Source organism: Parageobacillus sp. G301, from assembly GCF_030268025.1.
GTDB classification, from domain to species: Bacteria; Bacillota; Bacilli; order Bacillales; family Anoxybacillaceae; genus Parageobacillus_B; species Parageobacillus_B toebii.
This window is the reverse complement of the sequence record NZ_BSDB01000001.1, coordinates 1,209,202-1,265,427: the sequence shown is the minus strand read 5'-3', so window position 1 is coordinate 1,265,427 and position 56,226 is coordinate 1,209,202. Positions and strand designations below refer to the sequence as shown.

Annotated in this window: 64 protein-coding genes and 2 pseudogenes (2 of these 66 cut by a window edge); 51 read left to right on the top strand and 15 right to left on the bottom strand. The window is 40.6% G+C overall.

What is annotated here, in order from left to right:
- From rnjA to QSJ37_RS06400, 3 genes are all read right to left on the bottom strand, one after another.
- Positions 1 to 1,598, bottom strand: partial view of a ribonuclease J1 gene (rnjA, locus tag QSJ37_RS06410; RefSeq protein WP_285754391.1) — the 5' portion only. Its footprint begins 70 nt before the window's first position; only the first 1,598 of its 1,668 coding nucleotides appear in the window; its start codon is at positions 1,596 to 1,598; its stop codon lies off the left edge, out of view.
- A 2-nt stretch (positions 1,599 to 1,600) separates the two neighbouring features.
- On the bottom strand, positions 1,601 to 1,810 hold the full coding sequence (locus QSJ37_RS06405) for a DNA-dependent RNA polymerase subunit epsilon (protein WP_090950689.1): 210 nt from the start codon (positions 1,808 to 1,810) through the stop codon (positions 1,601 to 1,603).
- 161 nt (positions 1,811 to 1,971) lie between these two features.
- The gene (locus tag QSJ37_RS06400) at positions 1,972 to 2,109 is read right to left on the bottom strand and encodes a hypothetical protein (protein ID WP_167317822.1); all 138 of its coding nucleotides are present in this window, start codon (positions 2,107 to 2,109) and stop codon (positions 1,972 to 1,974) included.
- 192 nt (positions 2,110 to 2,301) lie between these two features.
- Here QSJ37_RS06400 and QSJ37_RS06395 point away from each other — a divergent pair, with 192 nt between their 5' ends.
- Positions 2,302 to 3,078 carry a Cof-type HAD-IIB family hydrolase gene (locus tag QSJ37_RS06395; RefSeq protein WP_285754390.1) on the top strand — a complete coding sequence of 259 codons (777 nt, stop codon included), beginning with the start codon at positions 2,302 to 2,304 and terminating at the stop codon, positions 3,076 to 3,078.
- Positions 3,079 to 3,117: 39 nt separating this feature from the next.
- On the opposite strand, the gene def is transcribed toward QSJ37_RS06395, so the two are convergent.
- Positions 3,118 to 3,672 carry a peptide deformylase gene (gene def / locus QSJ37_RS06390; protein WP_285754389.1) on the bottom strand — a complete coding sequence of 185 codons (555 nt, stop codon included), beginning with the start codon at positions 3,670 to 3,672 and terminating at the stop codon, positions 3,118 to 3,120.
- A 110-nt stretch (positions 3,673 to 3,782) separates the two neighbouring features.
- On the opposite strand from def, the gene QSJ37_RS06385 reads away from it, so the two are divergent.
- The 6 genes from QSJ37_RS06385 (at position 3,783) to QSJ37_RS06360 (ending at position 10,092) form a co-directional block, all read left to right on the top strand.
- Positions 3,783 to 4,418, top strand: a complete 636-nt coding sequence (locus tag QSJ37_RS06385) for a YkyA family protein (RefSeq protein WP_285754388.1) — start codon at positions 3,783 to 3,785, stop codon at positions 4,416 to 4,418.
- Positions 4,419 to 4,819: 401 nt separating this feature from the next.
- On the top strand, positions 4,820 to 5,935 hold the full coding sequence (pdhA, locus tag QSJ37_RS06380; RefSeq protein WP_285754387.1) for a pyruvate dehydrogenase (acetyl-transferring) E1 component subunit alpha: 1,116 nt from the start codon (positions 4,820 to 4,822) through the stop codon (positions 5,933 to 5,935).
- Positions 5,936 to 5,938: 3 nt separating this feature from the next.
- Entirely contained in the window at positions 5,939 to 6,916 is a 978-nt protein-coding gene (gene pdhB, locus QSJ37_RS06375; RefSeq protein ID WP_062678302.1) for a pyruvate dehydrogenase complex E1 component subunit beta, read from the top strand.
- An 81-nt stretch (positions 6,917 to 6,997) separates the two neighbouring features.
- Positions 6,998 to 8,311, top strand: a complete 1,314-nt coding sequence (locus tag QSJ37_RS06370) for a dihydrolipoamide acetyltransferase family protein (RefSeq protein ID WP_285754386.1) — start codon at positions 6,998 to 7,000, stop codon at positions 8,309 to 8,311.
- A 5-nt stretch (positions 8,312 to 8,316) separates the two neighbouring features.
- Positions 8,317 to 9,729, top strand: a complete 1,413-nt coding sequence (gene lpdA / locus QSJ37_RS06365) for a dihydrolipoyl dehydrogenase (RefSeq protein ID WP_285754385.1) — start codon at positions 8,317 to 8,319, stop codon at positions 9,727 to 9,729.
- Positions 9,730 to 9,849: 120 nt separating this feature from the next.
- The gene (locus QSJ37_RS06360) at positions 9,850 to 10,092 is read left to right on the top strand and encodes a hypothetical protein (protein ID WP_285754384.1); all 243 of its coding nucleotides are present in this window, start codon (positions 9,850 to 9,852) and stop codon (positions 10,090 to 10,092) included.
- A 144-nt stretch (positions 10,093 to 10,236) separates the two neighbouring features.
- Here the strand turns inward: QSJ37_RS06360 and QSJ37_RS06355 are convergent, their stop codons facing one another.
- Entirely contained in the window at positions 10,237 to 10,650 is a 414-nt protein-coding gene (locus tag QSJ37_RS06355) for a DUF1885 family protein (protein ID WP_285754383.1), read from the bottom strand.
- Positions 10,651 to 10,776: 126 nt separating this feature from the next.
- On the opposite strand from QSJ37_RS06355, the gene QSJ37_RS06350 reads away from it, so the two are divergent.
- Positions 10,777 to 11,079, top strand: coding sequence for a DUF3055 domain-containing protein (locus QSJ37_RS06350; RefSeq protein ID WP_015863301.1), 303 nt, complete (start codon positions 10,777 to 10,779; stop codon positions 11,077 to 11,079).
- 135 nt (positions 11,080 to 11,214) lie between these two features.
- Positions 11,215 to 11,340 (top strand): GapA-binding peptide SR1P, encoded by a 126-nt coding sequence (locus QSJ37_RS06345; protein ID WP_285754382.1) that lies wholly within the window; start codon positions 11,215 to 11,217, stop codon positions 11,338 to 11,340.
- 149 nt (positions 11,341 to 11,489) lie between these two features.
- On the opposite strand, the gene QSJ37_RS06340 is transcribed toward QSJ37_RS06345, so the two are convergent.
- On the bottom strand, positions 11,490 to 12,962 hold the full coding sequence (locus QSJ37_RS06340; protein WP_285754381.1) for an aminotransferase class I/II-fold pyridoxal phosphate-dependent enzyme: 1,473 nt from the start codon (positions 12,960 to 12,962) through the stop codon (positions 11,490 to 11,492).
- 189 nt (positions 12,963 to 13,151) lie between these two features.
- Here QSJ37_RS06340 and QSJ37_RS06335 point away from each other — a divergent pair, with 189 nt between their 5' ends.
- From QSJ37_RS06335 to QSJ37_RS06320, 4 genes are all read left to right on the top strand, one after another.
- Positions 13,152 to 14,111: an NAD(P)H-dependent flavin oxidoreductase gene (locus QSJ37_RS06335; RefSeq protein WP_285754380.1), complete on the top strand. Its 960-nt coding sequence runs from the start codon at positions 13,152 to 13,154 to the stop codon at positions 14,109 to 14,111.
- A gap of 17 nt (positions 14,112 to 14,128) precedes the next feature.
- Positions 14,129 to 14,401 carry a UPF0223 family protein gene (locus tag QSJ37_RS06330; RefSeq protein WP_285754379.1) on the top strand — a complete coding sequence of 91 codons (273 nt, stop codon included), beginning with the start codon at positions 14,129 to 14,131 and terminating at the stop codon, positions 14,399 to 14,401.
- Positions 14,402 to 14,538: 137 nt separating this feature from the next.
- Positions 14,539 to 14,727: a hypothetical protein gene (locus tag QSJ37_RS06325; RefSeq protein ID WP_062678296.1), complete on the top strand. Its 189-nt coding sequence runs from the start codon at positions 14,539 to 14,541 to the stop codon at positions 14,725 to 14,727.
- Positions 14,728 to 14,859: 132 nt separating this feature from the next.
- Positions 14,860 to 15,654, top strand: coding sequence for an inositol monophosphatase family protein (locus QSJ37_RS06320; RefSeq protein ID WP_285754378.1), 795 nt, complete (start codon positions 14,860 to 14,862; stop codon positions 15,652 to 15,654).
- A gap of 31 nt (positions 15,655 to 15,685) precedes the next feature.
- On the opposite strand, the gene QSJ37_RS06315 is transcribed toward QSJ37_RS06320, so the two are convergent.
- The gene (locus tag QSJ37_RS06315; protein WP_015863308.1) at positions 15,686 to 15,871 is read right to left on the bottom strand and encodes a DUF5325 family protein; all 186 of its coding nucleotides are present in this window, start codon (positions 15,869 to 15,871) and stop codon (positions 15,686 to 15,688) included.
- Positions 15,872 to 15,990: 119 nt separating this feature from the next.
- Between QSJ37_RS06315 and typA the strand changes: the two genes are divergently transcribed.
- The 3 genes from typA to QSJ37_RS06300 are packed head-to-tail and all read left to right on the top strand — an operon-like array spanning position 15,991 to position 18,458.
- Positions 15,991 to 17,832: a translational GTPase TypA gene (gene typA, locus QSJ37_RS06310; protein WP_285754377.1), complete on the top strand. Its 1,842-nt coding sequence runs from the start codon at positions 15,991 to 15,993 to the stop codon at positions 17,830 to 17,832.
- An 11-nt stretch (positions 17,833 to 17,843) separates the two neighbouring features.
- Entirely contained in the window at positions 17,844 to 18,161 is a 318-nt protein-coding gene (locus QSJ37_RS06305; RefSeq protein WP_285754774.1) for a YlaH-like family protein, read from the top strand.
- Between the two features lie 12 nt (positions 18,162 to 18,173).
- Positions 18,174 to 18,458 (top strand): hypothetical protein, encoded by a 285-nt coding sequence (locus QSJ37_RS06300; RefSeq protein ID WP_285754376.1) that lies wholly within the window; start codon positions 18,174 to 18,176, stop codon positions 18,456 to 18,458.
- Positions 18,459 to 18,510: 52 nt separating this feature from the next.
- Here QSJ37_RS06300 and QSJ37_RS06295 read toward each other — a convergent pair whose 3' ends face one another.
- Entirely contained in the window at positions 18,511 to 18,711 is a 201-nt protein-coding gene (locus tag QSJ37_RS06295; RefSeq protein WP_015863312.1) for a YlaI family protein, read from the bottom strand.
- Between the two features lie 115 nt (positions 18,712 to 18,826).
- Here QSJ37_RS06295 and QSJ37_RS06290 point away from each other — a divergent pair, with 115 nt between their 5' ends.
- A complete protein-coding gene (locus tag QSJ37_RS06290; RefSeq protein WP_015863313.1) occupies positions 18,827 to 19,282 on the top strand; it encodes a pyridoxamine 5'-phosphate oxidase family protein in 456 nt (151 codons plus the stop codon).
- Positions 19,283 to 19,323: 41 nt separating this feature from the next.
- Here QSJ37_RS06290 and QSJ37_RS06285 read toward each other — a convergent pair whose 3' ends face one another.
- Positions 19,324 to 19,923: a YhcN/YlaJ family sporulation lipoprotein gene (locus QSJ37_RS06285; protein WP_285754375.1), complete on the bottom strand. Its 600-nt coding sequence runs from the start codon at positions 19,921 to 19,923 to the stop codon at positions 19,324 to 19,326.
- A 140-nt stretch (positions 19,924 to 20,063) separates the two neighbouring features.
- On the opposite strand from QSJ37_RS06285, the gene QSJ37_RS06280 reads away from it, so the two are divergent.
- Positions 20,064 to 21,395 carry a PhoH family protein gene (locus QSJ37_RS06280; protein WP_285754374.1) on the top strand — a complete coding sequence of 444 codons (1,332 nt, stop codon included), beginning with the start codon at positions 20,064 to 20,066 and terminating at the stop codon, positions 21,393 to 21,395.
- Positions 21,396 to 21,435: 40 nt separating this feature from the next.
- On the opposite strand, the gene QSJ37_RS06275 is transcribed toward QSJ37_RS06280, so the two are convergent.
- Entirely contained in the window at positions 21,436 to 21,948 is a 513-nt protein-coding gene (locus tag QSJ37_RS06275) for a peptidyl-prolyl cis-trans isomerase (protein WP_285754373.1), read from the bottom strand.
- A 243-nt stretch (positions 21,949 to 22,191) separates the two neighbouring features.
- Between QSJ37_RS06275 and QSJ37_RS06270 the strand changes: the two genes are divergently transcribed.
- The 3 genes from QSJ37_RS06270 (at position 22,192) to pyc (ending at position 27,355) form a co-directional block, all read left to right on the top strand.
- Positions 22,192 to 22,485 carry an Fpa/YlaN family protein gene (locus tag QSJ37_RS06270; RefSeq protein WP_483313581.1) on the top strand — a complete coding sequence of 98 codons (294 nt, stop codon included), beginning with the start codon at positions 22,192 to 22,194 and terminating at the stop codon, positions 22,483 to 22,485.
- A 151-nt stretch (positions 22,486 to 22,636) separates the two neighbouring features.
- The gene (locus QSJ37_RS06265; RefSeq protein WP_285754772.1) at positions 22,637 to 23,848 is read left to right on the top strand and encodes an FtsW/RodA/SpoVE family cell cycle protein; all 1,212 of its coding nucleotides are present in this window, start codon (positions 22,637 to 22,639) and stop codon (positions 23,846 to 23,848) included.
- A gap of 63 nt (positions 23,849 to 23,911) precedes the next feature.
- Positions 23,912 to 27,355 (top strand): pyruvate carboxylase, encoded by a 3,444-nt coding sequence (gene pyc / locus QSJ37_RS06260; RefSeq protein WP_285754372.1) that lies wholly within the window; start codon positions 23,912 to 23,914, stop codon positions 27,353 to 27,355.
- 33 nt (positions 27,356 to 27,388) lie between these two features.
- On the opposite strand, the pseudogene QSJ37_RS06255 reads toward pyc, so the two are convergent.
- Positions 27,389 to 28,347: pseudogene (locus QSJ37_RS06255) on the bottom strand (COX15/CtaA family protein).
- Between the two features lie 463 nt (positions 28,348 to 28,810).
- Between QSJ37_RS06255 and cyoE the strand changes: the two are divergent.
- The 8 genes from cyoE (at position 28,811) to QSJ37_RS06215 (ending at position 35,758) form a co-directional block, all read left to right on the top strand.
- Positions 28,811 to 29,740 (top strand): heme o synthase, encoded by a 930-nt coding sequence (gene cyoE, locus QSJ37_RS06250; protein WP_285754371.1) that lies wholly within the window; start codon positions 28,811 to 28,813, stop codon positions 29,738 to 29,740.
- 90 nt (positions 29,741 to 29,830) lie between these two features.
- Positions 29,831 to 30,901, top strand: coding sequence for a cytochrome c oxidase subunit II (coxB, locus tag QSJ37_RS06245; RefSeq protein WP_285754370.1), 1,071 nt, complete (start codon positions 29,831 to 29,833; stop codon positions 30,899 to 30,901).
- Between the two features lie 36 nt (positions 30,902 to 30,937).
- Entirely contained in the window at positions 30,938 to 32,797 is a 1,860-nt protein-coding gene (ctaD, locus tag QSJ37_RS06240) for a cytochrome c oxidase subunit I (protein WP_285754369.1), read from the top strand.
- Entirely contained in the window at positions 32,797 to 33,417 is a 621-nt protein-coding gene (locus QSJ37_RS06235) for a cytochrome (ubi)quinol oxidase subunit III (RefSeq protein WP_285754368.1), read from the top strand. Before ctaD ends, QSJ37_RS06235 begins: the two co-directional genes overlap by 1 nt.
- Positions 33,418 to 33,421: 4 nt before the next feature.
- The gene (gene ctaF, locus QSJ37_RS06230; protein WP_285754367.1) at positions 33,422 to 33,754 is read left to right on the top strand and encodes a cytochrome c oxidase subunit IVB; all 333 of its coding nucleotides are present in this window, start codon (positions 33,422 to 33,424) and stop codon (positions 33,752 to 33,754) included.
- A gap of 163 nt (positions 33,755 to 33,917) precedes the next feature.
- Positions 33,918 to 34,820: a cytochrome c oxidase assembly factor CtaG gene (gene ctaG / locus QSJ37_RS06225; RefSeq protein ID WP_285754366.1), complete on the top strand. Its 903-nt coding sequence runs from the start codon at positions 33,918 to 33,920 to the stop codon at positions 34,818 to 34,820.
- Between the two features lie 60 nt (positions 34,821 to 34,880).
- Positions 34,881 to 35,348 (top strand): DUF420 domain-containing protein, encoded by a 468-nt coding sequence (locus QSJ37_RS06220; protein ID WP_285754365.1) that lies wholly within the window; start codon positions 34,881 to 34,883, stop codon positions 35,346 to 35,348.
- Positions 35,349 to 35,464: 116 nt separating this feature from the next.
- A complete protein-coding gene (locus tag QSJ37_RS06215) occupies positions 35,465 to 35,758 on the top strand; it encodes an Asp23/Gls24 family envelope stress response protein (protein ID WP_285754364.1) in 294 nt (97 codons plus the stop codon).
- Positions 35,759 to 35,806: 48 nt separating this feature from the next.
- Here QSJ37_RS06215 and QSJ37_RS06210 read toward each other — a convergent pair whose 3' ends face one another.
- The gene (locus QSJ37_RS06210) at positions 35,807 to 36,166 is read right to left on the bottom strand and encodes a YugN family protein (protein ID WP_285754363.1); all 360 of its coding nucleotides are present in this window, start codon (positions 36,164 to 36,166) and stop codon (positions 35,807 to 35,809) included.
- A 237-nt stretch (positions 36,167 to 36,403) separates the two neighbouring features.
- Here QSJ37_RS06210 and QSJ37_RS18045 point away from each other — a divergent pair.
- The 8 genes and pseudogenes from QSJ37_RS18045 to QSJ37_RS06170 all read left to right on the top strand — a co-directional run bounded on the left by QSJ37_RS18045 (position 36,404) and on the right by QSJ37_RS06170 (position 40,589).
- Positions 36,404 to 36,983, top strand: a pseudogene (locus QSJ37_RS18045) (CAP domain-containing protein).
- Positions 36,984 to 37,004: 21 nt separating this feature from the next.
- Positions 37,005 to 37,430 carry a CBS domain-containing protein gene (locus tag QSJ37_RS06200; protein ID WP_285754362.1) on the top strand — a complete coding sequence of 142 codons (426 nt, stop codon included), beginning with the start codon at positions 37,005 to 37,007 and terminating at the stop codon, positions 37,428 to 37,430.
- Positions 37,431 to 37,553: 123 nt separating this feature from the next.
- Positions 37,554 to 38,564, top strand: coding sequence for a CAP domain-containing protein (locus QSJ37_RS06195; protein WP_285754361.1), 1,011 nt, complete (start codon positions 37,554 to 37,556; stop codon positions 38,562 to 38,564).
- Positions 38,565 to 38,669: 105 nt separating this feature from the next.
- Positions 38,670 to 39,059 carry a YlbD family protein gene (locus QSJ37_RS06190; RefSeq protein ID WP_285754360.1) on the top strand — a complete coding sequence of 130 codons (390 nt, stop codon included), beginning with the start codon at positions 38,670 to 38,672 and terminating at the stop codon, positions 39,057 to 39,059.
- Between the two features lie 11 nt (positions 39,060 to 39,070).
- Positions 39,071 to 39,304 carry a YlbE-like family protein gene (locus tag QSJ37_RS06185; protein WP_285754359.1) on the top strand — a complete coding sequence of 78 codons (234 nt, stop codon included), beginning with the start codon at positions 39,071 to 39,073 and terminating at the stop codon, positions 39,302 to 39,304.
- A 40-nt stretch (positions 39,305 to 39,344) separates the two neighbouring features.
- Positions 39,345 to 39,737, top strand: coding sequence for a hypothetical protein (locus QSJ37_RS06180; RefSeq protein ID WP_285754358.1), 393 nt, complete (start codon positions 39,345 to 39,347; stop codon positions 39,735 to 39,737).
- 101 nt (positions 39,738 to 39,838) lie between these two features.
- Positions 39,839 to 40,285 carry a YlbF/YmcA family competence regulator gene (locus QSJ37_RS06175; RefSeq protein ID WP_285754357.1) on the top strand — a complete coding sequence of 149 codons (447 nt, stop codon included), beginning with the start codon at positions 39,839 to 39,841 and terminating at the stop codon, positions 40,283 to 40,285.
- A 22-nt stretch (positions 40,286 to 40,307) separates the two neighbouring features.
- The gene (locus QSJ37_RS06170) at positions 40,308 to 40,589 is read left to right on the top strand and encodes a YlbG family protein (RefSeq protein WP_062753515.1); all 282 of its coding nucleotides are present in this window, start codon (positions 40,308 to 40,310) and stop codon (positions 40,587 to 40,589) included.
- 51 nt (positions 40,590 to 40,640) lie between these two features.
- Here QSJ37_RS06170 and QSJ37_RS06165 read toward each other — a convergent pair whose 3' ends face one another.
- Positions 40,641 to 41,030: a DUF7147 family protein gene (locus tag QSJ37_RS06165; protein ID WP_015863335.1), complete on the bottom strand. Its 390-nt coding sequence runs from the start codon at positions 41,028 to 41,030 to the stop codon at positions 40,641 to 40,643.
- 376 nt (positions 41,031 to 41,406) lie between these two features.
- Between QSJ37_RS06165 and rsmD the strand changes: the two genes are divergently transcribed.
- Entirely contained in the window at positions 41,407 to 41,976 is a 570-nt protein-coding gene (rsmD, locus tag QSJ37_RS06160) for a 16S rRNA (guanine(966)-N(2))-methyltransferase RsmD (RefSeq protein WP_285754356.1), read from the top strand.
- Between the two features lie 3 nt (positions 41,977 to 41,979).
- The gene (gene coaD, locus QSJ37_RS06155) at positions 41,980 to 42,489 is read left to right on the top strand and encodes a pantetheine-phosphate adenylyltransferase (RefSeq protein ID WP_015863337.1); all 510 of its coding nucleotides are present in this window, start codon (positions 41,980 to 41,982) and stop codon (positions 42,487 to 42,489) included.
- A 44-nt stretch (positions 42,490 to 42,533) separates the two neighbouring features.
- Here the strand turns inward: coaD and ylbJ are convergent, their stop codons facing one another.
- The gene (ylbJ, locus tag QSJ37_RS06150) at positions 42,534 to 43,754 is read right to left on the bottom strand and encodes a sporulation integral membrane protein YlbJ (RefSeq protein WP_285754355.1); all 1,221 of its coding nucleotides are present in this window, start codon (positions 43,752 to 43,754) and stop codon (positions 42,534 to 42,536) included.
- Between the two features lie 151 nt (positions 43,755 to 43,905).
- Between ylbJ and QSJ37_RS06145 the strand changes: the two genes are divergently transcribed.
- Positions 43,906 to 44,691, top strand: a complete 786-nt coding sequence (locus QSJ37_RS06145; RefSeq protein ID WP_285754771.1) for a patatin-like phospholipase family protein — start codon at positions 43,906 to 43,908, stop codon at positions 44,689 to 44,691.
- Entirely contained in the window at positions 44,691 to 45,704 is a 1,014-nt protein-coding gene (locus tag QSJ37_RS06140) for a SepM family pheromone-processing serine protease (protein WP_285754354.1), read from the top strand. The genes QSJ37_RS06145 and QSJ37_RS06140 overlap by 1 nt, the downstream gene beginning before the upstream one ends.
- Positions 45,705 to 45,721: 17 nt before the next feature.
- Here the strand turns inward: QSJ37_RS06140 and QSJ37_RS06135 are convergent, their stop codons facing one another.
- On the bottom strand, positions 45,722 to 46,927 hold the full coding sequence (locus QSJ37_RS06135) for a nucleotidyltransferase (protein WP_285754353.1): 1,206 nt from the start codon (positions 46,925 to 46,927) through the stop codon (positions 45,722 to 45,724).
- A 144-nt stretch (positions 46,928 to 47,071) separates the two neighbouring features.
- On the opposite strand from QSJ37_RS06135, the gene QSJ37_RS06130 reads away from it, so the two are divergent.
- The 10 genes from QSJ37_RS06130 to QSJ37_RS06085 all read left to right on the top strand — a co-directional run.
- Entirely contained in the window at positions 47,072 to 47,617 is a 546-nt protein-coding gene (locus QSJ37_RS06130; RefSeq protein WP_285754352.1) for a YceD family protein, read from the top strand.
- A 63-nt stretch (positions 47,618 to 47,680) separates the two neighbouring features.
- The gene (gene rpmF, locus QSJ37_RS06125; protein ID WP_003251950.1) at positions 47,681 to 47,854 is read left to right on the top strand and encodes a 50S ribosomal protein L32; all 174 of its coding nucleotides are present in this window, start codon (positions 47,681 to 47,683) and stop codon (positions 47,852 to 47,854) included.
- A gap of 131 nt (positions 47,855 to 47,985) precedes the next feature.
- Complete coding sequence (locus QSJ37_RS06120) at positions 47,986 to 48,750, top strand: enoyl-CoA hydratase/isomerase family protein (protein ID WP_285754351.1); 765 nt, start codon at positions 47,986 to 47,988, stop codon at positions 48,748 to 48,750.
- A gap of 71 nt (positions 48,751 to 48,821) precedes the next feature.
- Positions 48,822 to 49,415, top strand: a complete 594-nt coding sequence (locus QSJ37_RS06115; RefSeq protein ID WP_285754350.1) for an RsfA family transcriptional regulator — start codon at positions 48,822 to 48,824, stop codon at positions 49,413 to 49,415.
- A gap of 97 nt (positions 49,416 to 49,512) precedes the next feature.
- Positions 49,513 to 50,412 (top strand): 2-dehydropantoate 2-reductase, encoded by a 900-nt coding sequence (locus QSJ37_RS06110; protein WP_285754770.1) that lies wholly within the window; start codon positions 49,513 to 49,515, stop codon positions 50,410 to 50,412.
- Positions 50,405 to 50,791 carry a DUF3397 domain-containing protein gene (locus QSJ37_RS06105; RefSeq protein ID WP_285754349.1) on the top strand — a complete coding sequence of 129 codons (387 nt, stop codon included), beginning with the start codon at positions 50,405 to 50,407 and terminating at the stop codon, positions 50,789 to 50,791. The genes QSJ37_RS06110 and QSJ37_RS06105 overlap by 8 nt, the downstream gene beginning before the upstream one ends.
- Before the next feature lie 104 nt (positions 50,792 to 50,895).
- Positions 50,896 to 52,524 carry a bacillithiol biosynthesis cysteine-adding enzyme BshC gene (bshC, locus tag QSJ37_RS06100; protein ID WP_285754348.1) on the top strand — a complete coding sequence of 543 codons (1,629 nt, stop codon included), beginning with the start codon at positions 50,896 to 50,898 and terminating at the stop codon, positions 52,522 to 52,524.
- 335 nt (positions 52,525 to 52,859) lie between these two features.
- Complete coding sequence (rsmH, locus tag QSJ37_RS06095) at positions 52,860 to 53,792, top strand: 16S rRNA (cytosine(1402)-N(4))-methyltransferase RsmH (protein ID WP_285754347.1); 933 nt, start codon at positions 52,860 to 52,862, stop codon at positions 53,790 to 53,792.
- A 45-nt stretch (positions 53,793 to 53,837) separates the two neighbouring features.
- Positions 53,838 to 54,191, top strand: coding sequence for a cell division protein FtsL (ftsL, locus tag QSJ37_RS06090; protein WP_285754346.1), 354 nt, complete (start codon positions 53,838 to 53,840; stop codon positions 54,189 to 54,191).
- Positions 54,192 to 54,197: 6 nt separating this feature from the next.
- Positions 54,198 to 56,226, top strand: the 5' portion of a protein-coding gene (locus QSJ37_RS06085) for a penicillin-binding protein (RefSeq protein ID WP_285754345.1). It continues 182 nt past the right edge of the window; 2,029 of the gene's 2,211 nt are visible here — the first part of the coding sequence; it begins with the start codon at positions 54,198 to 54,200; the stop codon falls past the right edge of the window.

The following is a 56,226-nucleotide window of genomic DNA, read 5'->3' as shown; positions in this document are numbered from 1 at the left end:
GTATCCGAAATTTCATTTTTAATTTCCGACCATTGATTGGTTTTGCGCTCGAGCACTTTTTCAAGGTGTTTCGTAATGAGCGCTTGTGCATCGTTGATTAAATCACTAGATTCACGCATGTAGACAAATCCACGCGAAATAATATCTGGACCAGCCGCGATTTTAAAATCTTTCATATTAATGCTTACAACAACGATGACAAGACCTTCTTCTGACAAAATGCGGCGGTCACGCAAGACGATGTTGCCGATGTCGCCGACGCCGCTGCCATCAATATAAACAGAACCGGACGGAATTTTGCCAACAATGCGAGCGTCCTTTTCACTTAGTCCAAGCACTTCACCATTATCCATGATAAAGCAATTTTCTTCTGGCACTCCACAATCGATCGCTAGCTTTGCATGCATTTTTTGCATGCGGTATTCTCCGTGAATCGGCATGAAATATTTCGGTTTCATCAAGCGAATCATTAATTTTTGTTCTTCTTGTCCGCCGTGTCCAGATGTGTGAATATCGTTTAGCGGACCATGAATGACTTCGGCGCCAGCGCGATAAAGCATATTAATCGTTCGATTTACACTTACCGTATTGCCCGGAATTGGGGAAGAAGAAAATACGACCGTATCACCAGGAATAATTTGAATTTGCCGATGGGTGCCATTGGCGATGCGCGATAATGCTGCCATTGGTTCGCCTTGGCTGCCGGTACATAAAATTGTCACGCGATTGGCAGGAAGGCGGTTAATTTCGTTTGCATCCACAAAAGTATCTTTAGGACATTTAATGTAGCCGAGCTCTTGTCCGATTTCAATCGCCGCCTCCATGCTTCTTCCGAATACAGCAATTTTTCGGTTGTTCATCACGGCTGCTTCCGTTACTTGCTGCAGCCGATGAATGTTGGAGGCAAATGTCGCAAAAATAATCCGTCCTTGCACTTTCCGGAAAATATCATGTATGCTTTCCCCAACGCGGCGTTCTGACATGGTGAAGTGTGGAATTTCACTATTCGTGCTGTCGGAAAGTAGACAAAGGACCCCTTTTTTGCCGATTTCCGCCATTTTGGTTAAGTTTGCAGGCTCACCGACCGGTGTAAAGTCGAACTTAAAGTCCCCTGTATGAACAATTTGCCCTACAGGTGTTTTGACAACAACTCCATAACTGTCAGGAATGCTGTGAGTTGTTCGGAAAAATGTCACCGCTGTTTTTTGAAAGCGAATGACATCGTCTTCGCGAATTTCAATAAGTTTTGCTTGTCGGAGAAGTCCATGCTCCTCAAGCTTGTTGCGGATTAACCCTAACGCTAATTTTCCGCCGTAGATTGGAATATTCACTTGCTTTAGCAAGTATGGAATTCCGCCAATATGATCCTCGTGCCCGTGAGTAATAAATAATCCTTTTACTTTCTCTGCGTTTTTTACTAAATACGTGTAATCGGGAATGACATAATCAATTCCGAGCAGCTCATCTTCAGGAAATTTAATTCCTGCATCGATAACAATAATTTCATCTTGAAATTGTACGCCGTATGTATTTTTCCCGATTTCACCTAATCCGCCGAGAGCAAATACGCCAACCTGATGATCACTTAAAAATTTCATACTCAAATCTCCAATACTTTAAAATCTGGATTTTTCTTTTCATATTCTAAATGAGCGCCCTCTAACGGCTGAATATACTCAATATTCATGGTGCGCCCTTGCAATTTTTGGCGTACTTCCCGTTCCGATTCTGCTTCAATATATAGCGTTTTTGTTTTTTCTCTCACAGGCACTTCATCAGGATTTTCTTGGTAAAACACTTTGAAAATCATTCTAAAACCTCTCCTTATGAACGATTATTTCTTTAACTTTTTTATTATATATAAAATAAGGGCAGTTTTCATGTTTTTTCATTTCATAACATAAAATACAGAAGGAAAAATATAGGGAAAAAAGCATTAACTTTTACCATTTTTGACGAATTTTGATCCTTTCATTCGCATGTTTTTAGAAAGAAGCCCTTCATGAAAGAAGGGCTCTTATCGTAAACGGTTAGGCGATCGATTTTTTTCGGAGCAAATCTTTCCATTGTTGAAGAAGCTTTCTTTTCAGCTTTTTCAACATTTTTCATCACTCCTTACTTCTTATTGTACTCATTTCTTGGTGAAAGTAAATGTTCTTCCTATATTATATTATATGTTAACAAAGGCTTGTTTTTCGTGGATAAAAGTGGAATGAAGCGGAGAAGCGATTGACATTTTCGGTTTTTTTCAGTACGGTAAGGATGAAAAAAAACGAGATTTTGCGTTAAGGGGAAGAGATTGTGAAAAAGAAAATAGTATTTTTTGATATTGATGGAACGCTGCTTGATGAACAAAAAAATCTTCCTGTTTCGACAGTAAGAGCGGTTCAAGAGTTGAAAAAAGCTGGTGTTTATGTAGCGATTGCCACGGGAAGAGCGCCATTTATGTTTGCCAATTTGCGAAAGCAGCTAGGAATTGATTCTTTTGTCAGTTTTAACGGCCAATACGTAGTATTTGAAGGGAATGTCATTTATAAACACCCACTTGATCGGCAAAAATTGCATGAGCTAAAGGAAGAAGCGCATAGAAATGGTCATCCGCTCGTTTTTATGAATGTGAATGAAATGAAAGCAAGCATGGAAGATCATCCATATATTCACGACAGTATGGGGAGCTTGAAATTTCCTCATCCTCCGTTTGATCCGCTTTATTACGAAAATGAGGACATTTATCAAGCGCTCTTATTTTGCAAAGCGGAAGAAGAACAAATGTATGTAAAAGCATATCCGGAATTTCATTTTGTTCGTTGGCATAATGTGTCAACTGATGTGCTGCCAGTAGGAGGTTCGAAAGCTGAAGGAATTCGGCGAATGATCGAGAAACTCGACATTGCGAAAGAAGATGTATACGCGTTTGGAGATGGGTTGAACGATATAGAAATGTTGAAGTTTGTTGGAACTGGTGTTGCGATGGGCAATGCGCACGAAGAAGCAAAAAAAGTGGCCGACTTCGTTACGAAATCGGTCGGAGAGGAAGGAATATTATACGGATTAAAGCAGCTTGAATTAATTAAATAAGGGGCATATCCCGGTGCGGGATATAGCCCTTCTTTTCATTTATCGTTCGATAGGGATCGCGTTGTCAGGTACCTTAAACGGATTTTTTGGATCAATATGATCATAAAACATGATGCCGTTTAAGTGGTCGATTTCGTGTTGAAATACAATGGCAGGCAACCCTTTTAACCGAAGTGTTACTTCTTTACCTTCAAGCGTTGTCCCTGTTACGGTAATGCGGGCATAGCGCGGCACATATCCTGGAACATCCCGATCGACAGATAAACATCCTTCTCCGCTTGTTAAATAACATTGCTGAACAGAATGGCTCACAATTTTTGGATTAAATAACGCATAGCTATATAAAGTACCTTTTTCATCCGTTACATGGACGGCAATCATTCGTTTTGATACATTAATTTGTGGAGCTGCCAGCCCAATTCCCGGGCGTAATCCATATTTTTCAGCAAGCTCAGGGTTTTGGCTCATTTTTACATAATCAAGAAGGCTTTGTAAAACTTGTTTGTCTTCTTCTGATGGAGGAAGAGAAACAGGTTCAGCCACTTTTCGTAGCGTTGGATGCCCTTCTTTAATAATATCTTTCATGGTAATCATCGTGTTTTCACTCCTCGCATGACATTGATGTCTAAAATTAAGTCTAACAAAAATTCATTTTGAACGTAAACAAAAATGAAAATGGACGTGCTCGAAAGGAAGGAGAAACGTTGTTCAAAGCAATAAAGCGGTGTATTTGGTTAATCGCGGTGTTATTTTTGGTTACTAGCTGCAATGAACTTGCCAACGAGGAAGTTTTATCGGCTTTTCAAAAGATAGGCAAGTATGAAAACAGTGTAGTCGAGCAACAAGAAAAACTGAGCGGATTAGAACAAAAACAAAACCAGTTGTATGATCGTATTATGTCGTATGGGATAAAGCGGTTTACAAAGGTGGTGCAATTATCGAAAGAATCATTGGAGCTAATAGAAGAACGGGACAAACATATTGAAAAAGAATATAAAGCGATCCAATCAGCAAAACAACAAATAGATACGATCAAGAAAAACATTGACCAACTTCGTGATGAAAATATAAGAAGACAAGTAAACCGTTTAGTAAACATTGCGGAGAAACGTTATGAAACATATGGCAATTTGTATCTTCATTATAAAGAATTGCTTTCATTGGAAAAAGAGCTTTATACTTTATTACAAAATAAATATGTGACACCGGAACAGTTACAACAACAAATTAATCGTATAAATGAACAATATAAAGAATTGGTTAGTATAAATGATCAGTTTAATAAATATACGGAAAAATATAATAAAGAAAAGAAGCGATTATATAACGTGTGGAAGTAAATGTTTGTTGCAATAGGAGGCTATATTTTCATAGCTTTTTTTATTTTATGAAAAAATATTAAACAGATATAATACAGATTGAACTGTTGTAATATAACAGGTTTTGTACAAATATTTGTTATACCAAAAATATCCATTTAATATTGAAAAAAATACCGATAAATCAAAGTGATTGACGTCTGAATGAAGAAGGTGTAAACTTAAACATGTAAATAAAATTGTACTAATAAAAATAATTAAATGATTAATACAGGTATTGTAACGCCGTTTTTTCCGTTTATGCCGTGGAACAAAGGTTACCGCTTTTTATTTATTTATGATTTTGGGTAAATTAATGCTGTATGGATCAATGTTATGAGTTAGCTTTATTTTTTAAATTATGAAAGGTAGAGGTGGATCAAATGGGTGCAAAAAAATCCCAATTTAAGTTTAATTTTAAGGAACAGCTTGAAAAAGTTGAGGAACAATTTCCGACATTTCAAATTTTAAATGAAGAAGGGGAAGTAGTAAACGAAGCGGCAATGCCGGACTTAAGCGATGATCAACTAAAAGAATTGATGCGCCGCATGGTATATACACGCGTTCTTGACCAACGTTCTATTTCATTAAACCGCCAAGGGCGTTTAGGCTTTTACGCACCAACGGCAGGGCAAGAAGCAAGCCAAATTGCGAGCCATTTTGCGTTAGAAAAAGAAGATTTCATTCTGCCTGGATACCGTGATGTTCCGCAACTTATTTGGCACGGACTTCCGCTTTATCAAGCGTTTTTATTCTCACGCGGACACTTCCACGGCAACCAAATTCCGGAAGGGGTAAACGTATTGCCGCCACAAATTATTATCGGTGCCCAATACATTCAAGCAGCAGGTGTTGCTTTAGGATTGAAAAAACGCGGCAAAAAGGCAGTAGCAATTACATACACAGGTGACGGCGGTACATCGCAAGGAGATTTCTACGAAGGAATCAACTTTGCTGGAGCATTTAAAGCACCGGCGATTTTCGTTGTCCAAAACAACCGCTTTGCTATTTCTACTCCTGTTGAAAAACAAACAGTAGCGAAAACACTTGCTCAAAAAGCGGTGGCGGCTGGAATTCCTGGCATTCAAGTTGACGGTATGGACCCATTAGCCGTATATGCAGCTGTACGTGCTGCCCGCGAGCGTGCGATTAACGGCGAAGGCCCAACGCTTATTGAAACTTTATGTTTCCGTTACGGTCCGCATACGATGTCAGGAGACGATCCTACTCGTTATCGTACGAAAGAATTGGAAAATGAATGGGAGAAAAAAGACCCGCTTGTTCGTTTCCGTAAGTTTTTAGAAAACAAAGGCTTATGGAGCGAAGAAGAAGAAAACAAAGTGATTGAACAAGCAAAAGAAGAAATTAAAGAGGCGATTAAAAAAGCGGACGAAACACCAAAACAAAAAGTAACCGATTTGATTAGCATCATGTATGAAGAGTTGCCATTTAACTTAAAAGAACAGTATGAAATTTACAAAGAGAAGGAGTCGAAGTAAGCCATGGCGCAAATGACAATGATTCAAGCAATCACGGATGCGTTGCGCATCGAATTAAAAAATGACCCAAATGTATTAATATTTGGGGAAGACGTTGGAGTAAACGGCGGCGTATTCCGGGCAACAGAAGGATTGCAAGCTGAGTTTGGGGAAGACCGCGTTTTCGATACACCTCTTGCCGAATCGGGAATTGGCGGTCTTGCCATCGGATTGGCGTTGCAAGGATTCCGTCCTGTTCCAGAAATTCAATTCTTTGGTTTTGTATATGAAGTAATGGATGCCATTTGCGGTCAAATGGCGCGTATCCGCTACCGCACTGGCGGTCGTTATAATGTCCCGATTACGATTCGCTCACCATTTGGCGGCGGCGTGCATACACCGGAATTGCACTCTGATAGCTTAGAAGGCTTAGTTGCGCAACAACCTGGGTTAAAAGTAGTCATTCCTTCTACTCCTTATGATGCGAAGGGATTGCTTATTTCTGCGATCCGTGACAACGATCCAGTTATTTTCTTAGAGCACTTGAAGCTGTATCGCTCGTTCCGCCAAGAAGTACCAGAAGGAGAATATACGATTCCGATTGGTAAAGCAGATATTAAACGCGAAGGAAAAGATATCACGATTATCGCTTATGGTGCAATGGTGCACGAATCGTTAAAAGCAGCTGCTGAATTAGAAAAAGAAGGCATCTCCGCAGAAGTGGTTGACTTGCGGACTGTTCAACCTTTAGATATTGAAACGATTATTGGTTCTGTAGAAAAAACAGGACGTGCGATCGTTGTGCAAGAAGCACAAAGACAAGCAGGAATTGCTGCAAACGTTGTAGCTGAAATTAATGAACGTGCGATTTTAAGCTTAGAAGCTCCTGTATTGCGCGTTGCTGCTCCGGATACGGTATATCCGTTCGCACAAGCGGAGTCAGTATGGTTGCCTAACTTCAAAGATGTCATTGAAACAGCGAAAAAAGTCATTAACTTCTAAACATTAGGTGAGAGGAAGGGGAAATTGCCTTCTTCCTCTTTCCCCATACTTTTTGAAAAGACAATAGGAGGTCGACAAACAGTGGCATTTGAATTCAAGTTGCCGGATATCGGTGAAGGTATTCATGAAGGGGAAATCGTCAAATGGTTTGTCAAACCTGGCGATGAAGTAAATGAAGATGATGTATTGTGTGAAGTGCAAAACGATAAAGCGGTTGTAGAAATCCCATCCCCTGTGAAAGGTAAAGTATTAGAAATTTTAGTAGAAGAAGGAACGGTTGCAACGGTTGGCCAAACGTTAATCACATTAGATGCGCCTGGATATGAGAATATGACGTTTAAAGGCCAAGAACAAGATGAGCCAAAACAGCAGGAAAAACCGCAAGAAGTGTCGAAAGAAGAAAAGAGCGAAGTAGCAGCTAAACAAGCAGAACCGGCTAAGCAGCAGGAAGCGGATCCAAACCGTCGCGTGATCGCAATGCCTTCCGTGCGCAAATATGCCCGTGAAAAAGGGGTCGACATCCGTCTTGTTCAAGGTACAGGAAAAAATGGCCGCGTTCTAAAGAGCGATATCGATGCGTTCCTTGCCGGTGGTACGGCAGTCGAACAAAAAGAAGAAGCACCTGCAGCGAAAGCAGAAGAAAAAGCAGCGGCAGCTACTGCGGCACAACAACCAGTTGTGCTTGAAGGAGAATTCCCGGAAACTCGCGAGAAAATGAGCGGTATCCGTCGCGCGATTGCCAAAGCGATGGTCAATTCGAAACATACAGCACCACACGTTACATTAATGGACGAAGTAGATGTGACAAAACTGGTAGCGCATCGCAAAAAGTTCAAAGAAATCGCAGCGGAAAAAGGAATCAAGCTTACATTCTTACCGTATGTTGTAAAAGCTTTAACATCGGCGTTGCGTGAGTTTCCAGTTTTAAATACCTCGATTGACGATGAAACAGAAGAAGTGATTCATAAACATTACTACAACATTGGTATTGCTGCCGATACAGACAGAGGATTGCTCGTTCCTGTTATTAAACATGCGGACCGCAAGCCGATCTTTGCCCTTGCCAAAGAGATTAATGAGCTTGCAGCAAAAGCACGTGAAGGAAAATTGGCTCCACATGAAATGAAAGGTGCTTCTTGCACGATTACGAATATCGGTTCTGCTGGCGGCCAATGGTTTACTCCGGTCATCAATCATCCGGAAGTAGCTATTCTTGGCATTGGACGCATTTCCGAAAAACCAATTGTCCGCGACGGTGAAATAGTTGTTGCTCCAGTATTAGCATTATCATTAAGCTTTGACCACCGCATGATTGACGGTGCAACAGCGCAAAAAGCATTAAATCACATTAAACGTCTATTAAATGACCCAGAATTATTATTAATGGAGGCGTGAAAACGATGGTAGTTGGCGATTTTGCAATTGAAACGGAAACGCTTGTCGTCGGAGCAGGTCCTGGTGGTTATGTAGCAGCTATTCGCGCTGCACAGTTAGGACAAAAAGTAACGATTGTTGAAAAAGGAAATCTTGGCGGAGTATGCTTAAATGTTGGATGTATTCCATCCAAAGCCCTCATCTCCGCAAGCCATCGCTATGTTGAAGCGAAACATTCAGAAGACATCGGAATTAAAGCAGAAAACGTAACCGTTGATTTTTCTAAAGTGCAGCAATGGAAAGCAAGCATCGTGAAAAAATTAACGAGCGGCGTGGAAGGATTGCTAAAAGGAAACAAAGTCGAAATCGTACGCGGAGAAGCGTATTTTGTTGATGCGAATACAGTGCGTGTTATCAATGGTGATAGCGCGCAAACATATACGTTTAAAAACGCGATTATTGCAACAGGCTCTCGTCCGATCGAACTTCCTGGCTTTAAATTTTCCGATCGCGTGCTTGATTCCACAGGTGCGCTTAATTTGCAGGAAATTCCAAAATCGCTTGTCGTTATTGGCGGAGGTTATATCGGAACAGAATTAGGAACAGCGTATGCTAACTTTGGAACAAAAGTAACCATCATTGAAGGAGCAGATGAAATTTTATCTGGTTTCGAAAAACAAATGACTGCAATTGTTAAACGCCGCTTAAAGAAAAAAGGTGTAGAAATCTTTACTAACGCTCTTGCTAAGGAAGTCGAAGAGCGCCAAGACGGTGTGACAGTAACCTTTGAAGTAAAAGGCGAAACGAAAACAATTGATGCAGACTATGTGCTTGTGACGGTAGGACGTCGTCCAAATACGGATGAGCTTGGCCTAGAACAAATCGGTATTAAATTGACAGACCGCGGCTTAATTGAAATTGACAAACAATGCCGGACAAGCGTTCCAAACATTTATGCCATCGGTGATATTGTCCAAGGTCCACCGCTTGCACATAAAGCATCGTATGAAGGAAAAATCGCCGCCGAAGCGATTGCCGGAAAACCGTCTGAAATTGATTATTTAGCCCTTCCGGCTGTGGTCTTCTCCGAACCTGAATGCGCATCTGTCGGTTATTTTGAACAACAAGCGAAAGATGAAGGCATTGAGGTAGTAACGGCGAAATTCCCATTTGCGGCAAACGGCCGAGCCCTTTCTTTAAATGATACAGATGGATTTATGAAGATTGTCGCTCGTAAAGAAGATGGCGTTGTGATCGGAGCACAAATCGTTGGTCCAAACGCTTCTGACATGATTGCAGAGCTAGGTCTTGCAATTGAAGCGGGAATGACTGCAGAAGATATTGCCTTGACGATTCACGCGCATCCAACATTAGGAGAAATCGCGATGGAAACAGCGGAAGCGGTTCTCGGCACTCCAATTCATATTATCAGTAAATAATGAACGACAAAAGGATATCCTAGCTAGGATATCCTTTTCTTTCTTCTTGTCCCATTTAGAAATAATATTTTTCCTTGTCTGTTCATATTGTTATGGTAAAGGAGAAGCGAGGGATGATCGATGAAAGAGTATGTAGCATTTTTACTGCAAATGATGATTTGGAGCAGCTTTTCGCTCATTGAATGGCTATCAGGGCGCGACCGTCCGTTTTTTAAAGGGATGATGCTTTGTGTGTTTTTATATATCGCGTTTTTATTGGCTCGAAAAATCGGTTTACGCACCAGAAAAGCATTGTGGACAACGACGTTGACAGCAGCAATGTATTTTACTTGTCAACATTTTGTGTGGGAGGCGCTTCAATAGGAGGAAATAAAAAAACGACAGCTGCGTACCAACGTTTTTTAAAACGTTAGCTGGGTGCCAACGTTTTAAAAAACGATAGCTTAGTGCCACCGCTTTTTAAAACGTTAGCTAGGTGCCAACGTTTTAAAAAACGATAGCTTAGTGCTACCGTTTGTAATAATACATAATTCTGCCGTTGAATAGGTGAAGTTCCCCTTCCAATTTTTTCGCTAGAAACTTACAAAATTCGTTTGCTTTCCCTTTATCTCCGTGTGTTGCCCCATTTGGCAATGTAATTTGAATAAATGACTCTTCAGTTTCACCATTATTTGATCCAACACCGACGATAATCGTCCGATAACGGTGCCCGTCACCTTTTAAATAAAACCACTTTCCTTTCCCTTCATCTGTTTCTATAAGCTGATAAGGAAATGCAGCTTGTTGATACGCCCATCCAAGCTGTTCACCTGTTTTTTTCATCATATCTTGATAATTTTGAAACAATTGTTTTACTTCTTCTAATGTGACCGCTTTCTGTTTGGATGCCGGAACAAGCTTTATGTATGCATGTGCTGCCAATGCCATCACCTCTATTGTTAACATCCCATTTTTTTCTATTGTATCATTTTTACGTAAGAGATGCTATTGATTTTAACATATTTTAGAATTATAATAATATTCAGTATATTTATAAGGGGGGATTTTATGAATTTATTTGAAAGGCTATATGATGAGTATGAGAAAGTAAAAGTTCGGTTTGTTGGATTTACGTCAAAGGATATTCGCTATGATTTTGGGATTGTGTATACGAATATGTTTTTTGGCAAACCTCTTGTTATTTGCATGCAAACAGGCCGCTCGACCCTCCTCGATCCAAAAGATGTAGAAAACCACGAGTATTTGCAAAAAATTTTCCGCATCGATACGAAAGAGCAAGCTGCTGATTTAGCAGAGTTCTTCTCAGTTGTCCTTCCATTCTCATCGGTTCATCCTGAATATGAGTATTAAAAAGCGAGTATGGTTACTCGCTTTTTTGATGAGTAAAAATTAAATGTGACATACAAATTAAGTGTTGACAGCGTAAATGTGATATATTATTATTGAATTAGCTAATAAATATATCATCACAAAGGAGTTTTGGGGATGGGCACAATTGTATGTCAAACATGTGGTGCGACGATTGCATATTTTGAAGATGAAAAAGTGACAACGCTTTACGGAAAATGCAGTGGATGCGATTGTGACGAGGCTGAAGAAGAGGGAGAATAAAGAAAAGGTCAAACGATGGGGGAAGGTTTGGACATAGCGCGCATGTGAAAGGGGCACATGCGCGCATTTATTTTTTTAATAACAAAAAAGCGTAAGCTAACTTGCTTACGCTTTTTTAACTTTCTCCCGCTCTTAAAGGTGGGAGAAGTTCAACGGATTGGCTTATGTTCTTTAATGACACGCAATGTTTGTAACGTATCGTCCTCTGGCCCTTGCACCGGCAGACCGACTTCTAAGTTCTTTTTGATATAGTTTAAATTTTCTTCGGTAATAATTTCTCCAGGAATAAAAATCGGAATTCCTGGCGGATAAACCATAATAAATTCAGCAATAATCCGTCCTGCTGATTCTTCAAATGGGACAATTTCCGTTTCCGCGTAGAATGCATCACGCGGAGTTAACGCAAGAGTAGGGATGTCTGGCAATAATACTTTTGGTTTTACTCCTTTCGCCGCCTGATGGCGAAATTGTTCAGATAAATGGCGAAGGGCATTAACAAGCGCGTTCGTTTCCCGCTCTGTGTCGCCAGGTGTAATAATGCATAAAATGTTGTATAAATCGGATAATTCTACTTCAATGTTGTACATTTCGCGCAGCCATTTCTCGACCTCATATCCCGTTAAGCCTAGTTCTTTGACAGAGATGGTAAGCTTGGTTGGATCGTAGTCATATGTTGCTTCCGTTCCTAGAATTTCTCTTCCGACACAATAAAGATAAGGGATTTCGTTTATTTGTTGCCGAGTCTTTTCGGCAAGCTGAATAGTTTTTTCAAAATGTTCCCGTCCTTGTGTAGCAAGCCATTTGCGTGCAACATCTAAAGAGGCTAACAACAAATAAGAAGTAGATGTTGTCGTTAGCATGCTTAAAATAGCTTGTACGTGTTTTGCGGATACGAGCCCTTCACGCACGTTTAAAATAGAGCTTTGCGTTAAAGAGCCACCTAGTTTATGGACGCTTGTTGCAGCCATATCCGCTCCGGCCTGCATAGCGGAAAGCGGAAGATCTTCATGAAAATGAATATGGACACCATGCGCCTCATCAACGAGAACAGGAACGTGGTAGGAATGAGCGATTTCAACAATTTTCTTCAAATCACCAGAGATACCAAAATATGTTGGATTAATAACGAGAACACCTTTTGCATCGGGATGTTGCTTAAGTGCTTTTTCTACTGATTCCGGTGTAATTCCGTGTGAAATCCCGAGTTCCTTATCAATTTCCGGATGAATGAAAATCGGTATTGCACCAGAAAAGACAATGGCAGACATGATCGATTTATGCACGTTACGCGGAACGATGATTTTGTCGCCAGGCCCAACTACCGACATCACCATTGCCATAATGGCACCGCTTGTTCCTTGGACAGAAAAAAATGTATAATCAGCCCCAAATGCCTCAGCGGCTAACTCTTGAGCGCGCTTGATAATGCCTTTTGGGTGGTGAAGATCATCGAGAGGACCGATATTAATCAAATCCATCGATAGCGCATTTTCTCCAATAAAATCACGAAACTCAGGGTCCATCCCTGCGCCTTTTTTATGGCCAGGAATATGAAATTGAATAGGGTTTTTCTTAATATGCTCTAATAGACCAGTGAACAATGGTGTTTCAAACTGTGACAATGTTTTTTCACACCTCTTTTTGCATAAAAATAAAACAAATGCATTATAGCATTTATTTTTTTATTTGCAAAGCATTATTTAATCATTAATGAATGTGAAATTTTTTACTACACATAAATTGAGAATAAAAAAGGAAAATAGGCATGTCAACAAGAAACATAGTATATTAGATTAAAAGGAGGGATAAAAATGATTTGGAAAACAAGAGTAACGGAATTGCTTGGAATTACATATCCGATTATTCAAGGAGGACTTGCTTATTTAGCTTACTCTGATTTAGCAGCCGCGGTTTCTAACGCCGGAGGCTTAGGACAAATTACGGCGATGTCGCTGGAAAGCCCGGAGCGATTGCGCGAGGAAATTCGCAAAGTAAAAGAAAAAACAGACCGTCCTTTCGGAGTGAACTTTGCGATTGGACAACATGGTCGCCCTTTTCAACATATGCTCGAAGCCGCATTGGAAGAAGGAGTGCCAGTCGTTTCCGTCACAGGTGGAAATCCGGCCCCGTTTTTTGAACAGCTAAAAGGAACAAACGTGAAAAAACTGGTGCTGGTTGCCGCTGTTCGCCAAGCCGTAAAAGCGGAGGAGCTTGGCGCGGACGCTGTCATGGTAGTGGGTCAAGAAGGCGGTGGTCATTTGGGAAAATACGATATAGGAACGTTTGTTCTTATTCCGAAAGTAGTGGAATCTGTTTCTATCCCTGTTATTGCTTCGGGAGGCATCGGGGACGGCCGAGGGTTGATGGCGGCATTAGCGCTTGGCGCAGAAGGAATTGAAATGGGAACGAGATTTATTGCTACAAAAGAGTGTGTTCATGCCCATCCGATCTATAAAGAGATGCTTGTTAACGGCTCTGAATATGATACCGTTGTGATTAAACGCAGTTTAGGAGCACCCGGTCGTGCCATTGCCAATGAATGGACGAAAAAAATTTTAGAAATAGAAGAACAAGGCGGGACATATGAACAACTAAAAGAATATATTAGTGGGGAAGCGAATCGCCGTTTTATTTATGAAGGAAAAATAAACGAAGGTTTTGCATGGGCTGGACAAGTGATGGGATTAATTAAAGATGTGCCAACAGTGGCAGAATTGTTTGAGCGAATGATTAACGAGGCGGAACAAATCCGGCGCAGATGGGCAAACTAATGCTGGAGGTGTCGGTGATGAATTATTCGTACCCGTTTTCTTACGACTGGTCGACGCAAGAAATTATTGATGTTATCAAATTTTTCGAAGCGATTGAAACTGTTTACGAAAAAGGAATGGAACGAGAAAAGCTTATGAACATTTATCGTCGCTTTAAAGAAATTGTTCCGAGTAAAAGTGAAGAAAAAAAACTATGTGATGAATTTGAACAAGCAGGCGGATATTCGTCCTATCGCGTCATGAAAAAAGCAAAAGAAGCACAAAACGGTGATTGGATTAAAATGGGATAACAAGTAGACGAATACACAAATTTGTTGCATACCCCCCTTTTCTAACATAATATATATAAAACAAAATAAGTATCAGAAAATTCAGGTATTTATATGACGGTTTTTCGGGGATTATATGGAAAGGGGTGCCCATGCTCATGAAAAGAACAATGAATTCTGTAAAGCGTGCGGACGGGGATAAGCGAATAGCGGTATTACGTCTTGAATTAGATTATGAATTAGCGACTCTTTATGAGGCGATGATGGAAAACGATGAAGAAAAGAAAAAAGAGTGTAAACGGAGATTAGAAAAGTTACGCCAAGAGTTAATGCGCCTTCAAGTATAACAGAACATTCAAGGCGAACCACACCAACGGTTCGTTTTTTTCTTGAGCGATATAGGCATCTCTTTTTCTTTACGGGGGATTCCGATGTATTATATGCTAATTACATACGCTGCAGAAATCAGGAGGATGAATATGCAGGAAAAATGGAAAGAAATAGATGAGTGTATCCGACAATGGATAAAGGAAGCGGGAACAAGAATTCTCGCTACATTTGAAAAAAAGTTGACGATCGAAACAAAATCACATCGAAATGATTTAGTGACGAATGTGGACCGCGAAATAGAGCAATTTTTTATTGAAAAAATAAGAAAAACGTTTCCCGGCCATCACGTGTTAGGCGAAGAGGGATTCGGTGATGAAATTGCAACGCTTCAAGGGATTGTTTGGATTATCGATCCGATTGATGGTACGATGAATTTTATTCATCAAAAACGAAACTTTGCCATTTCAATTGGAGTTTTTGAAAATGGGGTAGGAGTTCTCGGGTATGTATACGATGTTGTGCATGATGAACTATATGCGGCGAGAAAAGGAGAAGGAGCTTTTCTTAATGATCAACCGCTGGCGCGTTTAGAGCCGGTATCTGTTTCCGAAGCCATTATTTCCTTAAATGCAACGTGGATAACTGAAAATAAACGAATTGATCCAAATGTATTAGCTCCGCTTGTAAAAGATGCGAGGGGAACGCGTTCGTACGGATCGGCTGCGTTAGAAATGGCATACGTTGCAGCGGGGCGTTTAGATGCATATATTACGATGAGGTTGTCGCCGTGGGATTTTGCCGGCGGACTTGTGCTTGTTCAAGAAGTTGGTGGCATCGTGACAAATTTATACGGCGAGCCGCTTAATTTGCTTACAACAAACTCTGTATTTGTTTCAAAGCCAGGATTGCATGAAGAAATTTTACAAAAATATATACGTCGCTGAAAACGGGACAAATCATTCGGTTGTCCCGTTTTTAAAGCATTCCTTTTTCCCGCATTCGTTTTTTTCGGGCAAATCCGATGCCGATAATAATGAACAAAGCGATAATTGAAATAATAATACCAATCATACTTTGTTCCGCAATAAAAATGCCGATGGCCATGATTGCTATTACTGCAAATATAGCCAATAGAAACGATACAGGCTGAAATTGTTTCATCCCAATCCCCTCTTTCATATTGTTTATCGGTTTTTCTTTAGTCTACACGAAAACATACCGCTTTTCTATCCTCTTTATGATATAATAAACGAGCAATTTACGTATAGGAGTGACTAACATTGACAAGAAGAGAAGATCTTCGTAATATTGCCATTATTGCTCACGTTGATCATGGTAAAACAACGTTAGTCGATCAATTGCTGCGTCAATCGGGAACGTTTCGTGCCAATGAACATGTCGAGGAACGCGCATTAGATCGAAACGATTTAGAAAGAGAACGCGGGATTACCATTTTAGCCAAAAATACAGCGATTCGTTATAAAGGAATGCGCATTAATATTTTAGATACTCCAGGACATGCCGATTTCGGCGGGGAAGTAGAACGAATTATGCGGCTTGTGGATGGTGTTTTGCTTGTCGTTGACGCGTATGAGGGGTGTATGCCGCAAACGCGCTTTGTGCTGAAAAAGGCGCTCGAACAACAGCTTACTCCCATTGTCGTTATCAATAAAATTGACCGGGAGTTTGCGCGACCAGAGGAAGTGGTCGATGAAGTCATCGATTTATTTATCGAATTAGGCGCGTCGGAAGATCAGCTTGAGTTTCCGGTTGTATACACGTCAGCATTAAACGGTACGGCAAGTTTGGACCCTCACAAACAAGAAGCGGATATGACCGCATTGTTCGAAACGATTATTAAGCATATTCCTGCGCCGATTGATAATCGGGAAGAACCGTTGCAATTTCAAGTGGCGTTGCTTGATTACAATGAGTACGTTGGGCGCATCGGAATTGGCCGTATCTTTCGCGGCACGATGAAAGTCGGACAACAAGTAGCGCTGATGAAACTAGATGGTTCTGTCAAAACGTTTCGTGTAACAAAATTATTTGGGTTTATCGGCTTAAAGCGGATCGAAATCACGGAAGCAGAAGCAGGAGATATTGTTGCAGTGGCGGGAATGGAAGACATTAACGTCGGGGAAACGGTATGTCCATTGGATCATCAGGAAGCGTTGCCGCCGCTTCGCATTGATGAACCAACATTGAAAATGACGTTTTTAGTCAATAATAGCCCATTTGCCGGACGCGAAGGAAAATATGTGACGGCAAGAAAGTTGGAAGAACGCCTGCGCACTCAATTGGAGACGGACGTAAGCTTGCGGGTGGAAAACACTGATTCTCCTGATGCGTGGATTGTTTCTGGACGAGGAGAGCTTCATTTATCGATCTTAATCGAAAATTTGCGGCGGGAAGGTTATGAACTGCAAGTATCTAAGCCGGAAGTCATTATGAAAGAAATCGACGGAGTGCTTTGTGAGCCGGTCGAACGAGTAATCATTGATATTCCTGAAGAATATACCGGGGCAATCATGGAATCGATCGGTATGCGCAAAGGCGAGCTGATGGATATGGTCCATAACGAAAATGGACAAGTTCGTCTCATCTTTATGGTGCCTTCGCGCGGTTTAATCGGCTATCGAACAGAATTTATGTCATTGACACGCGGATACGGAATTTTAAACCATTCATTTGACCATTATGCGCCGGCACAAAGAGGACAGGTAGGCGGCCGCCGTCAAGGGGTGTTAATTTCCATGGAGACAGGAAAAGCGACGGCATATGGAATTATGCAAGTGGAAGACCGCGGTACCATTTTTGTGGAGCCTGGAACCGAAGTGTACGAAGGAATGATTGTTGGCGAGCATACGCGCGAAAACGATTTAGTCGTCAACATTTGTAAAGAAAAACATGTAACAAACATCCGTTCTTCGACAAAAGAGCAAACCGTTACGATGAAAAAGCCGCGTTTGATGACGCTGGAAGAAGCGTTGGAATACTTAAATGATGATGAGTATTGTGAAGTGACACCAAAGTCCATTCGCCTGCGCAAAAAAATATTGAACAAAAGCGAGCGAGAAAAAATGGAAAAGAAAAAGAAAGCCGCTAAGCAGGCGAAATAGGGGGGAAGATGGTGAACGTTATAGAGCGCCTTACCTTTTTTGCTTCGTTATATAAAGTGCATACAAATCCAGAACAAGGAATGTGGCTTCTTTATATTACCATATTCATTTTATCGCTTATTGTTTATCGCCTTGGTTTTGCGAAAAAACTGCCATTGTTGAAAAATGTCATTATTTATGTGCTGTTAGCATTAGGCTGTACGATTTTAACGTTTTTTGCGGTATTTTTACCTGTCGCAGAAGGGTTGGTCGTTGCGGCTCTTGTATTAGTGATTTATAAAATTCGTCTATATCAATCGAAAAAGCATGAGGTAAATGAACAAAAATAAGGCGGTGGAACCATGAAGTCGCTGCAAGATGCTCTTTATAATTGGTTAACTATTTATATCGTGGCCGAAGCGCGTCCAGATGATATAGCAGCGCAAGAAACCGCCGCCTTTTTTAGGAAAATATTAAAGCACGATTTTAACATAACAAAGGTGGAAGTAAAAAAAGAAGATATGTATATCGTCGCGTATGAGAGAGACGGAGAGCAAAAATCAGCTCGTTTTCCAATGGAATTGATTGAGGCGATGCTTAAGCAAATAGAAGAAGCGCCTGAAAAATATCGCAATTATCCTTCCTAAAAAACGCCGGGTGATTACCCCCGGCGTTTTTTATCGATTTACGCAAAGTTTTTTACCATTCATCGTTTGGCAGTTTCGAGCGATATATACGAAATTTTCCGGTTGCTAGGCGCGCCTTTGTTTTTTCGGCAATCCGATGATAACATTCCTCGCACATATATGTGTGAATAGGACGGTTGCGCAGCCGTTTTGCAAGCAATGATTCATCGTCGATCGTATCAATTCGGTCGCAAAGAACACATTTGACTCTCATTGTACACCTCGTCGCTTTATTCAATCTTTTTTTTATTATATCATGAATCTGAAAGGTTTTTTACTTTTCCGTTTTAATGTATGATAAACGGAGAATAGTCTTAGGAGGGATGATCATGCCAAATAAAGTTGAACCTGCATTAACGGAACCGTTATTTCAAGCGTTACAAAAAGAACGTTTTGTAACTATAGCGACTATCGACCATGAAACGGGAGGGCCAAATGTCAGCGCGATTTCATGGATTTACGCCCCTAACGAAGAGCATATTTATTTTGCTGTCGACAATCGTTCCCGTATTATCCAAAACATTCGTAATAATCCGTCTATTGTTGTGAATATTATCGCTAACGAATCAACCTACTCGATTAGCGGGAAAGCGCATATTAAAGCAGAGAAAATAGAGGGCGTTCCGCTTAAGCTGGCATTAGTGGATATTACTATTAGTGAAGTGCGTGATGTTATGTTTTACGGTTCCAAAATTGTAGAAGAACCAAAATATGAAAAGACGTACGATGCGCAAGCAGCAGCTAAACTGGACAATCAAGTAATGACCGCTCTTCGCAATGCATAAATAAGGAGCTTAGCTAATTGCGGCTAAGCTTCCTTGCTTACTTATTTATTTAAATATTCGTTGGACTGTTTTTCTTGACGGTTATTAAGCTGCTCTTCCTCTCGCTTATTTAATTGCGAATCATTTTGTTCGGTTGGTTCCGGTGGCGTTGTTTCAAACAAATCGCTCGGAACTTCCGGCATGACGCGTCCGACGATATCCGCGATTTCGTTCATAAATGCTTGAACAGGCCGCCCATTATCAACTTGATTGACAATATTTTTTAACCGAGTGTATAAATCGGGGTCGGCAATGATGATTGAATTTGCTCCATATGGATCTTTTTGCAACGTTTCTGCGACAGAATATTTAATTGTGCCGACACGTGAAGCGTCGATATTTGCATCAATATCAATACCAACGATCGCGTATTTTCCGACAACAAGAGCGGTAGCATCGTTTACGTTTGGAACGCGCTTAGCTAAATTCGCTAGACGATGGGCAATTTCTTGTCCGGATTTATTCGTTACTTTTTCATCGACCGTATTTCTTACACGGACAAGTGAGCGGTCCGCATCGCGCCCCTCTTCGTTATTTCCTATATTGCATCCACTTAATAAACCAATACATATCGCTATAAGCAAATATCGTCTCCAGTTCATTCCTTTTACACCTCTATCGTAATTTTTATTTTATTTTGCAATCATTCTTCTATCTTTATACATTTCCTCATATCTTATATAACAACGATCCCGTCCAAACATCATAAACCAAAAAAATGTAAAATAGGGGGCGTGGAATTTTGGGAGAAAAAATATATGTGTTAGATACGAATGTCCTATTACAAGATCCATATTCCATCTTCTCGTTTGAAGATAACGAAGTTGTCATTCCAGCGGTTGTGTTAGAAGAAGTCGATTCGAAAAAGCGATATATGGATGAAGTAGGGAGAAACGCGCGGCAAGTATCCAAGCTTATCGATCGTCTTCGTGAAAATGGAAAACTACATGAAAAAATCCCACTTGAAAACGGCGGAGTATTGCGCATCGAATTAAATCATCGTTCATTTCATCAGTTGCAAGAAATTTTCGTTGAAAAAACGAATGATAATCGCATTTTGGCAGTTGCCAAAAATTTATCGCTCGAAGAACAAGCAAAGGAAAACGGCCGTTCCGTTATTTTAGTAAGCAAGGATGCGCTTGTCCGTGTGAAGGCGGATGCAATTGGGCTGCAAGCAGAGGACTTTTTAAGCGACCGTGTCGTCGATATTGACCATATTTACACTGGTTTTCTCGAACTATACATAGGGACCGAGCATTTGCAGCGCTTTTATGAAAAGGGAGAACTCGTTTTAGCGGATATTGCCAATCATCCATTTTACCCAAATCAATTTATTATCATGAAAGATGCTTTTGGCGGCTCCGCTTCCGCACTCGGTATTGTCGACCATAGCGGCAAAAAAGTCCAAAAACTTTTGTTTCACCATGAACATATATGGGGAATTCGCCCGCGCAACGTACAACAGACGATGGCGTTTGAACTGCTTATGCGTGATGATATTCAGCTTGTGACATTGATTGGCAAAGCAGGAACAGGAAAAACACTTCTTGCTCTTGCCGCAGGACTAATGCAGACGGAAGATTTACGTACGTATAAAAAGCTGCTCGTTGCGAGGCCAATCGTTCCGATGGGGAAAGATATTGGTTTTTTGCCTGGGGAAAAAGAAGAAAAATTGCGTCCGTGGATGCAACCTATTTTTGATAATTTGGAGTATTTGTTTAATACAAAAAAAACGGGGGAGTTGGATGCGATTTTAGCAGGAATGAGCTCGATTGAAGTAGAAGCGCTCACATATATACGCGGACGCAGCCTGCCGGAGCAGTTTATCATCATTGATGAGGCGCAAAATTTAACGAAACATGAAGTAAAAACAATTTTAACGCGCGTTGGTGAGAAAAGCAAAATCATTTTAATGGGAGATCCGGAACAGATTGATCATCCATATTTAGACGAATATAATAATGGATTGACATATGTCGTTGAAAAATTTAAAGATCAAAAAATTGCCGGGCATGTCCGCCTTGTAAAAGGAGAGCGTTCCGCATTAGCGCAGCTTGCGGCTGATTTATTGTAAAAAAAAAAGCTGGATGCCCCATCAGTTGGGACATCCAGCGTTAGCGGACAATGAAGCGGCGTACATGAGTAATTGGAGTTTCGCGATTGGAACCGTCGCCAAAATAAAAGTGAACTGGACCATCTTCTCTTAATGGCTTTCCATCTTTGGAAAAGCCGAGAATCGCCTTATAAGCTTGTTCGAGCGGGACGGTTACTTCATTATGTTCAGTCACAATGGTCAGTTCCTTTGCATCCGGGAGCGGTTCAGCATTCCGCAAAAATGGAGCAAGCGGCATTGCAAATGTTCCTGTAATAATTTTTTCTTTCAAGTAGCGTTTTTCTGTTTTCAATGTTGGTGGAAAAACGGCGCCTTCTTGAATTTCCCGGTCCCAAAAAGCAGATAGTTTTTTGATTTCCTCTTCTTCTTCCTGTTGCTCGTTTTGAAGTTGTTCATGAGATGGTTTCAAAAAATATGCGTTCAAATCTATTTTGCGATCATCAAAAATCCATACCCCAGGGTCGAGTGTGATCGTAAATTTTACATTCCCTGTTATCAGAATAATATCGCTCATTTTCCATCCTCTCCTCTACATCAGCTGCTGTTTTTAGTATAATGGTTAATGGACAGTTTGTCATGCGTTAGATGTGTAGATGCGTCTTCTTTTTCCGGCAAAGTCTGGTGGCTGTTGCACAAGTCAATACAGTTTCATTTTTATATCAATTCGCTTGTTGTTATAAGCGCTGACAAGTGTTTCAACTTGCAAAATTGTGTATTTCACGTTAAGATTTAAAGAAGGATTAGGGAGAACGGAGGGATGGATGTGACCGACGATGCAATTAACTATCGCGAAAAAGCGTACGCGCTTCTTCAAGCAGACGCCGATAAAATTGTAAAACTCATTCAAGTACAAATGGATAACTTGACAATGCCGCAATGCCCACTCTATGAAGAAGTACTTGATACGCAAATGTTTGGTTTATCGCGGGAGATTGATTTTGCGGTTCGCCTCGGGCTTGTGGATGAGAAGGAAGGGAAGGGGCTGCTTGACCGGTTAGAGCGGGAACTTTCGGCACTTCATGAGGCTGTAACAAAAAAGCGCGTACGATAAAAATAAATGCTAACTCAAACGGTTGAAAGATGCAATCGTTTGAGTTTTTCTGTTTTTTAGAAGGAAAACAATGTTTGAATACGAATCATTTTAATATAATAACTATTCATCATGATTAAACATCTATACTAGCGAATAAGGAAGAGGAATGATGGATAAGGAATTAATCAAAAAGATTATGAAATGTTACGATTATCCGCTTATTATTGCAGTGGTTATGCTTTCGCTATTTGGATTGATTATGGTATATAGTTCAAGCATGATTTCCGCCGTTATCCGCTTTGAAGTGCCAAGCGACTATTTTTATCAGCGGCAAAAGTTATGGCTCATTGTATCGTTTATTTGTTTTTTCGTTACGCTTATTGTCCCGTATAAAGTATGGGCGAATGAAAAATTGGTAAAAGTGATCTTTTTTGGATCGCCGCTGATGCTAACAGCAGTTGCTTTTCTAGGTCATACCGCAAATAACGCAACAAGCTGGTTTCGAATCGGGGCGTTAAGCTTGCAACCGGCGGAGCTTGTGAAACTGGGATTAATTGTTTACTTGGCAGCGGTATTTGCGAACAAACAAAAAAGGTTGGCGGAGCCTGTTAAAAGTAATTTATTTCCAATTTACTATACGTTATTTATTTGTTTTTTAATCGCCATTCAGCCTGATTTTGGTACGGCGATGATTGTAATGGCGATCGCTGCTTGTTTAATTTTTTCGTCAGGATTGAGACTTCGCTTATTGTTTAAGCAGTTGTTATTTTTTATCCTTGTTATTGCATTGGCGTCTCCAATTATTTTTCCTCTTTTCGGTGATAAAATTTTTTCAGAAGAGCGAATGTCACGGATTTATAGTTTTTTAGATCCGTTTAAATATGCCAATGACGAAGGTTTTCAGCTTGTTAATTCCTATTTAGCAATTGGATTAGGAGGAATAAAAGGATTAGGGCTGGGAAAAAGCATTCAAAAATATGGCTATTTGCCTGAGTCGCACACCGATTTTATTATGTCCATTATTGCCGAAGAACTAGGGCTTTTTGGGGTAGCATTTACATTAGGCCTTTTAGCTTTTATTGTGTTAAGAGGGTTATGGATTGCGAGAAAATGCAATGACGCGTTTGGCAGCCTTCTTGCGATCGGAATTTCTGCCATGATTGGCATTCAAACGTTTATTAATGTTGGTGGTGTGACAGGAGTGATACCAATTACTGGAGTTCCATTGCCGCTTGTTAGTTATGGAGGTTCCTCGCTCATGCTATTTATGACCTCCCTTGGAGTGCTTGTCAATGTATCGATGTTTACGAAATACGAACAAAGTTATAAACGAAAGGGAAAAAACGTGAAAAAATTGCAAGAAAGAGGTCTGACTTTTTAGAAAAGATATTTACAAAAAGGGAAAACCATTATAGTTTTATTAGAAAGGAGGAGAGGATAGACTATGAAAACGCGTCGAATTAACAAAGTACTTGTCGCAAACCGTGGGGAAATCGCCATTCGTGTCTTCCGTGCCTGCACAGAGCTAGGCATTCGCACCGTTGCTATTTACTCGAAGGAAGACACTGGCTCTTATCATCGTTATAAAGCGGATGAAGCATATTTAGTCGGCGAAGGAAAAAAACCGATTGAAGCGTATTTAGATATCGAAGGGATTATTGAAATTGCCAAAGCTCACGATGTCGATGCGATTCATCCGGGATATGGTTTTCTTTCGGAGAATATTCAATTTGCCAAACGATGCAGAGAAGAAGGAATTATTTTTATCGGTCCGAATGAAGAGCATTTAGATATGTTTGGCGATAAAGTGAAAGCACGCCATCAAGCGGAATTAGCAGGAATTCCAGTCATTCCGGGAAGCGATGGCCCGGTGCATAGTTTAGAAGAAGTGGTGCGTTTTGCAGAAACATATGGTTACCCGATTATTATTAAAGCTGCCTTAGGAGGCGGCGGCCGCGGAATGCGCATCGTTCGCTCTAAATCGGAAGTGAAAGAAGCGTACGAACGAGCAAAATCGGAAGCGAAAGCCGCATTTGGCAGCGATGACGTGTATGTGGAAAAACTAATTGAAAGACCAAAACATATTGAAGTGCAAATTTTAGGCGATTATGAAGGGAATATTGTCCATCTTTATGAACGTGACTGCTCTGTACAGCGCCGTCATCAAAAAGTGGTGGAAGTGGCGCCGAGCGTCTCGCTATCGGATGAATTGCGGCAGAGAATATGTGAAGCTGCGGTCAAACTCATGAAAAATGTAGGGTATGTGAACGCGGGAACGGTAGAGTTTCTCGTGTCTGGCAACGATTTTTATTTCATTGAAGTCAATCCGCGCATTCAAGTGGAACATACGATTACGGAAATGATCACCGGAATCGATATTGTTCAATCGCAAATTTTGATCGCCGATGGCTATTCGCTTCATAGCAAAGAAGTCGGCATTCCGAAACAAGAAGATATTCGCATTAACGGTTATGCGATTCAATCTCGTGTAACAACGGAAGATCCGCTTAACAATTTCATGCCAGATACAGGAAAGATTATGGCATATCGTTCCGGCGGCGGGTTTGGCGTGCGCCTAGACGCAGGCAACGGATTCCAAGGAGCAGTCATCACTCCGTATTACGACTCATTGCTTGTGAAAGTGTCTACATGGGCGCTGACGTTTGAACAAGCCGCGAGGAAAATGTTGCGAAATTTGCGGGAGTTCCGAATCCGTGGAATCAAAACAAATATTCCATTTTTAGAAAATGTCGTGCAACATCCAAAGTTTTTATCAGGAGAATATGATACATCGTTTATTGATACGACGCCGGAACTGTTTGTGTTCCCGCGCCGAAAAGACCGCGGTACAAAAATGCTGACATATATTGGTACCGTTACGGTAAACGGTTTTCCGGGCATCGGCAAAAAGAAAAAACCAGTTTTTGATAAGCCGCGCATTCCGAAAACAAGCTATAAAGAGCCAATTCCAAGCGGGACGAAACAAATTCTCGATGAACAAGGTGCAGAAGGGCTTGTTAAATGGATTAAGGAACAAGATCGCGTATTATTGACGGATACGACATTCCGCGACGCACATCAATCGCTGCTTGCAACGCGTGTGCGCACGATCGATTTGGTCCGTATTGCTGAGCCAACGGCGCGCTTATTGCCAAACTTATTCTCGCTAGAGATGTGGGGAGGAGCGACGTTTGACGTTGCTTACCGCTTTTTAAAAGAAGATCCGTGGGACCGCTTGTTAAAATTGCGGGAACGAATTCCAAATATTTTGTTCCAAATGCTATTGCGTTCTGCGAATGCGGTTGGATATAAAAACTATCCAGACAATGTGATTCGTGAATTTGTTGAAAAGTCAGCGCAAGCGGGAATTGATGTGTTCCGCATTTTTGACAGCTTAAACTGGGTAAAAGGAATGACGGTGGCCATTGACGCCGTTCGGCAAACAGGCAAAATCGCTGAAGCGGCCGTTTGTTATACAGGAGATATTTTAGATCCGAGCCGTCCGAAGTATAATCTTGATTATTATAAAGCAATCGCCAAAGAATTGGAGCAAGCGGGAGCACATATTTTGGCAATTAAAGATATGGCTGGCTTATTAAAGCCAGAAGCCGCTTATGTGCTTATTTCTGCTTTGAAAGAGACCGTTGATATTCCTATCCATCTTCATACACACGATACGAGCGGAAATGGCATTTATATGTATGCGAAGGCGATTGAAGCTGGAGTAGATATCGTTGACGTTGCGGTTAGCTCCATGGCAGGCTTAACTTCGCAGCCGAGCGCCAATACACTTTATTACGCTTTAGAAGGAACAAAACGCGCGCCGGAGATGAATATACAAGGACTTGAACAGCTATCTCGTTATTGGGAAGATGTGCGCAAATTTTACCAAGAGTTTGAAAGCGGCATGAACGCTCCGCATACAGAAGTGTATATGCACGAAATGCCTGGCGGTCAATATAGCAACTTGCAGCAACAAGCAAAAGCAGTTGGACTTGGCGACCGTTGGGACGAAGTGAAGGAAATGTATCGCCGTGTGAACGATATGTTTGGGGATATTGTCAAAGTAACTCCATCCTCAAAAGTTGTCGGTGATATGGCACTTTATATGGTACAAAATAATTTAACCGAACAAGACGTTTTTGAACGCGGCGAAACACTTGATTTTCCGGATTCTGTAGTTGAGTTTTTCGAGGGATATTTAGGACAACCATACGGAGGATTTCCAAAAGAATTGCAGCGCATTATTTTAAAAGGGCGTGAACCGATTACGGTTCGGCCTGGGGAATTACTAGAGCCGGTAGATTTTGAAAAATTAAGAGAAGAGTTATATCATGCGCTTGACCGTGAAGTGACGGATTTTGATGTGCTTGCTTATGCCCTTTATCCGAAAGTATTTTTAGAATATGCGGAAACGGTCAAAAAATATGGCGATATTTCTGTTCTTGATACGCCGACATTTCTGTATGGAATGCGTCTAGGAGAGGAAATCGAAGTTGAAATTGAAAAAGGAAAAACGCTCATTGTCAAACTAGTTTCCATTGGACAGCCGCAGGCGGATGGCACACGCGTCGTTTATTTTGAGTTGAACGGGCAACCGCGCGAGGTCATTATCCGCGATGAAAGCATTAAATCGGCGGTCGTGGAACGGATCAAAGCGGATCGTACGAATCCTAACCATATCGCTGCTACGATGCCGGGAACGGTAGTGAAAGTGTTAGTGGAAAAAGGTGAAAAAGTGAATAAAGGCGATCATTTAATGATTACAGAAGCGATGAAGATGGAAACAACTGTACAAGCACCATTTGCTGGGATTATTAAAGACATTTATGTAAAAAATGGAGATGCCATTCAGGCAGGAGACTTACTAATTGAATTAACAAAATAAATAAAAAGCGCTTGGGTGATTCCAAGCGCTTTTTTATTTGAGCAACATAGATGGAACGGTGTTTGTGCTGCGGCTTACCTCTTGCGCTTTTTGTTTATTATATTTGCTTCGTACAGCAAGCATCACTAAATAGCTAAGAACGCCGAATAAACAAGAAATAAAGAAGGCATGTGCCAAAGCAATATACAAATCCAATTGTGTCAATACGATCAGTGTTCCTGTTATCATTTGTAATAACACGAGGACGAGGGAAATGATCCATCCCCAGTAAACGACACGTTGATGTTTATAATATTTCACCGCCTGGATCGTTGCGATAGAAATCCAAATGATAATGAGCGCTGCGGCAAGGCGATGTCCCATTTGAACCCATTCGTGAAGCTGCACAGGGATAATGCGTGTTTTTGAGCAAATCGGCCAACTCGGACATGCTAAACTTGCATCCATATGGCGTACTAATGCCCCAGTATAGACAACGACATAACAGTAGATGATGATGCCGTAAATGTGGAATTTCATTTTTCGATCAAGCACTAATGACTGGGCGTCGAATTTTTTATCCACCTCAAAAATGAGCAATGTTAATAAAAAACAGCAGCAAATGAAATAAGAGAAATACCAAAATGCAATGCAAGCACAAAATCAGATTGTCCCCAAACGACAGCGGCAGCACCGATTAACCCTTGTAAAACAAGAAACACAAATGAAACGATTGCTAAAAATTTTGTTTCGCGAATATGCCCTATAGCACGCCATGCCCAAACGGATAAAATCAGCACCATCATGCCAGCCAAACCGGATACGAGCCGATGGCTTAATTCAATAACGAGTTCAGGGGTAATTTGCGAAGGGATTAGCTGACCGTGGCAAAGCGGCCATGACCGTCCGCACCCCATGCCGGATTCGGTTTTTGTTACGAGCGCCCCGCCGATGAGGACAAATAGCATTGCCAACGTTGTGACCGATGCAAACCATTTTAAAGAACGTTGCAAAATCTTCACCTTCTTATATTGAGAAATCATTATTTTGTCAATAATTTAGTAAAGTATACATTTATCTTACAAAAAAGAAATTGTAAGAGCAATTTCGCCAATATCATTTTACATGATGCCGAAAGAAAAACAAACTGATATTTACATATTGAATAAGTTCATTATGTTTGCTAGAAATATAATAGGATAAGCAATAAAAGCGTTTTCTCTTGATGGAGAGAATAATACGTTTTTTGTAATTCGAAAATTTGACACAAATTATTCAAAAAAAGTTCACATTATGTCATAAAAATGTGATTTAATATAAAGAGAAAATAGGTTTTTTTGTTCTAATGGAAGAAATACTTTCCTGCAATGATGATTTGCTATGTGTTATGATATGATGGAGATGAAGAAAAATTTGTTATATGGCACCGTCTATTATGTAATAAAAAGTTGACGGTGCGATAGGAGGAACGGGTGTATGGCTAATTTAAAAGCAATACATGAACAAACTGCTCATTCGGGTGAAGGCTCGCGTGCAAATATAAGATCCATTTGGAAAGAGTTTTCGTCGGTCGTGAAAATCGGAATTGTTAATTCGAATCTAATTACGACATTCACTGGATTATGGTTAGCTCTCTATTTTATGGGAGAAGGTTTTTTGGAAAATCTTCATATTGTATTTTTTACGCTGTTTGGTTCCGCACTTGTTATAGCTGGTTCGTGTAGCATCAATAATTTCATTGACCGTGACATCGACCAGTTTATGGAACGAACAAAAACGCGGCCGACAGTAACAGGGACAATGGAAGCGAAGCGAGTATTGTGGCTCGGAATTATATTCATAATAGTAGGGACGCTCAGCTTGTTAATGACAACGGTCACTGCTGCTATTGTTGGGTTAATTGGCGCTATTACTTATATATTTTTATATACAATGTGGTCAAAGCGAAACTATACATTGAACACAGTTGTCGGAAGCATTTCTGGCGCTGTCCCGCCGGTTATTGGTTGGACTGCGGTAGATCCGGATTTCCATGTCGTTCCTCTTGTTTTATTTTTGATTATGTTTATATGGCAGCCACCGCACTTTTTGGCATTGGCGATGAAACGATGCGAAGAGTATCGGGCGGCAGGCATCCCAATGCTTCCAGTCGTCCATGGTTTTGCGATGACAAAGCGGCAAATCGTTGTATGGGTTGCGTGCTTATTGCCACTGCCATTTTATTTGTTCTCATTAGGCGTGCCGTTTTTAACTGTTGCTACGTTGTTAAACGTAGGATGGCTTGCATTGGGACTTTATGGGTTTAAAATGAAAGACGACTTAAAGTGGGCAAAGTGGATGTTTATTTATTCCCTTAACTATTTGACGATTTTATTTGTAGCAATGGTTATCGCTACCCTTTGGTAAATGAATTTCGTTTAAAATTCTTTCCATAAAGAGAAAGAATTCATATAAAATTTTTTATTTCATCAATAGAAAGAGGGGTTTGATTAGGCTATGAAGAAATGGCTACGTAACTGGCGCTTATTTTCTCTTTTTAGCGTGATGGCGCTTCTGTTAGCTGGCTGCGGCAAGCCGTTTTTATCGACGCTTCAGCCGGCGGGTGAAGCAGCAGACACACAATTTTCACTGATGCTGCTTAGCACAGCCATTATGGTACTCGTTATTGTTGTTGTAACGATTATCTTTGTATACGTTGTCATTCGTTTCCGGCAACGTAAGGGTGAGGAAAACAAAATTCCAAAACAAGTAGAAGGAAATCATAAACTTGAAGTTCTTTGGACTGTTATTCCGATTATTCTTTTGCTTATTTTGGCAGTTCCGACGGTTGCTGCGACTTTTAAACTCGCAGACGTCAAACCGATGAACAAAGAAAAGCGCGATAAAGATACTCTTGTTGTCAATGTTCGCGCAAACCTTTACTGGTGGGAGTTTGAATATCCTGATTATGGCGTAATTACAAGCCAAGATTTAGTAGTTCCAACCGACGAGCGGGTATATTTTAACTTAAAAGCATCCGACGTAAAGCACTCGTTCTGGGTTCCTGCAGTTGGCGGGAAAATGGATACAAATACAGAAAACAAAAACCAATTTTGGCTAGAATTTGATCAAAAGGCAGCAGAAAAAGCAGGCGGCATTTTCTACGGAAAATGTGCAGAGCTTTGCGGCCCTTCCCATGCATTGATGGACTTCAAAGTAAAAGCAGTTCCTAGAGAAGAATTTGATCAATGGATTGAAAAAATGAAAAACGCGAAAAAACCAGTTGTGACAGATCCGGTTGCTAAGCAGGGAGAAGAAATTTTCAATAAAAGCTGTATTGGCTGTCACGCGGTTACTCCAATTGACAAACGTCCAGAACAAGCGCGTACAGCGCCAAACTTGGCCAACTTCGGCGATCGCGAGCGCATTGCCGGTATTTTAGAACATAATGAAGAAAACCTAAAGAAATGGCTAAAAGATCCTGAAAGTGTGAAACCTGGAAATAAAATGACAGGAACATATGGTAAATTAACGGATGAACAAATTGATGCTTTAACGAAATATTTAATGAGCCTAAAGGTTGAATAACAAGCGGGATTTCTATAAAAAAGGAGGTTTAAATCCGTGAGTACAGCAGCTCGTAAAAAGAGCCTAATATGGGATTACCTTACAACCGTTGACCATAAAAAAATTGCCATCCTTTACTTAATTGCCGGCGGTATTTTCTTCATCATGGGTGGTATCGAGGCTCTAATTATTCGTATTCAGCTTGCGGTGCCTAACAACGATTTTGTTAGCGCGGGTCTTTATAATGAAATGATTACGATGCATGGTACGACAATGATTTTCTTGGCAGCAACACCGTTATTATTCGCGTTGATGAATGCGGTTGTTCCGATTCAGATCGGTGCGCGTGACGTTGCGTTTCCGTTCTTAAACGCGTTAGGTTTTTGGTTATTCTTTTTCGGGGGACTTTTCCTAAACTGTTCTTGGTTTTTAGGCGGAGCTCCTGATGCGGGTTGGACGTCTTACGCTTCGCTATCATTGGAATCACCAGGACACGGAATTGACTTTTACTTATTAGGTTTGCAGGTTTCCGGTTTCGGTACATTAATTAGCGGTATTAACTTCCTAGTAACAATCGTTAATATGCGTGCCCCGGGCATGACATACATGCGTATGCCAATGTTTACTTGGGCAACATTCGTTGCTTCTGCGTTAATCTTATTTGCGTTCCCGCCATTAACGATTGGCTTGCTTTTACTGATGTTGGACCGATTATTTGGCGGTAACTTCTTCGATCCGGCGTTAGGCGGCAACACGATTATTTATGAACACTTATTCTGGATTTTCGGTCACCCAGAAGTATATATCCTAGTATTGCCGGCATTCGGTATTTTCTCTGAAATTATCTCGACTTTCTCTAAAAAACGTTTATTCGGATACTCTTCCATGGTATTTGCGATTGTATTAATCGGCTTTTTAGGATTCATGGTGTGGGCGCACCACATGTTTACAACTGGTATGGGACCAGTTGCGAACGCGATTTTTGCGGTTGCAACAATGGCCATTGCTGTTCCGACAGGTATTAAAATCTTTAACTGGTTATTCACGATGTGGGGAGGAAACATCCGCTTTACAACACCAATGTTGTATGCTATTGGGTTTATTCCTTCCTTCGTTATCGGTGGAGTAACCGGGGTTATGAACGCAACAGCACCAGCTGACTATCAATATCATGACAGCTATTTCGTTGTTGCTCACTTCCACTATGTCATTGTTGGTGGGGTAGTACTAGCTTTATTAGGAGGTACACATTATTGGTGGCCAAAAATGTTTGGTCGAATGTTAAATGAAACGCTTGGCAAAATTACATTCTGGCTATTCTTTATCGGCTTCCATTTAACGTTCTTTATTCAGCACTTCCTTGGCTTGATGGGTATGCCTCGCCGCGTATTTACATTCTTGCCGGGTCAAGGTTGGGAGACTGGAAACTTCATTAGTACAGTTGGTGCATTCTTTATGGCTGCCGGTACGATTGTTCTTTTAATTAATATTGTCATTTCAACAGTTAAAGGCAAGAAAGCTGAAGCGGATGCTTGGGGAGTCGGACGTACGCTTGAATGGGCGGTTTCCTCGCCAGCACCTGAATACAACTTTGCGCAAACTCCGCTTGTTCGCGGGTTAGATGCTTACTGGCTAGAAAAAATGGAAGGTAACAAAGGCTTAACTCCGGCGGAACCGCTTGGAGACATCCATATGCCAAATCCTTCATTCTTGCCGTTTGTCATTTCACTTGGGCTGTTTATCGCTTCATTCGGTTTCTTGTATCATAACGATTACTCTTGGGGCTTACCGGTAGCAATTCTTGGATTAGTGATTACCTTTGGTTCTATGTTCTTACGTTCTATCATTGATGATCATGGTTTCCACATTCATAAAGACGAAATTATCGAAGCAGAGAAAAAGGGGGTTAAGGCATAATGCACGTGGAAGAAAAATTAACGGCGGAAACATTCCCCGCATCCCCTGAAAGAGCCACCATCGAAGGGAAAAATAAGTTTTTAGGATTTTGGTTTTTCCTAGGGGGAGAGACAGTTCTTTTCGCCTCCCTCTTTGCCACTTTCATAGCTCTTAGAGACAAAACAGCTGGGGGACCGACATCTGAGGAATTGTTTCAAATGCCGCTCGTGTTTGTCGCTACAATGCTCTTATTAACAAGTAGCTTAACGAGCGTTTACGCCATCTATCACATGAAAAACTTTGACTTTAAGAAAATGATGCTTTGGTTTGGCGTTACTGTATTGTTAGGCCTCGGCTTCTTAGGATTAGAAATTTTCGAGTTCTATGAGTATGTACATGAAGGTTTAAAATATTCAACAAGCGCCTTCTCATCTGCTTTTTATACGCTAGTCGGTCTGCACGGCAGCCACGTTGCATTCGGTTTATCGTGGATTTTAACGCTTATGATCCGCAACGCGAAGCGTGGTTTGAACCTTTACAACGCGCCAAAGTTTTATGTGGCAAGTCTTTACTGGCACTTTATTGACGTCGTATGGGTATTCATTTTTACCGTTGTATACCTAATGGGAATGGTGGGGTGAATATATGGTGAATCAAACAAATTCCGGAAACGAGCGCGTTGATTTAGCATATCGCCGCAAAAAAAATGCGGAGGAAATGAAACACCAAGTTATTTCCTTTGTATTAATGATTTTGCTAACATTAATCTCGTTTGCTGCGGTCGGTTATGATAAATTTTCACATTGGTTTTCAATTCCATTTATTCTTCTTCTTGCCGTAGTACAAGTAGCATTTCAATTGTATTATTTCATGCATATGAGCCATAAAGGACATGAAATGCCAGCAGTGTTCATGTATGGCGGTGTATTTGTAGCCTTCTTGACTATTTGGGCGTTTTCAGTTATTGTTTGGTGGTAATAAAAAAAGGAAATCAGCGAAAGCTGATTTCCTTTTTTTAAACTATTTTTGACTCAATTTCGCTGTTTTGCATGATGCAAATAGGTTAATTGATAGCGCTTAACAATAGACAAACAATATGAGTGTAGTATAATGGAAGGAGAAAGATTGAGGTGATATGAGAATGGCATCGTTAAGCATGTTTGGTTTTGTCGCGTTATGGAGTCCTTATTTCCTTGCGTTTCTGTTGTTGATCACGTGTCTTTATTTTATGATCGTTGGGCCGTGGAGAACACGTTTTACAAAGGAAGGACCGCCGACGCGCAAGCAGAAAGCATATTTTGTCGCGGGGATCGTGTTGCTTTACATTTGTCAAGGTTCACCTATTGATTTGCTTGGGCATTTGATATTTAGCGCTCATATGATACAAATGGCAATATTAAGTTTTATAGTTCCACAATTACTTATTTTAGGAATACCAAATTGGCTGTTTGAGCGATTTTTCCAAATTCGACCATTAAAGGCGACAGTAACGTTTTTGACAAAGCCGTTTGTTGCGATTGTTTTGTTTAATGGCTTGTTTTCTTTTTATCACGTTCCATTTATTTTTGACTTAGTGAAAAGTAATGTGTTTTATCATACGGCAATGACCACGATGATTTTTATCGCTGCATGGATGATGTGGTGGCCTCTTCTTAATAAAATGCCGGGCTGGCAGTCTCTTAGCGGTCTCAAGAAGATAGGCTACATTTTTGCAGACGGCGTTTTATTGACTCCGGCGTGCGCCTTAATTATTTTCGCGGGGAAGCCGCTATATGCGACTTATTACGATCCGCAAATGTGGATGAAGTCGCTTGCTCTTTGCGTTCCTTCTGGGACATTAGCTTCTCTTGATTTAACAGGACCAGAGATGTTCTTTTCCGTTCCGCTTCTTTACGATCAGCAGCTTGGCGGAGTGCTAATGAAAATCATTCAAGAAATTGTTTATGGTACAGTGCTCTTTTTCGTCTTTATGGAATGGTACCGAAAAGAACAAGAAAAGGAAAAGTTGGAAACCATTGCATCCCCACAACCTTCTGAGTCGTAATGTTTTATCGAAACGTTTTGACAATCAATACTCATGAATAAACATAGAAAGGAATTGGATATGGAGTATTCATTGCCAATTTTACCGACCATTAGTACGAGCTGCATAGTCATTAGCGCAGCGTTAGTGGCGTATGGATGGTATTTAATACGTAAGAGAAACATGGCCGCCCATAAAAAGACAATGTTAACGGCGGCGGTGTTCGCTTTATTGTTTTTTATTATTTATTTATCGCGAACGATTTTTATCGGGAACACGAGTTTTGGCGGACCTGACAGTGCGAAAGTGTATTATACGATCTTTCTTGTGTTTCACATTATTTTGGCTACGGTTGGAGCAATTTTTGGCATTGTCACGCTTTGGACTGGTTTAAAAGACCATCGCGCCCGTCATAAGCGGCTCGGACCGATTACAAGCGTTATTTGGTTTTTTACAGCTGCAACCGGTGTCATTGTATATTTGCTTCTCTACGTATTTTATAAAGGCGGGGAAACAACATCAATGATTAAAGCTATTTTAGGTTTTTAAAACCCGACACGAAATTTGTCGGGTTTTTTTCTTAATACAAAAGTGGATAAAACACGTATACATATAAAACACATTATTGTTCGTATGAAGCTAAAGAGCAAGGAGGGAGAGGGGGAATGAAAACGGTCACCCGATTCCGGAAGTTAAGTGCAACGCAAGCGACCCTATTGACTATTGTGATGATGTGTTTGAAAGACTTAAACGAAATTGTCATTGATGATTGCGAAGTACATGTGGCCATTGTGGAAGATTTCCGCTGTACAATTACAGCGTCGGTAGTAATAAAATGGGGAGTACCGATTATTTCATTATGTGAGCAATTGCAAAAACATATTACAGAGGAAATTGAGGCAATGACACCGTTTACTGTCGATAAGGTCCATGTTGTTGTAAAACATCTGGCTATGTAATGAAAAAACGCATGAGATTTCCCTCATGCGTTTTTTTCGCATTTCGAATTAGTCTTGAATTTTGTCAAGTTCTTCTTTTATTTGTGATAAAATGGTTTGGCATTGATTTACCAATGAAGGAGGGAAATGTTCATCATCGCCGTATTCTACGCCATGAGGATAATAATATTTTCCTAAAATTGGAGGAAGTAACTTAATGAGTGCATAGCGGGAATCAACGTCTCCCTCAATGGCGTATCCTTGAACACGAAGATAGTAAATATCCCCCTTTATTTGAAATTTCCGATCGTATGTAACACGTTCATAATCCCATTGAGAAGCTCTAATAAATTTAAATTTTTCCATTAGATCATCTAAACGGGAAAGCTCCGCTGTTTGGTTTTCGATACCAGTATTTTCAAATTTCATATCTATTCCTCCTATCGACAAAGCCTAGTATACGCAAAAGAAAAATGCTCCTTCATCTATAATAGTATGAAAGCGGATGACTTTCAATCAATTGTTCATCATTTTGCGATATTTTCAATTTATGATAAATTTTTGTCCTCCATTCATTATTTTTTTTTATTTTGGTGAAACTAAAAGTCGGAAGGAGGCAAAATATGATGAAAAAATAATGATGGCTTTATTGCTTAGCACTGCTATATGGGGAACCGGCATTCCAAGTATTTCCCATGGCAAGGAGCAACTACATATATCGTTCGGCCAGGGGATACGTTATGGAAAATTTCTGTTCGTTATCAAGTTGGATTATCCGAGATTATTGAAGAAAAACCATAATTTCCCACCACCATTTAATTTATCCAGGGCAAAAAGTATATGTTCCTATTTTAGATAGTGTAAAACCATTGAAAATGAAGTTGTGCCACTTACTAATGAACAAAGAGCAAAATATGGGCTGGCGCCGCTAAAAATGGATTGGCAGTTAGCTTGGGTGGCGCGTTATAAATCAGCTGATATGCGCGATAAAAACTATTTCCAACATAATTCGCCAACATACGTTTCTCCGTTTACAATGATGGGAAATTTTGAAATTCAATATCGTATAACGGGAGAAAATATTGCGGCAGGCCAGCGTACTCCGCAAGAAGTAGTAAATTCATGGATGAACAGCCCAGGACATCGCGCCAATATTTTAAATAGAAATTTTACTCATACTGGTGTTGGCTATGCAAGAGGCGGTTCATATGGCCATTATTGGACACAAATGTTTATTGGAAAATAGCTAAATAAGGAGAGAAAGATCATGCAAACAGTGCGTGATGTGATGACAACCAATATAGAATACTGCACACCTGTTGATAACATATATGAAGTAGCGGTAAAAATGCGTGATTTAAACGTTGGAGCGATTCCGGTCGTTGATCGCGGACGGTTGATCGGGATGATTACAGACCGTGATTTAGTCGTACGCGGAATTGCTGAAAAACACCCCGGCTCTACCCAAGTGACGGAAATAATGAGCGATCAATTAATTACAGTAACTCCTGATACTTCGGTGCAGGAGGCTGCAGAACAAATGGCAGAACATCAAATCCGCCGTCTTCCTGTGGTGGAAAACGGTCGGCTAGTAGGAATCGTTTCACTTGGCGATCTCGCGACAAACCGTTATTCCGATGAAAGTGCTGGCCGAGCGTTAACGGAAATCTCTGAACATCATTCTCTACATTGAATAAATGGCTGGTATACGAATTCCCCTGGAAAGCAGGGGAATTCTTTTTTTACGTTTTGTTGCTATAGAAAAACGGCTATAATGGCAATAGGATATCTTTTTTCGGAAAGCGAGAGTTGCCGTGTGAAATGGTTTTTTCTTCTGTTATTGCTAATCATTGGATTTTATTATTTTGCGCCAAGTACACCACCGCTTAGCCCGCCTCAAGAAACAGAGCCGAAAGACTATATGGTAAAAGAACCGAAAGTCGAAAGTGGCATGCTTTCTATGATTGGAAAAACAGAAAGAGATGTAAAAAAGAAATTCGGCTCACCGACGCGAATTGATGCTTCCGCTTATGACTATGAATGGTGGATTTATAATCGGAGCGCAAGCACATACTTTCAAATCGGGATGATGGATGGCCGTGTTGTTACGGCATTTGTATGCGGAGAAAATGTGAATGTAAAACCATTTTACATCGGTCAGCCCCTTCAAGAAATATTTAAGACAATGCCTGTTTTATCCAATGTTGAAATAAAATTGAGGGCAGGAATGTATCGTTTTGAGCTGTCAGAACAAGATTACTCCTCTCGACCGATTGTCAAAGTTGGCAACGTCTATGCGCAATTATATGTGGATCGTTTTACCGGAAAGATTTCGAGCATTCGGCTTATGACTGGGGAAGTATTCGTAAAAATGAGGCCATATGAGCTTGTTTACCGTGGCAGCTTACCTAATTCAGCCCCTTTATCTTCCAAACAGCAACGAGAAGTAGAAATAGCGAATGCAAAACAAATTTTTGATATTACAAACGTTATTCGCCAACGTTATCGTGTTAAGCCACTTCGTTGGCATGAGGAAGCAGCAAAAGTTGCCTATATGCATAGTAAAGATATGAAGGATCATCACTTTTTCTCTCATAAATCTCCAAAAAATGGTGATTTAAAAGATCGGCTATTGGCTGCAAATATTAAATTTCAAATGGCGGGAGAAAATATTGCCGCACATCATATGGATGGTATTGAGGCGGTGGAAGGATGGCTAAACAGCAAAAGCCATCGCGAAACATTATTAAGCGAACAATTTACCTACCTTGGTGTTGGTGTTTCTGGTGATTATTATACTCAAGATTTTTTAAGGTTGTGGAAATAAAATAGCGATTTTGTCGATGGAAAGAAAAAATGGGCGCACGTAAATCATATATAGGCAATAGTATATGGTAGATAGGCGTGAGTCGATGAGGGGAGTAGGTATTCAATGGAAAAGCATCTACATCCTTCGGTGGAGAAATTTAAACAGTTTGTGAAAAAGCATCCGAAAATAATTCAAGAAGTGCGCAATGGTCAAAAAACGTGGAAAGAGTTTTATGAAGATTGGTATTTATTTGGTGAGGATGATGAAATTTGGAAAGCCTATAAACAAAATCAAGAGCCAATAAAACGTAAGGAAAAAAGTAGTAATAGATGGATTGAAAAAATTGCAAATGTAATACAAAATATGGATGCTAATGAGGTACAAAAACATCTTGCGAGTGTTCAACAAGCGATTGACGCAATCCAAAACATTATTACTCAATTTCAAGGAAATGAAAAGCAGCATATGGGGATAACAAAAGATGAACATCCGTTTTCATTTCGTAAAGACTAGAGGGGGTGCCAATGAGAAAAGAGGTTATACAATATATTCGAACGAAAAAAATGCTGCAATCTTTTATTCGCAAAGAGCCGCGCTGGTATCGCCTTCTTTCCCGCTACCCACATAAGCTGCCATCATTTGAGCTTGAGGCGCTTCATTATTATGAGCAGACGATTCCACATAAGGTAGAGAAAATCGCTAATTCCTTGCAAATGGTTTCATTAATGCTTCATATGTTTCAAGCGATGAGTGATTAATTTTTGCAAAAAAGCAAAGACTACTTCCTAAAGGGGAGTGATGTCTTTGCAAAAGCAGCTCGTTATTTTGCTTTTATTTCTTTTCGTCGTTTTAGGAGCGTGCGGAAACGATAAACCGGCGCCAGAAACAAATATCTCAAATGTTGTGTTTGCTATGACTAATCAGGAGAATAAATCATTTCAAGTCAAGCATGTTGTGAAAGGGAAAGATGTATTGATTGAGTGTATTGTCGCTGATTTTCCGTTTCGAAAAGGAACGAATGGGGGACACATAAACGTATATGTAAACGGACAAAAAATAGATGAAGTATATACAGCGGCATTTATGTTGCGAGGATTACCGACCGGAAAACATGTGATACGTCTTGAACTTGTGCATAATGACGGGAAAATAACCGGGTTGTCACAAGAATTTACAGTAGCGATCTCTTAGAAAAAGGTCTGACGAGCAGGTCAGACTTTTTTTAATGCGCAACTTCATTACTTTCCTTTCTGATTCATCTCATGGTATCATTACATTGGAGGTGCCAAAACGTGATCATTGCAACTCTCGAGCGTCTCGAGATTTTAGATAAAGCAGAAGCATTAGCAAAAATGATTGTACAATCGGAATTGGCAGAAGAATACCGCCAATGTTTTCAACGACTGAAGCAAGATCGTGTTGCTCAAGATATTATCGCTCGTTTTACAAAGGCAAAAGAGCGCTATGAGGAAGTACAGCGCTTTGGAAAATATCATCCCGATTATCATGCCGTGATGAAAGAAGTGCGTGAAATAAAACGTGAACTTGATTTTCATGAGACGATTGCTGCGTTTAAAAAAGCGGAAAATGCCATGCAACAACTGTTAGACGAGATTAGCGTGTTAATTGGCAAAGCGGTATCAGATCAAATTAAAGTGCCGACAGGGAACCCGTATTTTTTGTCCATCAGCTGTTCGGGAGGATGCGGAGCAGGGGGAAGCTGCGGCTGCCGCACATAGTATATAAAAGGGGAATGGTGGTATGTTTCCAAAACGCCAAGGGATTATTGTCTGGTTGCATTCATTAAAGCATAGCAAACATCTGCGCAAATTTGGCAATATTCATTATGTTTCGAAACGGTTAAAATATGCGGTTTTATATTGTGATATGGAGCAAGTCGATGAAATGATGAAAAAGCTTGCTTCCTTGCCGTTTGTAAAGCGGGTCGAACCGTCTTATCGACCATTTTTAAAGCTAGAATTCGAATCAAAAGGGGAAAAAGAAAAAGACTCCTCTTATCCATTAGGATATTCGGCGGAGTAAAAAAAGGCTGATTTTCTTTGGAAAGTCAGCCGATTTTTATTTTTATCGCCATTATTGGAGCGGAGGGATAAAACGGTTCATACGCATAATGCCAATTAAGTGTTGATAGTATAAATCTAATTCAGCAAAAAATGTCGAAGGCTTCACTTCTAAATGAATAATCTCCATTCCTAGTTCTTTCGCTAGTTGGGCAAATAAATCGTATCGCTTATTTGGTTTCACACGCGGATTTGGAATTCCTTCCCGGCAAATATACAACGGTTGAAAATCCCCTGGATCTGTTGGATGCAAAACGACAACACACGATGTCACCGGACGGCCGTTTTTCACCGTATGAAAAGCAAAAAGTCCAGACAAACGATGCCGATTTGCTCTGGCAAGTTCAATTAGTTCGTATATATCTGAATAACCTTCCCCTAGCTCTATAAAACGCTGAATCATCTATATCCCCCTTACTATGTTTGTCCATACATAACTTTAATCATTGTTTAACAAAATTTCAAATGGAAAAATAAAAAAAACCCTGCAGCCTATGATCTGCAGGGGTCCTTTACGTTTACTTGCCCCTTGCGCATCGGAAGGAACAAGTAAACTAAAGGAAAAGAAAAGGGAGAGGAGAAACCGGAGGAAGAACTTATGGGGAAACGTAAGTCTTCTCCGTGGTTGGCAACAACATCCGCATGGATGTTGCCATTACTCATTATGGCCGGTTTGCTAATTTTATATACATGTTACTATGAAATTTTCAGCTGTTTTACTATAATAAAGTTTATGATACGATAATGTTGCAAAATTGTGTCAAAATGTGGTGAAAGCAATGAGGGTAATTTCAGGAAAATGTAAAGGCAGACGTCTGCAAGCGGTTCCAGGAATATCAACAAGACCGACGACAGATAAAGTGAAAGAAGCGATATTTAATATGATTGGCCCGTATTTTTCCGGCGGGATGGGTCTTGACTTGTTTAGCGGCAGCGGCGGTCTTGGAATTGAAGCATTAAGCCGCGGGCTTGACCGAGTCATTTTTGTAGACCATGACGCAAAAGCGGTGCAAACCGTCAAAAAAAATGTTGCAACGTGTCGACTGTTAGAACAGGCAGAAATATATCGGAATGATGCAGAAAGAGCGTTGAGGGCAATTATAAAACGCGGGCTTCGTTTTCATTTGATTTTTCTTGATCCTCCATATAAAGAGCAAAAATTGGAGTCAATCCTTTCGTTTATTGATGAACATGAGCTTCTTGAAAAAGATGGTGCTGTCGTTGCGGAACACTCTGCCGAAACACATCTTGCCGAACAAGTTGGTCGTCTTGTAAAGTGGAAACATGAAGTATATGGAATTACCGCGGTTTCAATCTACCGGTACATGGATGTGCAGAAAGGAGAATAGGACATGGCGAGCATTGCGGTTTGCCCAGGAAGCTTTGATCCGGTTACATATGGGCATTTAGATATTATTAGGCGAGGGGCAAAAGTGTTTGATCAAGTGTATGTAGCGGTACTTAATAATTCTTCAAAGAAGCCGTTATTTTCTGTTGAGGAGCGGATAGAACTGTTGCGGGAAGTGACGCGGCCGTTTCCAAATGTGATTGTTGAATCGTTTCACGGCCTGCTTGTCGATTATGCGCGCAGTAAAAATGCGAGTGCGATTTTGCGTGGTTTGCGGGCTGTGTCCGACTTTGAATATGAAATGCAAATCACGTCGATGAACCGTGTTCTTGATGAAAATATTGAGACGTTTTTTATGATGACAAATAGCCAATACGCTTTTTTAAGTTCCAGTATTGTCAAAGAGGTAGCAAAGTATAATGGCAATATTTCCGACTTAGTGCCACCTGTTGTAGAGGAAGCGCTGAGAAAAAAATTTGCTTCCCTTACTTCTAACGAACGTAATGAAAGCTGACTTAAAAGAAGCTTCTTTTAAGTCAGCCTAATTTTATTTTGTCTTTATTCTATGACCTTTTTTTGCCATTGAGCAGCAGTAAGCCATATATATAGACATAAAAAGACGATCGTAATGATTGGTCCGAATTGATGCAACAGCTCCCAATAATGGTTGATCCAGCTTGGTGAGCGTTCTATCAAAAATGTTGGAATAACGCGCATATTTCCATCGGCTGGGTGGACGTAGAGCGGTTTCCATAGTATATATGTAAAACATGCGGCAAAACATCCATGCATGATTCTGGCGATAAAAAATGGTTTAAAGCGGATGTTTGCTTCAGCGAGGATGCTTGCTACTTGTGCTTGCACGGAAAATCCGCCAAAAGCAAGAATAAAGCTTGTTGCAATGGCTTTTTCCAACAGTTCGGCCTTATCGGTTTGGCTAATCATCTGACTGCCGAGCGTAATTTCAAATAGACCGGAAATCATCGGAATACTTAGTTCTTTTGGAAGTTGAAATAAGTGAAGAATATACTGGAAAATAAAGGATATATATTCCGTAATATGCATCATGTAAAGCAGCTTATTAATGACGGAAAAGAGAATAATAAACCCACCGATCATCAACAATGTTTGTACAGAAGACCGAACGGCGTCTCCTAGCAATTTTCCAAGCGGCTGTTCGTTTTTTAGACGGGTTTCATGAAGCACTCGGAATGCGTAAGGAAAAGAAAACAAATGACTCGGTCGTTTTTGCTTTCCCTTTTCTTGTGATTTTCCATGAAATCGCATAATCATTCCTACACAAATGTTTCCTATATAGTGGGAAAGTGCTAAAATAATGCCAAGATTTGGATTGTGAAAAAATCCGACCGACACCGCGCCAAAAATAAACAATGGATTGGATGAATTAGTAAATGAGGCTAACCGTTCTGCTTCGATCGTAGAAATTTGCTTTTCTTGATAAAGCCGTGCAGTTAGTTTTGCTCCTGATGGATAGCCGGAAGCCATTCCCATCGCCCAAACGAAACCGCCAACGCCAGGAACTCTAAAAAGCGGCCGCATAAGCGGTTCTAACAAAACTCCAAGCAAATTAACGACACCGAAGCTAATCAATAATTCAGAAACGATAAAAAAAGGTAATAGTGATGGAAAAACGACTTCCCACCACATATTTAAACCGCGGATTGATGCTTCTAATGATTGCTGAGGATAGCAAATTAATGACAGCGCAAATAAAGTAACCGTTGAAGCGAGAAAGACGGTTTTTGCTTTTGGTTTCATATCTGTTCTGCCTCCTGGTAACGACACATCCTCTCTCCCCTTTTTAACGCCTTATTACGTGTACAACCTCATATAGTTTAATATACGAGTATAGGGGGGAGTTTTAGACCATAAGATGAAACCAGGCGGTCATGTAGAGAGGAGAGAAACGGTGTTCCCAAAAATTGGGTTAGCGCTAGGTTCTGGAGGAGCGAGAGGTTTCGCGCATCTTGGGGTACTGAAAGTATTGGAAGAGGAGAAAATCCCAATTTCCTACATAGCCGGAAGCAGCATCGGGGCGCTTGTCGCTGCTTTATATGCTAGCGGTCTCGGCCTTGAGCGTTTATATAAGTTAGCAAAGTCGTTTCGTCGAAATGATTACATCGATTTTACGATTCCAAAAATGGGGTTAATTGCTGGAAAGCGAATTACCGAATTTATTCGGCTTCTTACAAAAGGGAAAAAAATTGAGGAACTGTCCATCCCAGTGGCAATTGTAGCGACTGATTTACAGACAGGTCAAAAAGTGGTGTTTCGTCAAGGGGATGTTGCCCGTGCCGTACGAGCCAGCATTTCCATTCCCGGCATTTTTGTCCCTGAAAGAGTAGACGGGCGATTGCTTGTAGATGGGGGAGTTGTTGATCGCGTTCCTGTTTCCGTTGTCCGAGAAATGGGTGCGGATATTGTTATTGCAGTCGATGTTTCCCATGTGAAAGTGGACGGAGAAATTACGTCGATATTTGATGTGATTTTACAAAGCATCGATATTTTGCAAGACGAGCTTGTCCGATATCGTCAACTTGCCTCTGATGTGATGATTCGGCCGCACGTGGAGCAATATAGCTCGCGAGCATTTACTCATGCACAAGAAATTATTTCCATCGGGGAACAGGAAGCACGCAAATATGTGCCAAAAATCCGACAAGCAATTCAAAATTGGAAGGAGCATTCACGCTGATGAAAAAACGAATGTATGTGGTGGCATTTCTCTTTGGCGTCATCATAGCATTGATGCTTATTTTTATTAAATTTCCTTATTACGTTACGATGCCTGGAACTGCGCAAGACTTAAAGCCGCTTGTTCATGTGGAGCATGGGGATGATGATGAAGGAACGTTTATGCTAACGACGGTGAAAATGGGGCGGGCGAATGCTATTTCTTATTTTCTTGCACATGTTCGCTCCTTTTATGAACTATATCCGCTAGAAGAAATAAAACAAGAAGGAGAAACAGATGAGGAATATACGATGCGCCAGCTTCAGCTTATGGAGCAGTCAAAAGAGGCAGCGATTGCGGTTGCCTATAAAAAAGCGGGGAAACCCGTTTCTTATAAAGCAAAAGGCGTATATGTGATGAGTGTGCTTCCACATATGCCGGCAGAGGGGCAATTAAAAGTTGGCGATCGCATTATTGAAATAGACGGAAAAAAGATGGATACATCGGAGCAAATGGTGCAATATATTCGTACAAAGAAAAAAGGAGATAAAGTTCATATTACATTTGTGCGTGATAAAAAGGAAAAAGAGGCAACTCTTACATTAATGCCATTTAAGCATAATCCAAAACAAATAGGTATAGGGGTTTCGCTTACTACCGATTATGACATTGCTACAAACCCGCCAGTCCGCATTGATTCGGAACAAATCGGCGGGCCATCAGCAGGATTGATGTTTTCGTTGGAAATTTATAATCAACTTGTTGAAGAAGATATTACGAAAGGGCATAAAATTGCCGGTACAGGTACGATTAATATGAACGGCGAAGTCGGACCGATCGGCGGCATTTCGCAAAAAATTGTTGCTGCTGATCGGGAGGGAGCAGAAATTTTCTTTGCACCAAACGAAAATGGGGCAGCGGATTCGAACTATCGAGAAGCAGTGAAAACGGCAAAAAAAATCGGGACAAAAATGAAAATTGTTCCAGTCGATACGTTTGATGATGCGATTCGTTATTTAGAAAATTTAAAATAGCCATCGTAAAGCGGCTGTTATTGCAAAAGAGGAGGGGTAGCGTACTCCTCTTTCAGCACATTGGTGCGAGCGGGTTCAGGAAATATTGCAGCATAAGCAAAAGACGCCTTTTTTTCTTGCTGGTAAATAGGGTCATGTTTTAAATTTGACACTTTTGTGACGAGCGGAAGCGGCAGATGTTTTTTTACATGTTGTAAATAGCAGCGCCCGTTGTTGCTCATTCCAAGCAAACGAATATATGTCGGCGTTTCTGTTTTTTTTCGCTGGTCTTTTGTAAAATTCGTTAAAATATGAGTGCATATTCGTTGCAGCCGCGTCCACGTATATCGTTTTGTTTTGATCGAGTTCATAAAAGCAGAAAACGTCGGGGCGGAAACAATTTCCTGCTTTAGGCGGTGTTCGATGCCTTCGTCGACGCCGGCGATTTGGCGCAGCTCCGCCTCTTCCGCTGTCATGATGCGATACTTTAAAAACGGAAAATAGGCTTCCCAATCATGAAACATGCCGTATGTATCATAATATTGCTTGAGTGTTTGTTTTGTAGTGCCTGGAATATACGGGGCGATGGTTTCTAAATGTGCAAGCGACCCTTTAAGCGCTTTTCTTAAGCTTGTCGCGCTAGCGATCCATGGATGAGAGAACGTTTTGTCATGATAATCGGAAGCGATGCGGCGAATTGTACGCGGAGTGATCGGAATTTGTTGTTGTAAAATCGCTTTGACATACGCAAGACCGAGCACATTGTTCGGCTTAGATAAATCAAGGTTAGTGGCGTTCAATCGTTTCCAGGCTTCTGCGTTCGCCCGCGGATAGCTTACCCCTTCCTGAAGCGCTTCTTGTACATAACTGTCATGCTGCTGTTTTTGCTTTAAAAACGTTTTTGCCGCATCGATAAATGCAGTTATATTTCCGCTTTCACTTCCAAAGCAAATTTCTTCACAAAATAAGGAATGCAGCAATGTAACCGCGCCGCTGGCAAATCGCTCAGCAGATTGAACCGCAAATGCATACGGCAGCTCAATGACAATATCTACCCCGGCTGACAATGCCATTTTTGTTCGCGCCCATTTTGATACGAGCGCAGGTTCTCCGCGCTGCAGAAAATTTCCGCTCATGACGGCAATAATGCAATCTGCTCCAGTTAGTTTTTTGGTTTCTTCTAAGTGATATAAATGCCCGTTATGAAACGGATTATATTCGACGATGATTCCGACCGCTTTCATTTTGCTCTCCCTGCTGTTTAGTTGTTTTTTCAAAAGAGTGATAAATTTTATATAAACTGACAACAATTATACTGTAAAGAAAAAATATTGACAAATGGGAAAACGAAACGTATAATTTTCTTTGTTGTCTTGAGGTGATTTTTTATGAAATGGACAGTCCATCAGCTTCATCAGTTTCATCATAAAGAAATCGTTATTGATGAATATGTTGATGTCTCTGATTTAAAAGAGATTGATAAATTGATCCGCGATATTTCGCCTGTGCATGTACAAGGAAGGGCAGATATCGGTTCGACAAAATTTACGTTTCATTTGCAAGTGTCGGGAACGATGGTGCTGCCTTGTTCGCGGACGTTGGTCGACGTTTCGTATCCATTTTCGGTCGAAACGACGGAAACATTTTTTATGAATGATTATGATGTAGTATCGACAGATGAAGATACGCATCTGGTGAAAGACGAAACAGTAGATTTGTTACCGATTATCAAAGAACTTATTCTTTTGGAAATTCCATTGCAAATATTTGCGGAAGAAGAAACGGTGCAGGACGGGGCTCCGCAGTCTGGAGAAGGTTGGGAAGTCATTAAAGAAGAGCGTTGGAAAGCGATGGCAGAAGAACAGGCCAAGCAGAAAATCGATCCTCGTCTTGCTGCATTAGCGAAGTTTTTTGATAAAGACAAAAAAGAGTAAGCGAAGTAGCCGGGATGATCCGGGCTTTTGATACTTCGACATGCTGATAAGGAGGTGGGAAGCATGGCAGTACCTTTTAGAAGAACATCAAAAACAAGAAAAAGATTGCGCCGCACTCACTTTAAATTGCAAGTGCCAGGCATGGTAGAATGCCCAAATTGCGGTGAAATGAAATTAGCTCATCGCGTATGCAAATCTTGCGGAACTTACAAAGGAAGAGAAGTTGTTAACAAATAATTATCTTTAACAACAAGCACAAGGAAGGAAAGTACTTGTGCTTGTTGTTTTTTTATTTTTAGCTAGAAATAAGCAGGAAATTGCACGCCTGATGCCCAATTGATTTTAAGGAAAGGAGGAAAGGCAAAAATATGAAAGCGGCTATAGTAGAATATGACACTAATGGGATTGTTTGGTTTGCTATTCACCGCCCTGAAAAACGAAACGCGATCAATTTTGAAGTAATGGACAAGTTGGAAGAAACGATTGCGATGGTAGAAAAAAATGATGATGTGAAAATGCTCGTCATTACGGGGACAGGTGATGAAGCGTTTTGTTCAGGAGGGGATTTAAGCAAATTTCAACATTTACATACGACAGAAAATGCAAAACAGATGTTAGAAAAGATGGGGACGATTTTGTATTCATTGCTTACGTTGTCTAAACCAACTGCCGCGCTCATTAACGGCACTGTTATTGGCGGCGGTTGTGAGTTAGCGACAGCATGTGATTTCCGCTATGCGAAATCTGGAAGTAAAATCGGCTTTATTCAAGGAAAACTTGGAATAACAACTGGTTGGGGCGGAGCGACAATGCTTTTTGAAAAACTTCCGTACACTCAAGCGCTTGATATACTTTTGCGTGCAGAAAGAATAAGCGCAGAAAAAATGTACGAGTATGGATGGATACACGCGGTGCTGCCAGGAAACAATTTGCGGGAAGAATGCCGCGAGTTGCTTGCCCCTTATTTATCACAATCGGTTTCTGTATTGCGTGCATATAAAATGGCAGCTGCAGAAAAGTGGAAAAGCGATGAATTTCGGATGAGATTTTTTGCGGAAATCCGCCGTTGTTCCGAATTATGGGGGTCAGAAGAACATAAAAGAGCTATCCAATCTTTTTTAAATAAATCATAATTTTTCCCCTTCTATCTTTTCTATTAGCTGCATAAATATAGTAAAAAAGCAGCTATAGAGGGGGGAAGAAGATGACAAGTGTACGTCAGGATGCGTGGACGCAAGACGAAGATTTGCTATTAGCAGAAGTCGTATTGCGCTATATTCGCGAAGGAGGCACGCAGCTTCAGGCTTTTGAAGAAGTAGGACAGCTTTTATCACGCACCGCAGCTGCATGCGGCTTTCGATGGAATTCCTATGTTCGAAAGCAGTATAAAGAAGAAATTGAACTAGCGAAAAAACAGAGAAAGGAGAGAAAAAAAGAAGCTGCGGCTAGTGAAGAAAGAGAACGAAAAAGGAAAGAGGAAATAACAGATAAAAACTTGACGTGGTCTGATGTCATCACATTTTTGCAAACACATGGGCAAAAGGCGTATGATTCGCAAAGAATTGCGGATGAAAACCGCGCTTTAAAGAAAGACATGGAGCAATTACAACAAATGATTACAAAACTCCAAGCCGAGAAAGAAGCATTGCAAAAACAGCTATTTGCTGTGCAAGAGGAGTATAAAACATTGCTTGCCATCATGGAACGAGCAAGAAAAATGGCGGAGCTTGAAGAAGAACAAGAACGAAAGGCTCCACTCTCGGAAGAAGCGGTTCTAGAAAAAGTGGAAAAATCGTAAAAGGCTGACCTCACCGTCAGCTTTTTTTCTTAGCGGATAAATTGGCTATTTGCTAAAATAGGAATAGCATGGATTGATGGAAGGTGAGGAAGAAATTGTGAAAATTGGAATTGTTGGCGGCGGAGCCATTGGCCTATTAATCGCTGCTTATTTAAGTAATGAATATGAAGTCACTGTTTATACAAGACGTTCAGCACAAGCGCAACGATTAATGAACGAAGGATTGCGGTTTGTGAAACGCGGAGAAACAAAGCGTATTTCACTTCAAGCCATGGCATTTGCGGAAGCGAATATTAACGATGATCTTGTTTTTATAACGGTGAAGCAGTATGATATTGCAACGATTATCAATCGCCTAAACCAGTTTGATCAGGCAAAAACGGTTGTTTTTTTACAAAACGGGATGGGGCATATTAAGTTGCTTTCTCCACTCATGGAGAAAAATATTATTGTTGGAATTGTCGAGCACGGTGCTCTCAAACATGATGATCGTACGGTAGAACATACAGGGATTGGAAAAATTGTGCTTGCAAGCTTGTATGGGACATTTGGACAAGCTGTAAATTTATCGGCAAAGAGCACCCCTGATTTTCCATTTGAATTTGCTGATGATTGGGAGAATGTGTTAGTGAAAAAACTGATTGTGAATGCAGCCATTAATCCGTTGACAGCACTTTTACGCATCAAAAACGGAGATTTGCTTAAGGTGAAACCATATTATGAAATGATGAAATTGTTGTTTTCCGAACTTAAGCAAGTGTTGCCGATCGGAGACGAACAAAAGGCATGGGAGCATATTGTGAGTGTTTGTCAAAAGACAGCAGAAAATTACTCATCAATGCTAATGGACATTTCCCACAACCGAAAAACAGAAATTGACGCCATTTTAGGCTATGTTTTAGAAAGAGGGAAAGAACTTGGTGTTGCACTGCCGCTTTCACAATTTTTATTTTATGCCATAAAGGGGTTGGAAGAAGGGGGAACGAAAAATGAATGAGCTGTTTGCGCATCTGATCGCGGCATTCGTTACGATGCCGTTATTATCATTTTTTCTCGTTTATTTTTTTTCCCGCAAATTATTAAAAAGAAAACGAAAGTCGTTTTATGTGGCAGTGAATGTTTCGACACTTTTTTTTATTATTGCTGTACACTTTTTGATTACTGTCCTTTCAGGAAAATCGTATTTATGGCACATTGTCTTCTTTTTACTGATTATGCACATGTTGATTTCGATCGGGTATTGGCGCAAAAAAGAAGATTTTCATTTTTCCGCTGTTTTTCGCTTGTTTTGGCGGACAAACTTCTTATTGTTTTCCTCGCTTTATTTTAGTCTTCTTGTCTACGGAATAATTGTGAGAGTATCTAGCAATTTGTAAGTAAAAAAACTTGGATGACAGTGAGCAACTGTTTTTTCATTTGCAAAAAAGAAATGCTATACTCATGTAAGAACATGATAAGATAAGAAAGGAAGTTTCTAAAAATGGAAGTTCGGGAAATTTCTCTGGCTGCTGCGACGCCGTTAGCAACCGATTACATAAATGGCACTTTTCCGATTGAAAAAGGTTTTTCTTACTCCCTTCAGGCAGAAGATGTGTTTTGGAGGCGGCTCGATGACATAAAAGGAAGAACGTATCCACGCCGCGAGCTTGTGGAATATTTGCGTTCGTATCACCAACGATTTCACGCGAGTCCTCAAACATTTTACAATATTGAAAAATTGCTTCATCCTGAAAGTGTAGTAGTAGTGGGCGGGCAACAAGCAGGATTATTGACTGGGCCGCTTTATACCATTTATAAAATTATCTCGATTATCAAGCTTGCTAAAGAGCAAGAAAGAAAATTAGGAGTGCCGGTCGTTCCGATTTTTTGGATTGCTGGTGAAGACCATGATATTGCCGAAGTAAACCACGTGTACATTGCCGAAGATGGAAAAATTAAGAAGTATGTTTATCCTGATATTCCGCAAGAAAAGCGCATGGTATCAGATGTACGATTAGATCATCAAGTTTGTTCCACTTGGATCACCAATATTGTAAAAACATATGGAGAAACAGAAACGACAAATAAGCTGCTTGATTTTCTATTCCGATGTTTAGACAAATCGGAAACGTTCGTTGACTTTTTTGCTTCTATCGTTTTACGTCTATTTGCTTCTGAAGGATTGGTTGTTCTTAATGCAGCCGATGTCCCGTTGCGCGCAATCGAGAGCAGCTTTTTTACTGCTTTGATTGAATGCCATCGCGAGGTGACGGATGCTGTTTTGCAAAAGCAGCATCAGCTCCGGCAACTCGGATATAAAAATATGTTAGATATTCCTCCGCATTGTGCAAATTTGTTTTATTATGATGGGAGACAACGGTGGCTGCTCGAGCATGATCCACAAAAAGAGGTATTTCGTAGTAAAAAAGGAGAAATTGCTTTCTCCAAAGATGAATTAATACAACTTGCTAAAACCAAACCTGGCCATTTAAGCAATAATGTCGCGACCCGTCCACTTATGCAAGAATTTTTGTTACCGACATTGGCGTTTGTTGCTGGTCCTGGAGAGATTGCATATTGGGCAGAGCTGAAAGAGGCGTTTCCGATATTTGGTTTCAAAATGCCGCCAGTCATTCCGCGGGTCAGCATCACTATTGTAGAACGTTCCATTCAAACCGATTTAGCTGAAATCGGGCTCGATATCACTGATGTTTTCAAAGGACGGGTAGAAGAAGCGAAACAGCAATGGTTGGCGCAGCAAACTCGTTATCCGCTTGAAGAAATGTTTGCGAAAGCAAAAGCGGAAATCGAAGAGATTCATCGCCCGCTTCGGGAATTTGGAATGGAAATTGATCGCGGATTGGCGGGGTTGTTGACGAAAAATGCAACTCTTCTTCAAGCGCAAATCGATTTTCTTCAGCAAACATTGCAACGAGCATTAATAAGGAAATATGAGGTGGAGTTGCGAAAATTTTCTCGTGTGGAAATGTCGTTAATGCCGAATCAAGCGCCTCAGGAGCGGATTTGGAATATTTTCTACTACATCAATAAATATGGGTTCAATTTTTTAGAGAAACTTTTACATCTTAATTACCAATGGAACGGCATGCATAAAATTGTATATATATAATAGTTTTTACAAGAAAAAGTCGAAAAGAAAAGTCCTGTTTTATGCAGGATTTTTTTTTATTGAAATGAAATAGTAGACATACAGAAATTAAAATGGAAATAAAAGTAAAATAACAAACATTGGTTCGTGTTTATTGTGATCCGCCGAAATACGACAAAAGTAAACAGAAGAAGACGAGTTTTTACAAAAAAAGCTAAAATTTTGTTGGGTTTTGCAGTATAATAAATAAATGATCGCTCTATATGAAATAACGAAGCTTGCCTAGCTGGTTTTCCACAACGTTAATTTTCGTATGCCATATGTTGCAGCAATGAGCGATTAAAGGTGGTGAACATGTGTTTCAACATACGACAGTGCTATTAAAGGAAGCAGTAGACGGCCTTCATATAAAACCGGATGGAATTTATGTCGATTGCACCCTTGGCGGTGGAGGACATAGTGAATATTTACTTTCACAACTGTCAGAGGATGGAAGGCTATTTGCGTTTGATCAGGATGATATGGCGATCGAGTATGCGAAAAAAAGATTAGCTCGTTATGAAAAGCAGGTGACGTTTATTCGCAGAAATTTTCGCTTTCTTGCGGAAGAGCTAGTGGCGAGGGGAGTTCATAGAGTGGATGGAATCTTGTTTGACTTAGGAGTGTCCTCACCGCAGTTAGATACACCAGAACGAGGATTTAGTTATCACCATGATGCACCGTTAGATATGCGAATGAATCGCGAGCAATCATTAACTGCTTATGATATCGTTAATCATTGGCCATATGAGGAGCTCGTACATATTTTTTTCCATTATGGTGAAGAAAAATTTTCGAAGCAAGTGGCGAGGAAAATCGAAGAAGTTCGCAAAGAAAAGCGAATTGAAACAACCGGGCAATTAGTTGACATCATTAAAGAAGCAATCCCGGCGCCGGCAAGGCGAAGCGGAGGGCATCCGGCCAAACGAATTTTTCAAGCGATACGAATTGCCGTAAATGATGAGCTGCAAGCATTCAAAGAGGCGATTACACAGGCGATTGACTTATTAAAATCAGGTGGAAGGATTAGTGTTATTACGTTCCATTCATTAGAAGACCGTATTTGTAAAGTGGCTTTTAAAGAAGCAAGCCAAGGTCCACAGCTTCCTCCTGGGCTTCCGTTCATTCCTGACCAATACCGCCCGGCATTAAAAATTATCACGAAAAAGCCGATTGTCCCTTCCGAGGAAGAGATCGAACATAATCATCGCGCGCGTTCCGCAAAGCTGCGTATCGCCGAAAAGCTATGAACAAAAAAAACGATGTTGAATCACTAATGACAGGAGGGAAAAACAATGAATAATACGGCAGTAAAAATTCATGAACGACAACGCCCGTCATCACGTCCGCGCACTAGAAAGCAACGAAAGCTAAAAATTCGCTTCACGTTAGGGGAAAAGCTTTTATTCCTATCGTTTTGCGCATTTGCTATGTATGCGGCAGTGCATATTGTGTCCAATCAAGTGAAGATTTATCAAGTGAACAAAGAAATTCAGCAGCTACAAGAAACGGTTCAAGAACAGAAAAAGCAAAATAATGATTTATATGTTGAAGTTCAACAATTAAGCACATATGAACGGATTTTGCAAAAAGCGAAAGAACTCGGTCTCTCGCTAAACGAAAATAATGTAAAAGTTGTACAGGAATGATTGCCGATGGAAAGGAAAAAGCATAGCAATACACATAAAGGAGCAGCTATATTATTTTTCTTATTCAGTCTGCTCTTTTTTGTGTTATTGGCTCGTTTTATTCAGTTGCAGGTAACGGGAGTTGCTGATGGTCAAGTGTTAGCGGTAAAGGCGGAGGAAAAGTATAAGCAAAAACGAATGATCGAAGCAAAGCGCGGAACCATTTTTGACCGAAATGGCGAAGTGCTTGCTCAAGATGTGCCGTCATATACAGTTATAGCTGTCCTTGATCCAAAAATGACGACAGATCCTGATCATCCGAAACATGTTGTTGACCCGAAAAAAACAGCAAAAAAATTAGCCCCATTGCTAAAGATGGATGTAGATGAAGTGAAACGAATTTTAACAAAAGATGCAAAACAAGTGGAATTTGGCGCAAATGGACGAAATATTAGCTATGAGCTGAAAGAAAAAATTGAAGCATTAAAACTGCCAGGGATTGGGTTTATTCGTGATACAAAACGATTTTATCCAAATGGCAATTTTGCCTCGTACGTAATTGGTTACGCACAAAAAAATAATAAAAATGAAACAGTCGGAAAAATGGGGCTTGAGAAAAGTTTAGATAAGTATTTGCGTGAAAAAGACGGTTACGTATCTTTTGCCGGGGATATCAGCGGATTTCGCCTTCCAAATACGAAAGAAACCGTCGTTCCACCGGATAATGGAGCGAATGTTTATTTAACGATCGACCAAAAGATTCAAACGTTTTTAGAAGATGCGATGAACGATGTGGAAAAACAATATAAGCCGAAAAAAATAATTGCGATTGTTGCAGATCCGAAAACGGGAAAGATCTTAGCAATGGGAACAAGACCGGGTTTTGATCCGAATAAGCGCGATATACAAAACTATTTCAACGATGCGATTTCCTATCCGTATGAGCCTGGTTCGACAATGAAAATTTTTACGCTTGCGGCTGCAATTAATGAAGGTGTGTATAACGGAAATGAACAGTATCGGTCTGGCTATTATAAAGTGGGACCAAATATTATTCGTGACCATAACAAAGTAGGTTGGGGAACGATTACGTTTAACGAAGGAGTGCAACGTTCTTCCAACGTTGCTTTTTCTATTTTAGTAAAAGAAAAGTTAGGAGAAGACCGCTTTTTGCAATATTTGCATCGTTTCCATTTTGACAAAAAAACTGGTATAGACCTTCCAGGAGAAGCGGTAGGGCAAATTCATTACAAATATCCGATTGAAAGAATAACGACAGGATTTGGACAAGGAACATCGGTGACACCAATCCAACAAATTCAAGCTGCGACCGCGATTGCAAACGGCGGAAAAATGATGAAGCCATATGTGGTCGATCGTATTGTTGACCCGGATACAGGAAAAGTGATTGCAAGAAACAAGCCGGAAGTAGTAGAACAACCAATTACGAAAGAAACGGCTAAACAAGTGTTAGATATATTAGAAACGGTAGTTACTTCGGAGAAAGGAACGGGGCGTCCTTATCAAATTGAAGGGTACCGAGTTGCTGGAAAAACAGGAACAGCACAAATTCCGTCACCAAGAGGAGGATATTTAACCGGATATGAAAACTATATTTTCTCTTTTTTAGGAATGGCCCCGAAAGAAGACCCGCGTTTAATTATGTATGTCGCAGTTCAGCAGCCAAAACTATCCTATACGGAGACAGGGGCAGCTCCTGTTTCACATATTTTTACTAGCGTGATGAAAAATAGTCTTCAATATTTGCACATTCAGCCTTCTTTCAATAAGAAGACGTCAAAAGAAAAATCAAAAGGAATTGAAATCAGTTCTTACGCGGGGCGTTCTACAGAAGAAGTAGTGAAAGAACTAAAGGAAAAAGGGCTTGTCCCAATTGTAATTGGAAATGGGCGTCAAATTGAAGAACATATACCGTTATCTGGTGATAAAGTAATCGCCGGAGAGCGGGTTGTGTTAAAAACGGACGGGGAAGCAGTGATGCCGGATGTACGCGGCTGGTCGCTAAGAGATGTAATGAAAGTAGCGGAACTGCTTG

Bases quoted from the DNA above. Each gene is read 5' to 3' on its own strand.
- QSJ37_RS06405 (WP_090950689.1), bottom strand. From the start codon at position 1,810: ATGATTTTCAAAGTGTTTTACCAAGAAAATCCTGATGAAGTGCCTGTG.
- QSJ37_RS06400 (WP_167317822.1), bottom strand. From the start codon at position 2,109: ATGAAAAATGTTGAAAAAGCTGAAAAGAAAGCTTCTTCAACAATGGAA.
- def (WP_285754389.1), bottom strand. From the start codon at position 3,672: ATGATTACCATGAAAGATATTATTAAAGAAGGGCATCCAACGCTACGA.
- pdhA (WP_285754387.1), top strand. From the start codon at position 4,820: ATGGGTGCAAAAAAATCCCAATTTAAGTTTAATTTTAAGGAACAGCTT.
- pdhB (WP_062678302.1), top strand. From the start codon at position 5,939: ATGGCGCAAATGACAATGATTCAAGCAATCACGGATGCGTTGCGCATC.
- lpdA (WP_285754385.1), top strand. From the start codon at position 8,317: ATGGTAGTTGGCGATTTTGCAATTGAAACGGAAACGCTTGTCGTCGGA.
- QSJ37_RS06360 (WP_285754384.1), top strand. From the start codon at position 9,850: ATGAAAGAGTATGTAGCATTTTTACTGCAAATGATGATTTGGAGCAGC.
- QSJ37_RS06350 (WP_015863301.1), top strand. From the start codon at position 10,777: ATGAATTTATTTGAAAGGCTATATGATGAGTATGAGAAAGTAAAAGTT.
- QSJ37_RS06345 (WP_285754382.1), top strand. From the start codon at position 11,215: ATGGGCACAATTGTATGTCAAACATGTGGTGCGACGATTGCATATTTT.
- QSJ37_RS06335 (WP_285754380.1), top strand. From the start codon at position 13,152: ATGATTTGGAAAACAAGAGTAACGGAATTGCTTGGAATTACATATCCG.
- QSJ37_RS06330 (WP_285754379.1), top strand. From the start codon at position 14,129: ATGAATTATTCGTACCCGTTTTCTTACGACTGGTCGACGCAAGAAATT.
- QSJ37_RS06325 (WP_062678296.1), top strand. From the start codon at position 14,539: ATGAAAAGAACAATGAATTCTGTAAAGCGTGCGGACGGGGATAAGCGA.
- QSJ37_RS06320 (WP_285754378.1), top strand. From the start codon at position 14,860: ATGCAGGAAAAATGGAAAGAAATAGATGAGTGTATCCGACAATGGATA.
- QSJ37_RS06315 (WP_015863308.1), bottom strand. From the start codon at position 15,871: ATGAAACAATTTCAGCCTGTATCGTTTCTATTGGCTATATTTGCAGTA.
- QSJ37_RS06300 (WP_285754376.1), top strand. From the start codon at position 18,174: ATGAAGTCGCTGCAAGATGCTCTTTATAATTGGTTAACTATTTATATC.
- QSJ37_RS06295 (WP_015863312.1), bottom strand. From the start codon at position 18,711: ATGAGAGTCAAATGTGTTCTTTGCGACCGAATTGATACGATCGACGAT.
- QSJ37_RS06290 (WP_015863313.1), top strand. From the start codon at position 18,827: ATGCCAAATAAAGTTGAACCTGCATTAACGGAACCGTTATTTCAAGCG.
- QSJ37_RS06285 (WP_285754375.1), bottom strand. From the start codon at position 19,923: ATGAACTGGAGACGATATTTGCTTATAGCGATATGTATTGGTTTATTA.
- QSJ37_RS06275 (WP_285754373.1), bottom strand. From the start codon at position 21,948: ATGAGCGATATTATTCTGATAACAGGGAATGTAAAATTTACGATCACA.
- QSJ37_RS06270 (WP_483313581.1), top strand. From the start codon at position 22,192: ATGGATGTGACCGACGATGCAATTAACTATCGCGAAAAAGCGTACGCG.
- QSJ37_RS06265 (WP_285754772.1), top strand. From the start codon at position 22,637: ATGGATAAGGAATTAATCAAAAAGATTATGAAATGTTACGATTATCCG.
- pyc (WP_285754372.1), top strand. From the start codon at position 23,912: ATGAAAACGCGTCGAATTAACAAAGTACTTGTCGCAAACCGTGGGGAA.
- cyoE (WP_285754371.1), top strand. From the start codon at position 28,811: ATGGCTAATTTAAAAGCAATACATGAACAAACTGCTCATTCGGGTGAA.
- coxB (WP_285754370.1), top strand. From the start codon at position 29,831: ATGAAGAAATGGCTACGTAACTGGCGCTTATTTTCTCTTTTTAGCGTG.
- QSJ37_RS06235 (WP_285754368.1), top strand. From the start codon at position 32,797: ATGCACGTGGAAGAAAAATTAACGGCGGAAACATTCCCCGCATCCCCT.
- ctaF (WP_285754367.1), top strand. From the start codon at position 33,422: ATGGTGAATCAAACAAATTCCGGAAACGAGCGCGTTGATTTAGCATAT.
- ctaG (WP_285754366.1), top strand. From the start codon at position 33,918: ATGGCATCGTTAAGCATGTTTGGTTTTGTCGCGTTATGGAGTCCTTAT.
- QSJ37_RS06220 (WP_285754365.1), top strand. From the start codon at position 34,881: ATGGAGTATTCATTGCCAATTTTACCGACCATTAGTACGAGCTGCATA.
- QSJ37_RS06215 (WP_285754364.1), top strand. From the start codon at position 35,465: ATGAAAACGGTCACCCGATTCCGGAAGTTAAGTGCAACGCAAGCGACC.
- QSJ37_RS06210 (WP_285754363.1), bottom strand. From the start codon at position 36,166: ATGAAATTTGAAAATACTGGTATCGAAAACCAAACAGCGGAGCTTTCC.
- QSJ37_RS06200 (WP_285754362.1), top strand. From the start codon at position 37,005: ATGCAAACAGTGCGTGATGTGATGACAACCAATATAGAATACTGCACA.
- QSJ37_RS06190 (WP_285754360.1), top strand. From the start codon at position 38,670: ATGGAAAAGCATCTACATCCTTCGGTGGAGAAATTTAAACAGTTTGTG.
- QSJ37_RS06185 (WP_285754359.1), top strand. From the start codon at position 39,071: ATGAGAAAAGAGGTTATACAATATATTCGAACGAAAAAAATGCTGCAA.
- QSJ37_RS06180 (WP_285754358.1), top strand. From the start codon at position 39,345: ATGTCTTTGCAAAAGCAGCTCGTTATTTTGCTTTTATTTCTTTTCGTC.
- QSJ37_RS06170 (WP_062753515.1), top strand. From the start codon at position 40,308: ATGTTTCCAAAACGCCAAGGGATTATTGTCTGGTTGCATTCATTAAAG.
- QSJ37_RS06165 (WP_015863335.1), bottom strand. From the start codon at position 41,030: ATGATTCAGCGTTTTATAGAGCTAGGGGAAGGTTATTCAGATATATAC.
- rsmD (WP_285754356.1), top strand. From the start codon at position 41,407: ATGAGGGTAATTTCAGGAAAATGTAAAGGCAGACGTCTGCAAGCGGTT.
- coaD (WP_015863337.1), top strand. From the start codon at position 41,980: ATGGCGAGCATTGCGGTTTGCCCAGGAAGCTTTGATCCGGTTACATAT.
- ylbJ (WP_285754355.1), bottom strand. From the start codon at position 43,754: ATGAAACCAAAAGCAAAAACCGTCTTTCTCGCTTCAACGGTTACTTTA.
- QSJ37_RS06140 (WP_285754354.1), top strand. From the start codon at position 44,691: ATGAAAAAACGAATGTATGTGGTGGCATTTCTCTTTGGCGTCATCATA.
- QSJ37_RS06135 (WP_285754353.1), bottom strand. From the start codon at position 46,927: ATGAAAGCGGTCGGAATCATCGTCGAATATAATCCGTTTCATAACGGG.
- QSJ37_RS06130 (WP_285754352.1), top strand. From the start codon at position 47,072: ATGAAATGGACAGTCCATCAGCTTCATCAGTTTCATCATAAAGAAATC.
- rpmF (WP_003251950.1), top strand. From the start codon at position 47,681: ATGGCAGTACCTTTTAGAAGAACATCAAAAACAAGAAAAAGATTGCGC.
- QSJ37_RS06120 (WP_285754351.1), top strand. From the start codon at position 47,986: ATGAAAGCGGCTATAGTAGAATATGACACTAATGGGATTGTTTGGTTT.
- QSJ37_RS06115 (WP_285754350.1), top strand. From the start codon at position 48,822: ATGACAAGTGTACGTCAGGATGCGTGGACGCAAGACGAAGATTTGCTA.
- QSJ37_RS06105 (WP_285754349.1), top strand. From the start codon at position 50,405: ATGAATGAGCTGTTTGCGCATCTGATCGCGGCATTCGTTACGATGCCG.
- bshC (WP_285754348.1), top strand. From the start codon at position 50,896: ATGGAAGTTCGGGAAATTTCTCTGGCTGCTGCGACGCCGTTAGCAACC.
- ftsL (WP_285754346.1), top strand. From the start codon at position 53,838: ATGAATAATACGGCAGTAAAAATTCATGAACGACAACGCCCGTCATCA.